The organism is Pedobacter soli (assembly GCF_900101435.1).
In the GTDB taxonomy this organism is placed as follows: domain Bacteria; phylum Bacteroidota; class Bacteroidia; order Sphingobacteriales; family Sphingobacteriaceae; genus Pedobacter; species Pedobacter soli.
This window is the reverse complement of the sequence record NZ_FMZH01000002.1, coordinates 576,714-634,384: the sequence shown is the minus strand read 5'-3', so window position 1 is coordinate 634,384 and position 57,671 is coordinate 576,714. Positions and strand designations below refer to the sequence as shown.

Sequence of the window (57,671 nt, the reverse complement as noted above, 5' to 3'; positions counted from 1 at the left end):
AATACTCGGCTACCGGCAAATTGGTAAAGGTTTTGCCCTAAAAACTGCAATTGCCATTGGCGCACTTTCGCTGGCCTTAATTTTTTTACCCTTCCAACCCATTACCCACGATAAATTGCTAATAGCTTTTTTCGGCGGACTATTCCTGGGCGGAGGCATTGGTTTGGCCATGCGTGGCGGCTGTGTAATTGATGGTACTGAAGTGCTAGCTCTTTATATCAGTAAGAATAGTATTTTAACTGTAGGCAATATCATTCTCATTTTAAACATCATCATTTTTGCCTTTGCAGCCTACTTTTTAAACATCGAGACCGCGCTTTATGCCATTTTAACCTACTTATCGGCATCGAGCACCATCGATTTTATTGTAAACGGCATTGAACAGTATACCGGCGTTACCATCATCTCCGAACATCAGGAGAATATCAAAAACTTTATTATTAACGAGATGAAACGTGGGGTTACCATTTATAAAGGCGAAGGTGGTTATGGAGAAAAAAATGATATAGATATTATTTTTACCGTAGTAACCAAGCTAGAAATGAGCAAATTACAAACTGCCATCAGACAAATAGATGCCGATGCTTTTGTAATACAGCAACAGATTGCAGATTTAAAAGGAGGCGTTGTTAAACGACATGCCTTGCATTAGAACTTTACCACGGATTTGCACAGTTAAACACAGACACTTGAATATTTAAATCTGTGTTAATCCTTTTAATCTGCGGTTATTTATTTTGCCAACAGGCAATGATTTTAATTTAATTACATTGAAAATATACCATAACCTATCCGAATTTTCGAAATTAGATAATGCTATTGTAACCATCGGTACTTTTGATGGCGTACATTTTGGTCACCAGAAAATTATTAACCAACTGGTGCAAAAGGCAAAAGCCGATCAGGGAGAAAGTGTGATCCTCACTTTTTTTCCCCATCCCAGAATGATTATTGATCCTGAAAACCAGGATTTAAAAATGATCAATACCATCAACGAAAAAGCCGATATCCTTAAGAACCTGGGCGTCGATCATTTGATTATTACTCCGTTTACGCGCGATTTTTCTAATCAGTTGCCTGAAGATTATATTAAAAATACGTTGGTTGATAATATTGGCACCAAACACATTATCATAGGTTACGATCATCGGTTTGGTAAAGATCGCCAGGGCAATTTAAATGATTTAAAAGCTGCCGGCCTGCACTATGGCTTTACTGTTGAAGAGATAATGGAACAGGATATCCACGATGTAGCGGTAAGCTCGACCAAAATAAGGCAGGCGCTTTTGGCCGGCGATGTAAGTTTAGCCAGCGATTACCTGGGCTATCCCTTTTCTATTTTCGGCAGGGTAATTAAAGGCGATAAAATTGGTCGTACCATTGGTTTCCCTACAGCAAATATCTTTGTTGAAGAAACGTATAAACTTATTCCTGGCGATGGGATTTACGCAGTAACGGTTGAAATAAATTCGGCGCCGAGCGTTGAGAGCTTGGCGACTGATCAACTCCAAACTTCAAACCCCAAACTCCAAACTTACCAGGGAATGGCCTACATCGGGCAACGCCCTACCATCAACGGTATGACCAGGAATATTGAAGTTAACATCTTCGATTTTAACCAGGAAATTTACGGCCAGGATATTAAAATGAACTTCTTAAAATTCCTTCGCCACGATGTAAAATTTACTGGTTTAGAAGCTTTAACTGTTCAGTTACAAAAAGACAAAGAGGCTACTTTAGCTTTTTTCGAAACAACGGCTTAAAAGCACAAAATCACGTTTTTCCTTTCAAAAAAGCCTTATTTTCGTTATATTAGCGGCAATGAGGCTTTTTTACATCATTTTCTTCTGCGCTATTTCTATTCCTTTCGCGGTATGCGCATCGCAGAAAAAACAAGCTGATGCCTTACCCAAAAACCACAAAACAACTTTCGTAACCTGTAAAAAAAGTAAGCAACTCAAAAGCGATTTTCAACCCGATAACGATAGCCTGCAAAAAGATCTGGTTAATAATCCTGTGCTTAAAATATCCTCATCGGCTTTTTTACTACTTGGTTTTTTGGTATTTCTTTTCTTTAAACATAATGTTGCCGATACCAAAGCTGCAATTAAAAGATTAAATTATAATTATTGGTGCCTTTTTAAAATGCTGTACCCAAAACATGTTTTTTGGTAAGTAATTTCATTTTTTAACCACAGTGATGTGGCCTGATTAAAAATGCCGGGGACATGCCCCGAACATAAATTATTTAATATCATTACTCGTTTTTACAGATGCATTTACCAGATTTAATTGCCGATTTAGGGTTAATTCTTGCTGCCGCAGGAATAACCACACTTATATTTAAAAAAATTAAACAGCCCCTTGTTTTGGGCTACATACTAGCTGGCCTCCTGGTTGGCTCGCACCTTAACTTTTTCCCCTCTGTTACCGATACCAAGAGTATTAATATTTGGGGCGAAATTGGTGTAATTTTCCTGCTCTTCAGTTTAGGATTAGAATTCAGTTTTAAAAAATTAGTCAAAGTAGGCGGTTCTGCATCCATAACCGCTATTGTAAAGGTGCTATTCATCATTCTGGTTGGTTATTTTGTGGGTAAAGCGATGGGTTGGGCCGATATGGACAGCTTGTTCCTGGGTGGAATTTTATCCATTTCCTCAACCATGATTACCATCAAAGCCTTTGAGGAGCTTGGCTTAAAACATAAAAAATTTGCCGGATTGGTTTTTGGTGTCCTCATTGTAGAAGATTTGGTAGCTATTTTACTGTTAGTGTTATTTTCTACGCTCGCCGTAAGCCAACAATCGGCCGGAACCGAAATGCTTTACTCTATTCTAAAACTGGCCTTCTTTTTAGTTTTATGGTTTTTAGGCGGCATTTTCTTAGTCCCGTCATTTTTAAAAGCCACCAGGAAATTAATGAACGATGAAACCATGTTGGTAGTATCATTAGCATTGTGCCTGGTTATGGTTTTACTGGCCGACAAGGTAGGCTTTTCACCTGCGCTGGGCGCATTTATCATGGGCTCAATTCTGGCCGAAACTACGCAAGCCGAGCGAATCGAACACCTTACCAAATCGGTGAAAGATTTATTTGCCGCAGTATTTTTTGTTTCGGTAGGGATGCTGATCGATCCGGCTATGCTGGTTAAATACTGGGTACCTATTTTAATTGCGACACTGGTGATTATTATTGGAAAAATCATTTTCACCATTCTGGGAGCACTACTTTCTGGTCAGCCTTTAAAAACTTCGGTGCAATCGGGTATGAGTTTGGCGCAGATTGGTGAGTTTTCGTTCATCATTGCTTCATTGGGCTTAACCTTAAAAGTTACCAGCGATTTTCTTTACCCCATTGCCGTAGCCGCAGCAGCCATTACCACCTTTACCACGCCCTACCTGATTAAACTTTCAGAGCCTTTTTACGAGTTTTTAAAACGTGTTTTACCCAAAAAATGGCAGGATGGAATTGAGCGCTACAGTTCGAGTACAGAGGGCATTACAACCTTAAGCGACTGGAGAATTTTATTAAGATCGTACATTTTTAATACCATCATCCATTCGGTAATTATCATTGCCATTATTTTTCTGGCCTATCGTTATGTACAGCCTTTTATTGTACGCAACATTGCCAATAGCCTGACTTCAATTATTATCAGTGTAATTGTTTCCTTCATTCTGATGTCGCCATTTTTATGGGCATTATCTATTCGCAGGATTCAGAAAACAGCTTATTCACACCTTTGGCTGAATAAAAAATATACCCGCGGACCACTAATTGCCATTGAGGTTTTCAGGATTGCCCTGGGGATATTTTTTGTAGGTTTTTTAATGTACGAATTCTTCGACACCTGGATTGCAGCAGTTATTGCATTGGGTCTGATTATTTTCGGTATGGTTATTTTCTCCAGGAAACTACAATCGTTTTACGACAGGTTGGAAAGGCGTTTTATGTTAAATCTAAATGCCCGCGAGAACCAAAAACCTGCTATCCTGCCCTGGGATACACACTTAACTGAACTGACTGTCTCACCTGAGTCGGAAGTTGTAGGCAAAACACTTACCGATTTAATGATAAGGGAAAAATACGGGGTAAATATTGCATTGATTGAACGTGGGAGAAATAATATTCCAACGCCTGGCCGGGATGAAAGGCTTTACCCTAACGATAAATTGCTTTTGATTGGCGCCGACGACCAACTGGCTGCAGTAAAAACCATTTTAGAAGTTGATCCACCAGAAAATGCAGAGGAAAACAATTTCCCGAACAAGGAAATGACCTTGCAAAGAGTAGTGGTACATGCCGAATCGCCGGTATATGGCCTAAGTATCAGAAATGCCGGAATCCGCGAAAAAGCACAGGCCCTGATTGTGGGTATTGAACGTGGCGCTAACCGGATTTTAAATCCTTCATCTGATTTTGTTTTCGATACAGGAGACGTAATCTGGATTGTAGGAAACAATAAGAAGATTAAAGAGGTTATTTAAAGGTCGGAGGTCATTGGTCAGAAGTCGGAAGTCAGAGTGCCAAAAGCTGGAACTAAAAACTTCGGACTAATGAATTAAAAAACATATCTTCGTACAGAACCTAACCTATGAAAGTCGACAGAGAAAAGAGTGAATTTCTGGATGATATGATTGAGCAATGGCAAAGCGATGGCTTAATTAACGAAGAAACCGGCGATAAGCTCCGTAAAAGTTATGAGGCTAAAAACTTCGACTGGTTACGTCTGGCGCAATATGCATTCTGGGTAGCTTTGGCCTGCGGATTTATTGCCCTGGGCTCATTACTGATCGACAATTCGATTTTAAACTACTTGAAAAGGGTTTATAATACGCCCAATATTGTAATTGCAATAGTATCGGGTGGCTTAGCAGGCTGGCTCTATATTTTGGGATTCAGACGTAAAAAAAATCTGCCTCATCTGAAATTCAGCAACGAAGCCATTGTTTTCTCTGCCATTTTACTAACGGCAAATGCTATTGCCTATTTTGGCAAAGTACTGGATAATGGCTCTGGTAATTTTTCAATTCTCATCCTGATTTCGGTTTTCATTTACGGAACCCTTGGTTATATATTTAATTCAAGGCTAATCTGGATTTTTGCCCTGATTTCTTTAGGTGCCTGGTTTGGTACTGAAACGGGCTACCTCAGTCGCTGGAATTACTATTTCCTGGGTATGAATTATCCATTGCGTTTTGTTGTTTTCGGAGCAATTCTAACTGCAGCATCGTTCATTATGAAAGCCATCCCTAAAACTCAGCATTTTTTCCTTGCAACCTATATCGCAGGAATGGTGTATCTGTTTGTATCGCTATGGGCGCTGTCGGTATTTGGGAATTTCGCCAGTCTAGATGAGTGGTACAAAGTGAGGCAATTGAGTTTATTCTACTGGGCATTAATTTCTGCAGCAATTTGTGTAGCCAGTACGTTGTTTGGTTTAAAATACCGTGATGATATTGCCCGAGAGTTTGGCATCACTTTTTTGTTCATTAACCTTTATACACGCTACTTTGAGTACTTTTGGGATAGCTGGCATAAAGCTCTCTTTTTTTCCGTTCTGGCGGCCTCTTTCTGGCTTATCGGACGAAAAGCCGAAAAGATATGGAATGTGGAGTTTTTGAAATAGATCTCTCCATTCCACTGCGTTTCAGTCGAGATGACGACCATTTTATTAAGTTATAATCCTGAGCGAAGTCGAGGGATCGCAACTGCCGGCTAAATTAAAACAGTCAGACGCTGTCTGACGAATTTGAAAATATCCATATTTTCTAAGGTGTTTAGAAAGTCTAAAATCAATTAGAATTAATGAAAATATACCAGCAAGCCCTAACACTCAGAGAAAGAAGAAGAGGCTTTCACATCATTACAAACGAGATTGAATATGCCCTACCCCAGATTGCCGAAATTTCGGTTGGAATGTGCCAGGTTTTTATTCAACATACTTCAGCATCGTTAACCATCAACGAAAATGCCGATCCAACCGTCAGGGCCGATTTCGAACTGTTTTTCAATAAAACAGTAAAGGAAAATGATCCGGATTATGAACACGACTATGAAGGATCGGATGATATGCCTGCACATTTAAAAGCAGCACTTTTAGGCAGTTCGGTAACGATCCCTATTCGTAATGGCCAGCTTGCACTGGGCACCTGGCAGGGCATTTACCTTTGCGAACACCGCAACTACGGCGGGCAAAGGAACCTGATTATTACCGCCTGGGGCGCTTAGCTACAGCTTAAGATTTCTTTACCTCTTCTTTTATTTCAGGGTGATTATCCTGAATGGAATTATTGCCGGTTTCTACTTCAATTTCCTTTGTGGTAACCGCATAATGTGAAGGGTAAATTTCTGAGCCAAAAGCCACTGCATAGGCTTTGGTAAACTCGGCACCAAAATACAGGATTATGGAAGAATAATACGTCCATAGAAGCACAACCACCAGCGAGCCTGTTGCACCATAAGTACCGCCCACATTGCTTTGCCCAATGTATAATGAAATGGCAAACTTGCCAACCATAAATAAAACGGCGGTAACAACTGCACCGGCGGTAACATCCTTCCATTTTATAATTGCATCGGGCAAAACCTTAAATATGACACCAAATATCAATGAAATAACGGCCAATGTAACCACCTGGTTTAAGATATAAAAAACCACTATCGATACATCTTCAAACCTGGCTTGTAATCCTTTGCTAAAAGCATCCAGTAAAGAAGTAATGGCTAAAGATACCAGCAATACAAAACCAAGGCTAATAATTACGGAAAACGATAAAAAACGATTCTGCAGCATTTTTACCCATCCCCTTTTAGGTTTGGGCTTCAGTCCCCAAATGGTATTAATCGAATCCTGAATATCGCCAAAAACCGTTGTAGCCCCGAGCAAGAGCGTAAATATACCAATGATTAAAGCTATCGTACTTTTTCCATCCAGGTAGGCATTTTTGATAAGTTGCTGTAAGGACGTTGCAGACTCACGACCTAAAAAGCTTTCCAACTGGGCATAAACCTGTCCTTCGGCAATTTCGCGACCTAAAAATATGCCGCAGAGCGAAATGATTACAACTAACAACGGTGCCATCGAAAATACAGTGTAGTAAGCCAAGGAGCCACTTAGCTTGGTAACCTTATGATCGGTGAAACCTGTAAATGATGCTTTTAAAATACACCAGATTGCTTTAAAAGTAATTTTATTCTTAGCCATAAGCAGTTTAAGGATGATATGTTAATATTTAAACCGCCGTTTTTTCGAATTGTTTGAGATTATGTTGATGGCTTAAACAACAAAGCCCCGGTTTAAAACCAGGGCTTTATACTCAATTCGCTTGATATAAACTATTTGGCTTTAATCCATTGGGCAATATCGTTCACCAAAGTTTCTGATACACTGACCGCCGCCTGATATTGTGCCATGGTGCCCTTTTCGGTTTGTGAACTTAACAAGTGATTTAAATCGGGATAGAATTTCAGCACAACATTTTTCTTTTTCCCTAATGCCGCATTCCATAGATCGAAATCTGTTTTACCAACCTGAAAATCATTTCCACCTTGTAAAACATAAATTTTAGGTTTGCTCAGGCTTTTTGCAACTGCTACCTGGTTGTACGAATTTAAATCGGCCCAATATTTTGCCGGCAAACCTAAAATTACAGAATCAGGTTTTATGGTTGTGCCCAATTGTGTAATCCTGCTTTTGTCAATCTCAACCATGGCATCGGCCAATTGCTTTTTAAAGGCAGCAGTGGTATCATTGGCCAGATTAAACATATAATTATTCTGATCAACAATAATATCGGTCAGCTTTCTGGCAGGTGCCGCTGCCAGAATAATTCCAGCTAAATCGGGTGTAAGTGTTGCCATTTTAGGCGCCAGCATACCGCCAAGGCTATGTCCAAATACATAAACACTTTTCGGATCAGCTCCAGCAACGGTTTTAGCCATTGCTATAGCTGCGCCAGCATCATCCAGCACTTCTTCTTTTACGGTATAAGGGCTTGCAAATTCATTTGGGTAAACCAAAGTCCGTTTTACATAACGAATGGAACCAATGCCTTTTGAAGCAAGGCCACCAGCCAAATCTTTAAACGGTTTATTAGCGCCAACAGTTTCATCCATATCGCCAGGTCCCGAACCATGCACAAAAACCACCATAGGAAAGTTTTTGGCATTTTTGGGTGTGGTTACAATTGCAGCCAGCTGCTTTCCGGCAGGACCAACATATACCGATTTTTCACTGTACAAGCTGGTATCTACATAACTTGGTTTTAGGTAACTGGCGACTTTTTTCGATGGTGCCAGAAATATTCCAACTATCTTTTGTTGTTTATTGAAGCCAAGAATAAAGTTCTGATCGCCATTGGCAAATTTACCTTCAACCGTAACTGAAAAAAATTCGCCCTGCGTTTTACTTTGAATGGCATCGAAAGATTCTGATTTACCAAATTTAGTCCCGATATCGCCCCAAAGTTTCTTTAAACTTTCTTCCGGCAGTTTAGTTTTTAGTGTATCATCAAAAAAGGCGTGTGCCTGGGTAAACTTTTCTTCCTGTAACAGTTTAAAAAAATCGTTGGCACTGTTAAATAACTGAATTACATTTTGAGAAAATGCAGTAGTGGTAAACAGTAAGGCAATTATGAATAGGATACTTTTCTTCATCTATGTTTGTTTAGTGCTTTACACCAAAGTTAATAATATTTGGTATGCAAAAGCCTGTAAACAAACGAGCCATTTAGTTTTAACTATTTTTAACATTTGCCTGTATCTTCTTCCATAAAATATAGGGGATAAACATGATAACCAATGCTACCAAAGGTGGGATTAAAAGCGCCACACCATCGCCAACGAAAGCGCGCGAGGCAAAAGCGCCAATAAAATTAATGGTAAACCCTGCAAATGCCCATTCTTTAATGGCTACAAACTTTTGTTGTAAAATAGCTAAAGCACCCAGTAGCTTTGCAATGCCAACTATAATGAGGAGATACATGGGGTACCCTAAATGTTTTAACACCTCTTTACCAGCTTCCTGCTGTGTTATCCCACCAAAGCCATCCATGAGCATCATCAGGGCAAAAATAATAGTGGCAATCCAGTACCACGTGCTTAACTTTTTCATTTTTCTATTGATTATCGTAATTAATTAGCCAGTTGTTTCCATAACGATCAGTCAAATCGCCAAAAATAGCCCCCCAAAATGTTTCCTGCAAAGGATGTACAGCCTTGCCACCCTGAGCCAGTTTATTGTAAAACTGATGGGCTTCTTCTTCCGAGTTGCAATTGAGCATCATCGAAATGGCATTTCCTTTAATTAAACCTACTTCTTCTACCATATCTGTAGCCATAATTACCAGGTTATCTTTAGCCAAAACTGCATGCAAAATGCTTTGCTCTAAATAATTGGGTAGTTTAGCAGCTATGGGCGATTCGCCAATGGTTTGCAGGGTTAGTTCGCCACCAAGGCAATCCTGATAAAAAATCATTGCTTCACGGCAATTGCCGTTAAACGTAAGGTAGGAGTTGATATGTGCCACGTGCTTCTATTTTAAGATGCCCACCATACAGCGTACATCGGTTTCATTTAAATATATTTCCAAACAACAACCATTGGGATCGATATTGGGCTCGTTCAACAGCTTTTCGAAAGTCTTTCCTATCTGAGATACATCCTGCATAAAATCAGGAATCAGCTCACTGATATAGTCCCCTTTCCTGATGGTAAAATGTTCTAGCTCTGAATTTTCTTCATCCAATTCTTCCACAGCTGCTTTATATACAATTCCGCGGTTTCCATCTGGCCGACTAATACCAAAGTACCTGCGCTTGTTATTGGGTGGAAACAGCACATGCAATTTTTGATGTGCAGCCAAAACACCATCCGGAAAAGAACCCGCGGTAATGCAAAGCACTTTAATATCTTCTTCTATTGTGTAAGTTTCCATAATTTAACAGTTAACAATACAAACATACGGGCAGAAACCGACAGCTTAAACCTGCATAAACGACAATTGCAGGGGTTGTTTACGACAATACACCTCGTTATATTTGTATTGATAACACCAGCTCCCAACCCGTTGGAGATTTACCTAACCAATAAAAATAAGCATAGACTAATGAAACATGTATCTATCCTAATTCCCGAAACTGCTGTAATCGAAGCCATTGCCGACCCTCGCTATCTGTTTACTGCCGTTAACGAATTTTTACAGGCATCGGGCAAGCTGCCATTGTTTAAAGTTGAACTTGTAGCCATGACCAAAGAAGTACGTTTAAATAACAGCCTTTTTTCGGTACATGCAGATAAGTTGTTGCACGAAGTTGAAAACACCGATCTTATTTTTGTGCCGGCCATTAGTGGGAATGTAGATTATGCCATGGATACAAACCGCGATTTGCTGCCCTGGATTACCAAACATCACGCTAAAGGTGCCGAAGTAGCTTCGTTATGTTTGGGAGCATTCTTGCTGGCTGCTACAGGTTTGTTAAACGGCCGAAAATGTTCTACCCATTGGTTGTTTGCCAACCAGTTTAAAGAAATGTTTCCGGATGTTGAGCTGGTAGATGGCAGCATTATTACCGATGCACAAGGGCTATATTCTAGTGGTGGGGCAAACTCTTACTGGAACCTGCTTTTGTACCTGGTAGAAAAATATACCGACCGCGATACCGCTATTTTGGCGGCGAAATATTTTGCTATTGATATTGACAGGGAAAGTCAGCTGGCTTTTATGATGTTTCAGGGGCAGAAAGGGCATGAGGATGCCAAGATTAAAAAAGCACAGGAATTTATTGACGGGAACTATCAGGATAAAATTACCGTCGATCAACTGGCGGATATGCTGGCTCTTGGCCGCAGGAGTTTTGAACGAAGGTTTAAAAGTGCAACCAAAAATACGGTAATTGAATATATCCAAAGGGTTAAAATTGAAGCAGCTAAACGGAGTTTCGAATCGAGCCGAAAAAATATCACTGAAGTGATGTTCGATGTGGGTTATACCGATACGAAATCATTCAGGGATGTTTTTAAAAAAATTACCGGCCTAACCCCAATTGAATACCGCAATAAATACCATAAAGCAGCACCGGTATTACAACAGGTTTAATTTGAAAAAACTGAATGCAAAACCATTAATTTTAAAAAAAGTTAAAAATAAATTAACCTGCACACAATATATTCTATTAATAGCGTTTATGTATGTGAGAGCGTTAATTTAGATGACGGGGATACTGCCTAAGGGTGGAATCCCCGTTTCTTTTTTGGCATAGAGCAGAGAGCAAAGTGCTTTCTACATGCCTTTTACTGCTGATGATTCTTTATCATTCAAAGCACCTCATACTCAGAGCCCCTTGCCCTCTGCTATTTCCACAAAAAAAGGGACACCTGTTCAAAAATGTCCCTTTCCAAAGTATATGATAGAGTTATAATTTTTATTCTGCTTTATTGCTAAAGTCAACTGGTTTCTTTTCGAAATACTGATCGAAGTTTTGAACCCTTTTAGGTTTTAAGATGACATATAAACCTAAACCAATCAATACCAAAGCTGTGCTGATTCTCGATAGATCGAAGTCGAAAACAGTTATAGATTTAAGGGTAAATAAACCACCAATGATGGTTAAGGCCAACCAGCCGCTACCGTTAAAATCTTTGCGATAACCTAACCATAAACCAACGCCCAACATAATCGTGTGCCATTTTAAGATCCAGTGTGGAATATCTATTCCCGAATTTCTAAGTAAGCAAACAGAACCGATTACTAAGATTAAAATGCCTAAACCAAATTGTTTATCAGCGTGATTTTTTTTGATGAAAGTTTCCATGACCTTTTGTTTTTATACTTCAAATGTAGCACGGATATGCACGCCGGAGAATAGCCTTTCCCTCAGTGATCAGGTTTTATCGGTGAGTGAAATAAAAGTGTCGGTAAAAATTTTCGGAGAATTTAAAATCCGGTGATTTTACCGGTGAATGGAGTATGATCAATTCTCAATTAGCAATTAGCAGTTAACAATTTTCAATGGATCAATAATGTATGAACTTCGGATAAGATTGCTTCACGCTCGCCCCCCTCCCTGTCCTTCGGTTCGCAATGACGATGAGGGATAATGATCAAGTACCAATAATCAATGACCAAAAACCAATAATCAATTTACAACTCGTGACCATGGAATAATAACGCACCAGGCTATGGACTATTGACTATTGACCAATAAACTAATGACTAATGAACTACTGAACCATCCTATTCAAATACGATAATCTCCATCCCCTCGCTCATTATTACTTTTGAGGTGATGTTGATAAACAAACCATGCGCCAGCACACCATTAATCTGGTTGAGACTGGAAGACAGTTTTGCAGGATCATCAATGAGGCCGAAATCAGCATCGATAATCAGGTTTCCGTTATCGGTAATAAAGGTTTTATTTTCTTTTACCCTGAGTTTACCTTGCCCACCTAATAGGGTAATCTGATCGAAAACATATTGGTAGGCCAATGGAATAACCTCAACAGGCACGGTAAAGGCGCCCAGCTTTTTTACCTTTTTCGAAGCATCGGTAATTACAATAGCGTTTTTACTTAAAGAAGCAATAATTTTCTCTCTGAAAAGTGCCCCACCTCCACCTTTAATCAAATCGAGCGATTCGGTAAATTCGTCTGCACCATCGATACTGATATCGATTTTGCTTAAGCTGCCCAGATCAAGAATTTCTATCCCTAAAGATTTGGCCAGTTTTTCTGTTGCAACAGAACTGGCAGCAGCAGTAATTTTTAAACCATCCTTTACCAGCTCCCCTAATGCTTTAATAGCAAAAGTGGTGGTAGATCCCGTTCCTAGGCCCACCACATCTCCATCTTTAACATATTTTACAGCAGCCAGGGCTGCAGCCTGCTTTTCGGCATCTTGCTGGTTTTGGTTGATCTTTTCCATACAGTAAAAATAGGAGTTAAATGTTACAGATTATGAAAACATTAAAATTCGTTTCTCTCCGTGTTAGGTTTGATATAAATTTTGGTTCGTGTTGACACAAACCAATGCAAAAAAATTATAGTCAACACAATAAATCCGATTTACAGCGTTTATGTATATGAGAGCGTTAATTTAGATGATGGGGATTCTGCAATTGCGGAATCTCCATTTCTTTTTTCTGTCATCCTGAGCGTAGTCGAAGGATCTCTTTTCAGCTCCCTTACATAAAAAAATCGTCGTTACGTGAAGGCTTTTTCAGCCAACGAAGCCTGTCTGCTGCAGGCAGGTAATCTTTAAAGGAAAGAACTCCTGCATAAAAGATTGCTTCGTCGTTCCTCCTCGCAAAGACGAGCATTCTATTTGATTCTGGCGAAGTAAGGCTACCCCCATAAAAACAAAAACGGCTGATGTTTCCATCAACCGCCTTTTACTAACTTAAGCTAATTTTATTTTAAAGAATTGATCCAGCTGGCAATTTTATATGCTTCAGCTTTGGTTACCTGAGGCATTGGAGGCATCTCAGTTGAGTAACCCGGCCAGTTTTGTGGCTGAGGGTTGTGGATTAACTGAAATATTTTCTCAGGTGAATATTTACGTTTTGCAATTTCTGCAAACGGCGGACCAATTTGTCTTTTGGTTTGGTTGTGGCAAGCCAGACAAGTGTTTTTTGTTAATAAACCTTCTACTTCTTTAAAGGTTGGTGCTTTAGCCGTAGTAGCTGCTGTTGCAGGTGCTTTGGTTTCGGCTGTTTTTGCGGCAGCTGTTTTAGGTGCTGCTGTTTTTTTAGCTGGTGCAGGCGCTGCAGGGGTAGCTTCAGAGTTTTTAGTACTCACTTCGCTCATGCTAAGCTTATTTCCATCAGGAATCTGATTTAAGGTATAATAAGCTACAGGGTGAATCAGCGAATAGAAACCATCCTGCGAACGGATACCATCTAAAGTTAAAGTATGGATGTAATATTGACGCAGGTTCTGAACAATAATTCTTGCTTTCAATCCATCAGCAGAAACTTTAACACCTGAGATTTTTAATTTCTCGGTATTTACCGGTGGCGAACCATAAACCGGGTGGTATTTATAAATAAAACTCTCTGCGTTGTAAGAAGCTAAATCTTCGGCCGATTTACGGTCTACCGGCATGGTAAACTCAACTTCGAAACCATCAGGCATTGCCCTAACAGCTTTCATTTCGAAAGGTATTTTATTGTTGTAAACCAATCTTTCTAAACCTTCATTGGCATCACCTGCTGATCCCCAACCACGGTTGGTTTCTCCAACAAATAACGAACCATCAGTACCCCACTCTAATCTTAACACACCTGAACGGAAACCTTTACGGAACAGGAAGGCGGCGCCTTGCTCTTCACCTTTTACGGTTTCCATAAAAATCCTCGAAATGATACTCATCCCCTGATCTCCAACTAAAATCTGACCAGCAAATGGCCCGAATGTATTTTCAGGAATTTTAACCGGCTCAGCAGAAGAAATACCCAAAATACCGTAAGGTAACCAAACTGATGGTAAACGCAACTCAGGAAATACTTTCTTCATATCGAACAAAGTTTTGAAGGTTTCATTAACCCTGTTTTCTGGCTTAATGTATCTTCCCTGCTCGTTTTTAGTTCTACGTTCGTCTATTTGCGAATAAAAGAAATCAGACTGTAGTTTAACCGGAGAGTTTGGCAGGTTTGTCCACCTTAAACTTGCAGGGTGTCCCATAAAATCGCCTTTGTTTACTTTCCATAAACCACCCGATCCTACCCAGTCGCCCTGGTTTTCGGTGTAATAAAACTTACCGTCAATTTCGCCAATACCTGCAGGCGAACGGAAACCAGCTGCATAAGGGCTCATTTTACCATCTTCGGTAATATTCATGGCCCAACCACGCATCGGTACGCGGCTTTCTGCACGCCACCATTCTTCATCGCCGAAGGCAACGTTAGCAGTAACCATAAAAGTACCATCAGGCATTAATTTAGGTCCGAAACTATATTCGTGATAGTGACCACTTAAAGGCCAAGCATATACGGTTTCGTACACATCAGCCTTGCCGTCCTGATCTTTATCAACCAGTTTGGTCAATTCGCCACGTTGCGCTACGTAAATAGCCCCATTTTTATAGGCAATACCTAAAATTTCGTGCAAGCCATAAGCAAATCTGCGCCAGTAAGGTTTGGTTGTTGTTGGGTTTTCTACAATAAATACTTCTCCCCTACGGGTAGAAAGCGCTAAATCTCCATTGGGTAAGGTAATTAATCCACCAACCTCTAAAATAGGTCCTTCGGGTACGCGTACTTTATTTATTTTGAAAAAATCTTCTTCTTTCGGTGTTTCCTGTGCAAAAACTGTAGTAAAGCTAAAACTTAAGGCCAGTATTGCTAATTTCTTAAATGTATTTCTCATTACTATCACAATTAAAACAAAATGGTATAATTCAACTTACTTCCAATGGCTACAACCATTTCTTTCTTGCCATTTACATCTCTGATTACCGGTTTGGCAGTGCCATCAGCCAGCTGGATGTAATAAGATTTATCATCAACCAGATACAAACCTTTCGATACTTCTTCGATATTTGAAGCAGTAGCTAAAAGGAAATACAGATCTTTTGAAGCATTGTCGATAGTAATTTCTCTGTTTAAACCTTGTCCATTTTCCATCACTTTTACTGCATCAGTAACAGTGGTACCATAGATACTGTATTTAAACGTAGGTCTTTCCTGTTTATCGAGTACATATCCTTTTGTACGGAAACCTGTACCAGCAGTATCAGCTACCCATTTATCCTGTGCATTAGCCAGTTTAGAAATGGCTAAAACAGGTTTTTGTGTAAAACGGGTTACGCTGCCTAATGCACGCGAGGTACCATTACCACGGCCATCCCACATGGGTGTTGCATCGATAAAATCACCGTGCCAGCCTTGCAATAGTGTTCCGTTGTCCAAATCATAGCTGTAAGCTGTTTTTTCTGGTCCGCCTACCGAAATGGCATGTACTGAACGTACGCCTGGCTGTACATCTACGAAACTTCTGATCATGTTGTTGCTGGCAGCTTCGATATAGATCGGATCTGCGCCACCTCTTTGGTCAGACTTAGGAATATCGGATAATGCTGTAATTACGATGTTTCTAAAAGCAACACTACCATGATCGCCTTGTAAGCGCAATGGTCCGGTAGCTTTCTCGGCACCTGCAGCACCACGGGTAGCACCAAACAATTCAACATTTTCGTGAATGGTTACACCGTTAAGCACTACACTGATTACTTTAGCATTTTGGGTTTTCTTTCCCGAAGCATCAAATTGAGGTGCCTGGAAAACAATTTTAATGTGCTGCCATAAACCAGGTGCTTTACTTGCATTCTGACGTGGAGCTACGCCACCAAAACCTTTTTCGGCTTCTGGTTTACTGTCATCCCAGCGCTGGTAAATACCACCATTGTTAGATGAGGTTGCATTTCTCAATCCCCAGGCGTCATCAATCTGGATTTCGTAATTACCTTGCAGATAAATACCAGAGTTTGCACCTTTTGTGGTTAAATAATCAAGTTCTACTGCTACGTTACCATATTCGTTTACGGTAAATAAATCAGAGCCGGCCTTTTTAGCCGAAGACTGATTCACCAGAATGCCTTCGCCTTTGGTTGCTTTTAAAACATTTTCACCGTTTAAATCGGCTACAACATTTTCGGCCAGCGACCAGGAATTTCCTGGGTTACGGAAAGCAGAAAGATCTTTTAGTTCAATGCGCTGACTGTAGGCCAGCATGGTTCCACAAAGCCAGAGCATGGCTGTAAAACCCGTCTTTGAGACGTTTCGTATCATATATTTGGTTTCATTTGTGCCGGCCTCGTTTGGGCAGGCTGTGTTTTAAAATTTCCATTGAGCAGGTGTTTACTACTCAATGGAAAGGTAAAAATAATTATTTTTCTGTTGATAATGAATACGGGAAATCGGCTGGATTTGATCCTCGGGTTTTGTTTGGAGAAGCAGTCATGTTAAAGTTTAACACTGCACCTTTTTGCATTCCACTGTGGCTGATCCAATTTTTTGAATATGGCTTACCATTGATCTGCAACGACTGTACGTAACGGTTGTTATCGCTGTTTGCAGGTGCGTTAATGACTAGCTGCTTGCCGTTTTCTAAAGTAACAGTTACTTTTTTAAACAAAGGAGCTCCTAAAACATACTGATCTGTAGCAGGCGTTACCGGATAGAAACCCATTGCCGAAAACACATACCAGGCAGAAGTTTGTCCGTTATCCTCATCACCGCAATAACCATCAGGTGTTGCTTTATACATCCTGTTCATGGTTTCGCGCACCCAATATTGTGTTTTGTAAGGTGCACCACCATAGTTGTAAAGGTAAATCATGTGTTGGATCGGCTGGTTTCCGTGTGCATACTGACCCATGTTGGCAATCTGCATTTCGCGGATTTCGTGGATTACACCACCATAAGCACTTTCATCAAATACCGGAGGCATAGAGAAAACTGAATCCAGTTTGGTTACAAATTTCTGGTGACCGCCCATAAGTTTGGCTAAACCATCAATATCCTGGAAAACCGACCAGGTATAGTGCCAGCTGTTACCTTCGGTAAAGGCACCACCCCATTTAAACGGACTGAACGGGCTTTGGAAAGTTCCATCCTGGTTTTTACCACGCATTAAACCCGAAGCCGGATCGAAAAGGTTTTTATAGTTCATTGCCCTTTTCTTGTAAATATCAATTTCAGACGCAGGTTTACCCAATGCTCTTCCTAACTGGTAAATAGTGAAATCATCGTAAGCATATTCTAAAGTTTTAGCTGCGTTTTCGTTCTTTTTAACATCGAAAGGTACATAACCCAATTCGTTGTAGTATTTAACACCATCGCGGCCAACTGCTTCCATAGGGCCTTCGTTGTTGGCACCATGTTTTACCGCCTGCCACAAGGTTTCGATATCATAACCGCGCATACCTTTAATATAAGCATCAGAAACTACCGAAGCAGAGTTATTACCTACCATGATATTGGCATAACCTGGACTGCTCCACTCAGGCAACCAACCACCTTCTTTGTAGTCGTTAATTAAACCTTGCTGCATTTCTTTGTTGATTGAAGGATAAACCAGGTTTAAGAAAGGGTATAATGCCCTGAAAGTGTCCCAGAAACCTGTTCCGGCAAACATATAACCAGGCAACACCTGACCGTTATACGGGCTCCAGTGTACAATCTGGTTTTGTGCATCAATTTCGTACAATTTGTTCGGGAAGAACAAGGTACGGTACATGGCCGAGTAAAATGTACGGGTTTGATCGATGGTGCCACCTTCAACAGCGATTTTGCTTAAAGTTTTGTTCCAGGTAGCACGGCCTTTTGCTTTTGTAGCTTCGAAAGCATCGTTAGCCAATTCTCTTTTCAGGTTTAAATCTGCCTGCTCGAAACTGATGAAAGATGAAGCCACTTTTGCAATTACCTGCTCACCTTTTTGGGTAGCGAAACCGATAACAGCACCAGCATGATCAACTGTAAGTTCTAAATCTTTATCATTTAATTTTTTATCATCCCAGGTTTTAGCCAGTTTAAAATCTTTGTTAAAATAAATTACAAAGTAGTTTTTAAAATTTTTAGGCAACGGGCCACGGGCATACTTAGAGGTATAACCGATAATTTTTCTTTCAGCTGGAATGATTTTAATGTAAGAACCACGATTTTGTGCGTCGATTACCACAAAAGAGCTATCGGTTTTAGGAAAAGTAAACCTGAACTGTGCAGCTCTTTCGGTTGGCGTGATTTCAGTAGTTACATCAGCATCAGCCAAATAAACACTGTAGTAGTAAGGTTTAGAAACCTCTGCTTTATGGCTGAACCAGCTTGCGCGGTCATCGTCAGTAAATTTTAGTTTACCGGTAACAGGCATTAAAGAAAAAGCGCCGTAATCGTTCATCCATGGCGATGGCTGGTGGGTTTGTTTAAAACCGCGGATTTTATCAGCATCGTAGGTATAGGCCCATCCATCACCGCTTTTACCGGTTTGTGGTGTCCACATGTTCATGCCCCATGGCAAACCAATTGCCGGGTAGGTATTTCCGTTTGATAATGCCGGCTTGGACGCGGTTCCCATCAGGGGATTTATCCAATCAACCGGATCTGTAACCTTACCTACGGTTTGTGCGAAGCTGGTTGTTGCCGCAAAACCCAATAAGGCGATAAATAGTCGTTTCATTTGTTTTGTCCGTGTTTTTATATGCGTGTAATTATTATTTAAACTTGCGAATTTTTAACGTAATCTGCCCAAAGTGCATCTAAATCTTTTCCTGTTAATTTTGTCCAGATTTCCTTGGTATAAGTATGGTCTCTTAGTGAAGCATCGACAGCTTTAATAGTACCAGGCTTTACATTTTTCTCCATCCAGGCAAAAAATGCAGCGGTAATGCGATAGCTGTTTTTATAGCTATGCTCGGGCTTTAAAGCTGGCAGCGACCATTTGGCACCGGCATTATCAACACCAAATTTATAGCGGGCATAATCGGCAATTCCTTCGGTTAACCAACCTGGGCCAACACTACGACCGTAATCCTGTACAATGTGCATCACTTCGTGGGTTACCACATCGATATCTTCGGGGTGTTTAACCATCCACAACGAGCTGAATGTTACTTTGCCATCGGCGGTTGCCGCAACACCTTTGTAAGCGGTATCGACAAAAAATTTCACCTCTTTTATGGTTGAGGGATTATACTCTTTGGCCAGTTTTGGATAAACTTCGAAAAAAGTTTTAATTAAACGTTTTTTCAATTGCGGATCCAGTTCTGCAAAATTGCTTTCGAAGGATAAGGTGTAACCGCTCTTTTTGGTAATTTCCTGTGCTTTTAGCTGTGCAGAAAAGGCTGAAATCAGCATTGCACAAATCGAAAGGGTAAATATTTTTTTCATTTATCTGGGATTTATGGCTTTGGTTAGCACGTTTGGTTCTGCAAAATAAATATAATATGTAAAACGTTTTACTAAATGATCAAAAATTTTACTTTATTGATTGATTATTTTACTCCCCGCCCCTAACCAGGCACTGTTATTTACTGCTGTAGGTTAAAGTTACTTTTTGCGGCTCCTTACCGTAATCTTCCCAAAGCTGGTCGACGGTTTTACCGGTTAAAGCTGCCCAAGATTGCTCGGTATATTGGTGTGCCCTTAACTGCTGATCTAATGCGGCAATTAAACCTGGCTTTACATTTTGCTCTAACCAGGCGAAAAAACGTGCGGTAATACGGTAACTGTTCTTATAGCTCTGTTTCTCGTTATAAGCCGGCAAACTCCATTTAGAGCCCACATTATCTACCCCGTATTTATAGCGCACATAATCGGCAATGCCCTCGGTTAACCAAACCGGGCCTGCGCTGTAGCCATAACCTTGTACAATGTGCATGGTTTCGTGTGTTACTACATCGATATCTGTTGGATGCGCCTTCATATACCCTGCACTGAAAAGAATCCGGTTTCCACTGGCTTCGGCAACTGCCTTATATGCCGTGTCGACTACAAAAAGTACATCGTGTGTAGATTTTTCGTTAAAGGTTTTAACCAAAGTAGGATAAATTTCGAAATAGGTTTTAATCAGGTTTTTTCTAACCACCGGATCTAAATCCGGGTCTTTACTAATGAAAGTTAAGCTATAACCTTTGTGTTTTTCTTTGCTGTAAGAAACCCAGTTTTTAGCAAGTGCTGTAAACAATTCTTTTTCTATTTTCTTTTGCGATTTATTTTTAACCCATTCGCTGTTTACTTTGATTTCGCCAGCTTTTGCCTTAATTGTTGCTGTTTCGTCGGTTACAAAATCGAGCACCACATTTCTTTTGGTACGGTAACCATCTGCCTGGGCGAAACTTGGATAAACCTGAAAAAAAGCAGCTTTTAGTTTGGCATCTATATCGGCATTGGTAGCACTATCTTTATCGTTGATGGTAATCTTGTATTCTCTTTGCCCGCGGTTTTGAGCAAAAGCACCTGCGCCTAAAAATGAGGCCAAAGCAAGGATTAAAAATTTCTTTTTCATTTGGTTTGTTTGGGTGTATGATAAAATATAAACGTCAGACTAAAATAAATTCAACGCAGCAGAAACCTGGCAGGATGTAGTGCTCATGTATTAAAACACACCTGGCTATTTCCTAAATAAAAAGTTGAAAGAATGCAGCTTTAAAACTAAACTAAAACGTTTAAGTAAGCAATAATAAGCATATTACTACGTAAGCAAAAATTAATTGCGGGTTTTGCGGGATAAATTTTTAGTAAACGCAGAGCTTAGCGCCACAGCGGCAGTTAGAAATAAAAATATTACAGAAGGTTTTGCAGCTGGCGAGCAGGAAGATTGAGCGTCATTTAGCAGCTTATCAACAGCAAAATGATAAATAAGGCGTCTGCCTAAAGGGGCAGAAGTATTCAATTAACATACCTTCTACTTTAGCAAAGGCCAAGATATAAATAAAGACGCCCATTATTATAAAGCACAGCTTGCTTTCCTTGATGGAAAGCAAGCTGAATGCCTATATTACCACCCTGTATTTTGCACCAACAAAGGCACTTTTTGAACTTCGCCACTTGGTATTGGCCACAAATAGTGTTTCTTTTGGAAAACCCTGTTTTCAGTTACAACCGGAGTGAAAAATCCTGGGGCATTTTGCGTAATATTTAATCCCCTGATCTGGGTATCAGTTGTTTCTGCAATTTTCCATTCCCTTGTATAGAAATAACGATCTAACTCGAAAGCCAGTTCTACCCTCCTCTCTCTACGGATAGCATCTTTCATATCTGTTGGCACAGGCAAACCACCACTTCCATAAACCGGGATACCGGCTCTTGTACGGATTCTGTTTAGGTAGATTAAAATATCCGGATCAGAAGGATTTGATTCCTGCAAAGCCTCAATATAATCCAGGTAAATTTCTGCGAGCCTGATTACGGTAAAAATTGTTCTGCCACTTGTCCAGCCGGCAACAGTTAAATGTTTTCTGGAAGTATAACCTGTTTTGGTATAATCATTATTAGCAATAGCACTTTTACCTGCATTACCGTTAAACTCAAAACTGGTAACAATATTGGATGATGGGTTTATCCATTTACGGCCACTGTAGGTAATATCAGCATAAAAGCGCGGTTCGCGGTTAACGTACATATTACTAATGTTTCTGCTAACGCCCTGATCATTCGGATCTGGTGCCTGATAACTTGAAGTTCCATTTGCCGAATAAGTAGGGTCGCTTTCTATTGGCAAACCATTTGCAGTAAAGAATGCGTCGACTAACTGTTGAGATGGAGACAAGAAAGAGCCACCTTTATCTCCACCGGAGGCACCACTGTGGTTAGGGGCTAACGAATATTGATAGAAGGTTACATCGCCACCTCTGCCAAAAATAACCTCCGAATTCCAGCCATTCAAAAACACATCTCTCGTGGCTATAAACGCCCTGTTAAATGCTGTATTTGGTAAACCTGACGGTGTTGCAGCAACCGTATATAATGCGTAGCCAGAATAATTAGGATTGTTTAAAAATGCTTTTGCTGCTGTTGCAAGTCTTGTCCACTTTGCCACATTATAGGTCTGGCTAATCAGTTGTTTACCATCCTGATTTTTAAGATTGGCATAATCTGTATTGCCATTAAATAACGGGCGAGCAGCGGTTAATAACGCTTTTATTTTATAGGCGTCGGCTACAGCGGCATTAATATGGCCATAATCTTCATTAGCCTGTGGCGTAGCTGGCAACCTTTGGCTAACGGCTTCCAATTCGCTTACAATATAGTCAATACACTCATCCATAGAATTACGTGGCTTACTGATTTCGGCTAAAGGCGCGTCTGAAGCAATTGGATCATTGCCTAATAAAACTACAGGTCCGTATTGCCTTACTAAATAGTAATAATAAATGGCCCTAAGTGCTCTTGCCTCATTATAATAACGATTTACAATGTCGATACCCCCAATATTACAATCGGTACATTTCGTTACATTGGCCATAAATGAACTCGCTGCCTGTATGCCACGGTAATAATTTTGCCAGTGGTAATTTACTTGCCCGCTGGTTGCATCCCAGGCACCCGAATTCACATTTTCAGTAAAATTGGGTAACGTGTAGTCTGCTTCATCGGAAGCTGCCGTCCATGGGCCTATGTTCCCGCTTGCAGAGGCAGAACGATCCTGATTCTGATCGGGTAACGTTGAATAAACATTGGCCAAAGCCTGGTCAACAGTTGCTTTTTTCTGATACATCTGATCGAAAGTTAACCGATCATCAGGTACCTGATTTAAAAATTTCTTACAGCCATAACTACCTGCAATAAGTAATGCTCCGACGGTATATATTAATATATTTTTCATTCCTTTTATTTTAAAAATTAGCAGTAAGACCTAAAGAATAATTAGATGTTAGCGGATATCTGGTACCATTGTTGGTTAACAGTTCAGGATCCCAAAGCTTAAATTTGCTGATGGTAAATACATTGTAGCCAGTTGCATATATCCTTAAACGCTTAACGCCTAAAGATTTAATGCCATTTTTAAGGGTGTAACCTAAATCCGCATTTTTCAATCTTAAGAAACTGATATCCCGTTTCCACCAGGTACTTGACTGATAATTATTGTTGTTGGTACCTCCATAAGATAAACGCGGGTAAACTGCATCCTGACGAGGATTGGTAGTAGTCCAGCGATCGGCAGCAACGGCCAGCATATTACCCAAACCGCCCGAATTGGCAAATGATGGAATGTTTAACAAAATATCTGCATTATCCTGCCCCTGAAAGAACAAACCAAAATCGAAGTTTTTATAGGTTAAAGAAAAACCAAAACCATAAGTTGTAGTTGGCACATCACCTCTGCCAATTACAGTTTGATCGAATGAATCGATCTTGCCATCACCATTCAAATCTTTGTACTTAATATCGCCTGGCATTAGCGTTCCAAATTGTGTCGGACTTGCATTAATTTCTGCCTGGCTGTCAAACAATTTCTCTGCAATGTACCCCACACGTGTAGCAGCCAACACGTTTAAGCCACGTTGTTCCATCCATGGATAAGGCTTTGGTGCCTGATCATTTTCAATCACCTTATCTTTATTGAAAGTAAAGTTGGCCCTTAAATTAAGCGACCAATCTTTGCCAAACTGCGCATCGTACTGTAAAGTACCATCAATACCTTTATTTTCTACAATACCCAGGTTACCAATTGGGGTGTTTGCTAAACCAATATAATTTGGAACAGTACCTCTTTGTATAAACTGATCTTTTCTTCTTTCTTTAAAGAAATCGACAATTAATGATAAGTTGTTGTTTAGTGTTTTTAATTCAAATCCTAAATCCTGCTTACGTGTTTCGGCCCAGGTTACGTCTACTCCGTAAGCGGTTACGCCTAAACCACCTGGCGAAATGTTTCCGTTTTGCCCGAATGTATAACCACTTGCGCTACCCACTTTTGTTAAATAATAGAAACGGTCGCCTTCGCTACCCGCGTAACCAGCACCACTACCGCCACTACCTACTATACCATCAGAATAACGGAATTTAACCATCTGAAAAGCATTTTTAAGTGGCTCAAAAAACTTCTCGCTTGACAATAACCAACCAATACCCAATGCCGGGAAGAAACCATAACGTTTATCTGGTGCAAAGTTTTCTGAACCATTGTAACCAACATTAAACTCGAAGAAATACTTATTGTCGTAAGCATAAGTAGCACGACTGGCGATACCTTGCAGGCGGTATGGAAGAGAAAGGGTTAAATTACCTGCAAATGGTGTTGTATTATCGTTTTGGTTATATAACAACAAACCGGTTACTGCATGTTTGCCAAATGTACGGTTATAGTTAATAGCGGCTTCAAAATACATTTTTTTATCACCACCATTTCCGATACCGTAGTTCAGGAAATCCTGTCCCTGCAATACCAAACCATATTTATAACCTGAAGCAGGATTTCCTGCAACGAGGTAAGGATCGTTGGGGTTTATCCTGTATATCGTTTCACGTTTCGTTCTGGCTATAGAATTGTTGTTGTTTACGTCAAAAGAGAACATTGTAGTAACCGACAAACCAGGTGTTAGCTCTTTTAAATCCTGAGTTAAACGAAGATTAGAGTACAACTGATTGTTATAGCCAACTCTATAACCGTTTCTGGTAATATCTCCGTAAGGGTTACGCTGATCAGCCTGTGGACTTATACCTGGTAAACTACCATTTGGATAAAGAACCGGGAAAGAAGTTGGGTTGATCAGGAAAGCCTGACTAAAAATATCTTGTGCCCCTAAGTTACTTGGATAGTTACTTTGTGCCAAAATACCTTTGATACCTAAATCCATTTTAGTAGTTCCGGTAATATCCCAGTTTAAATTGGTGCTTACGTTGTAACGACTAAAATTTTGCTTAACAGCTGAATTTACCGCTTCATCGGTTTTAAACAATCCGTCTTCGCCATAATAGCCTAACGAAACATAATATTTGGCATTGCTAACGCCGCCCGAAAGATTAGCAGTTGCTGATCTGTTTCTACCAAAATCGTTGTAGATGGCGTCAAACCAGTTCACATTTGGATAAAGAACCGGATCGGTACCTGCGGCAGTTTTTTGAATGGCATCTATTGAATATGCAGGGGTAAAAGCGCCTGCTGCACCTCCCCTTAAATAATCAGAATACTTGGCCTCATTAGCTAAGTTCATGTAATCTACTCCGTCAATCAATTGCGGTTTTTTGGTAAAACGACTTATCCCTTCATAATACTCTACATTAATTCGCGGCGACCCCGTTTTTCCCTGTTTAGTGTTAATTAAGATTACACCATTGGCACCACGAATACCGTATACCGCCGTTGCAGCAGCATCCTTTAACACGGTGAAGTTCTCAACATCATATACGCTGATATCATTTAAATTACGGTTAGGTACCCCATCAATAATAATAAGCGGACCTCTGTCGCCTGATGTTAGCGACGATATACCGCGAATGAAAATATCAGATCCGGTTGCACCTGGCTCGCCATTTCTGGATACGTTTACCACACCCGGAATACGACCAGCCAATAACTGGCTCATACTCGAAACCGGTTGTTTTAATTCGTCGGCCTTAACCGATGATTGCGCACCAACAAGACTTTCTTTTTTCTGTGTTCCAAATCCTACAATTGCCACTTCTTGCAGGTTAGCACCGGTTGTTTCTTTCAACCGGATATCCAACGTGGTTTGCGTGCCAACAGGAATTTCCTTTGTATCGTAACCTACGTATGTTACAATTAAAATAGCATCCTGATTTGGAACAGTAATGGTGAAGGCTCCATTAACATCGGCAGCAGCACTTATAGAACTGCCTTTTACTTTTACGCCAGCTCCAGGCAGTGGCAAACCTGCCTCATCTTTAATAATACCGCGAATCACAATATCAGCCTTTGATTGATTGATTGAAACGGTAGTGTTTATATTAACAGCAGCAGCATGAGCCGTTGCATAAAAACCACTGCTTAGGGCTAGTGCAAAAACTACAGCCTTAAAAGCACAATTTTTAAGCCTGAGCCTGCCCCCAGTTAAATTTGTATTTTTTTTCATCATAAATTTTTTATTTTAACAGATATACTGTTATTGGTCTGTTTGGTTGGTTGAAAATTATAGCCCATCCATTTAGTGTGGACGAATAAATTTTGATCTGTCTTGATTTACAGAAAGTGATTATTGTTGTTCCTCGGGCACCTCAATTACTCTCCACTCTGATAACTGGAATAAAGAACCACCATTATTTAAAGTAACACTAAGCCTGTAATATTTGTACAGTACCTTATTTTTGAAGTTGTATGTTTTGGTTAAGTTACGACCCGAAAATGTTTCGCCTGTTCTGGTATCGAGGTCTACCCAATTACTACCATCTGTAGACCCGCTTAGTTTCCAGTTTTTAGGATCCCTGTCAGGAGCATCGCCACCGGATGTTAAAGTATAAGATGCAACTTGCTGAGCTGAAGGGAAAGTTAATTGCATGTAAAGACTTGCCTGATAGGGATTGATCAGGAATTTTGAGTTGATGTCGTTATCAATCAACTTTAAAGATCCTTCGCCAGCCGATGCGCCACCCGAATTTTCGATGTTAACCGTGAGTGCAGCTTTTGCCGTCACATCCACTTTGGCCTTCCAGGTAAAAAGATCCACTGCAGGGTATTCTTCTTTACCACATCCAAGAAGTAAAACTGCAGCTAAGCATAGCCCGACAGCGCCCCTTGTCATTTTTAAAACAGTCATAATTAATTTAAGATTTATTAGTTAGTAAAAGTGTTATAGTTTGCGGCAGTTTAATAAACAGTATAGCACATTGATTAAAGGGGAAGTAAATTGTACAGTAGTTTAACTGCCAATTCCAATAGCCCAGGCAAGAACTCGTTTCTGATTATTTTCTGACCTATAATGCCAGTTACTCAGATTGGTAGTGTATACGAGATACTCCCAGGCATGTAGCTTAGTTAAACTCTGCCGTCTTTTTCAGTACCAGAAACACAGCGCCTGCCAATTAACGGCTAAAATTGGTTTAGTCGGTTTTTTGTATGGTATTATTGGTTGTTTAGTTTGGTTGTTTGTTTTTCGCTGAGAACGATAAATACGAATAGTGGTGTAAATTTTCTTCTTATAGGCACTCCTTTGCTTTTAAATGAACAGATAATGTTTTTTAATTAAACTAAAACGTTTTAGCAAACTCTTATAAAAAAAAGCTTCAATGCTATTAAAACTTCTTGCTAAGGCCGATAAAAGATTGAATGCCAAGGAGGAACAACCCCATAAGCACTACTAAAACGTTTAACTAAACAATTATAAGCATATTATTGCAATTCCAAAATTATTTTTGATTTTTTTTAATAAAACGCACTAAAAATTGTGATTCATCAGCTACTTAGCAGTATAAGATACAGCTTGAACACCGATATTGCGTAACTAACCTGAAATCAGGAAGGAAAAAGAGAAAAATTAACTACAGAATTGATAAAAAATCATTAATTCTGTAGTTAAAATCAAATTAGTTGCATTTTTTAAAGCAGAAGTTTAAATTAAGCTCAAATCGCAGCAACTTGCGGCACCAATAAGGGCTGCATGTTCCTTCAATTCGGAAATTTTAATTTCCGTTTCGATGCCATTTCCTTTAAGTGTGGCAATTAGTTCGGGTGCAAATGCACTAAACGATTGTGCTATATTGCCACCAATAATGACGGTATCAATTTTATGTTGTTTGATAATCGGAATTAAAAACTGCGCCAGATTGTTACCAAACTCCATAAAAACCATGGTTGCGTGGTGGTCGGTTTCTACAATCTCGACAAGCTCTTTAACCCCTGCCACCACCTTACCACTTAGTTGGTTAAAACGTTTTACGAACCAGCGCGTAGATAAGTAATCTTCTGCAATTCCGTCTAAAAATTCGGAGTTCCAAAGGTCAGCATCAAAAGCTTTATAGTTGAGGCACAGCGATGAACCTAAACCAGTACCCAATGTTAGCCCCAATACACTTGCATTTCCTTTGGCTGCGCCTGCAAAAACCTCGCCTTGCAAAAAGCCTGCTGCATCGTTTATGAAGTGAATATGATCTGTAGGAATATCCAGTCTTTTAGAAAGTTCTTCTTTAACATTGATCTGATAAAGTGATTTAAATTTATCCTGTTCTTTAATTAACGAAATGCCTTCGCTGTAATTAAACGGACCAGGCATGGCAATACCCACATTGCGCACTCCATTTTTAATGTTTTCAAAAGCCTTATCAATAATATCGCACCATGCCGATAAAATCACTTCTTTACTCTCCTGCGAATTCACAGGGCTACGCTTGATAGAATCTTTCACCAAAGTTCTTGTTTCTAAATCCACCAATGCGGCCGTAATATGCGAGCCGCCAATATCTACACCTAATGCAACAGGCTTTTCCATTCTATATTTTATATTTCTTTATTGTTCTTCGTACTTTTTAATAATTTGCAAAAGTAGCAAATCATTATCTATTTGCTAAGCGAAAATGGCTTATCTTCAGCTAATAACCCTCTATTTAACGAAGGTTTAACATTCATTTCTAATTTTAGCACCCCTCCTTTCAACAAATCGCTGTGATTGATGAAGTTTTTGGTAAAGTTTTTACCATTAAGGGTAGCCGATTTAATGTAAACATGGTCCGCATCATTTGCTGCTGCATCGATCACGAATTTTTTACCATTTTCCAAATTGATGGTTGTTTTTTTAAACACGGGACTTCCCAAAACATATTCGCCTGTGCCTGGGGTTACACTATAAAAGCCTAACGCACTTAACACATACCATGAAGAGGTTTGACCCTGGTCTTCATCGCCGGGATAACCATTTTCGGTCGCATCGTAAAGTTTACGCATCACTTCGCGGGCATAGAATTGCGATTTCCAGGGTTGATTGGCATAGTTGTACAGATACACCATGTGCTGTATAGGCTGGTTGCCATGGGCGTACTGGCCCATGTTAGCCATTACCATTTCTGTCATTTCGTGTATCATGCCACCGTAAGTACCTACATTTACTTTATTGGGCTCACTAAAAACAGAATCGAGTTTAGTGGTAAAATTCTGATATCCACCCATGAGGTCAATTAAGCCTTTGGTATCCTGAAAAACCGACCAGTGATAATGCCAGGCGTTGCCTTCGGTAAAAGGCCCACCCCACTCAGTCGGGTCGAAATTTGGTGACCATTTTCCGCTTGCATCTTTACCCCGCATAAAACGGGTAGAAGCATCGTAAACGTTTTTATAATTGTACATGGGTTTCTCAAACACTTCCATGTAGTGTTTATCGCCAATCATTTTGGCTAAATGGTAAGCGCAATAATCATCGTAAGCGTATTCTAAAGTTTTAGCCGTTGCCTCTCTGTATTTTGGATAGGGCACATAACCCAGTTCGTTATATTCTTTTACGCCATCCCTTCCATTTGCCGGCCCCCAGGGCCCTTTATTCATGGCTTCGTGGTAATAGGCATCCAAAGCTTTTTTAGGATCGAATGTTCTGATGCCTTTTGCCCAGGCATCAGCCAATAACGAAATGGCGTGATTTCCAATCATACTCCCGGCTTCGCTAGGAAAAGACCATGAGGGCAACCAGCCACATTGCTGATAGGCATCGAGTAAAGCCTGCACATAACGACCATGCATTTCGGGTTGCACCAATGTATTTAATGGGAACTGCGCACGGAAAGTATCCCAAAAACCGGTATCGGTAAACATATAACCATCATGTACTTTGCCATCATAAGGACTAAAATAGTATGGTTTACCAGCTTCATTCAGTTCGTAAAACTTTCTCGAAAACAAGCTTGCCCTGAAAAAGCAAGAATAAAAAGTTTCCATATCGGCTTTAGAACCGCCTTCAACTTCAATTTTACCGAGTGATTTATTCCACACTGCAGCAGCATTTGCTTTGGTATCTTCCAGCGTTTTATCGCTACCCAATTCTCTTTTTAAATTAAGTTCGGCTTGTTTTAAACTGATATAAGATGAAGCCGTTTTAACCTGCACTTTTGCTCCGGCTTCGAATTGCACAAAGGCACCTTTACCCAAACCTTCGGCCATGACAGAATCGGCTGAAACGGTATTGTTCTTGTTTTCCCATGTTCCGTATGATTTAATGGGCTGATCGAACTGAATTACAAAATAGCTTTTCCAGCCTCTTTTAAATCCTTCGCCATTATTTACCCAACCGGTAATTTTATTTTCTTTTGGAAAAATCTGTACTCCGCTTAACCGGTTGTAACCATCCAAAACCAGAAAACTTCTTTTGCTTTTCGGATAGCTGAAACGCAGATGTGCCCCACGTTCTGAAGGTGAAATTTCGGTCGTAATGTCGTTTTCGAACTTTACTTTATAATAATTTGGTTTGGCTATTTCATTGTTATGGCTAAATTTCGCTTCACGTTTGTTTTCATCAACTACCAGCTCATCAAGCATAGGCATTAAAGAAAATACAGCATAATCTCTGGTCCATGAGCTACATTGGTGTGCCTGTTGAAAACCTCTTATTTTATCTTTAAAATACTGATATTTCCAGCCATCGCCATTTCTGCCGGTTTGGGGTGTCCAGGTATGCATGCCAAAAGGTAATGCGGTTGTGGGGTAAGTGTTGCCACGGGTAAGCTCATGTTTGGAGTTGGTTCCCTGCAAAGTGTTTACATACTGTACCCAATCTTTTTGCTGTGCCAATAACCCCTTGGCAGAAAGGCAAAACAGAACGGATGCGATTAATTTAATTTTCATTGTTTGCTTGTGTGTTTATTTTTTGTGCTTTTTGAGCTGTATAAAAAAAACAGCATTACTTACAGCTTACACTGCAGGCCATGCTGGTTTAAAAAGTTTATTTAATTTCCCATTTATCGGCTAACATCTTAATGAAATAACCCCCAACTACGCTCCTGGCCTGAAAGCCGGTCATTTTACCATTGGTAGTTTCGTGCCAATCGCTTAGTGGCACTTTACTTTGGGTTTCGGTTGCGTAACGATGTACCGGGCTAATAAATTTCCCGAAATCGGCATCATTGTCGGCAAGAGTAGCTGTCCACATGATCCAATCCGATTTGGTATAGGTTCTGCGGCTATCCAACGGCAAGCCAAAGTCTTTTTGTTTGGTTAAGTAGAAATTGATTTCCTTTTTGTAAACCTCTTTTGGAAAGAGATCAAGCTTTAAGAGTTTATCCCAAACCAGGTTGTATTTCTGGCTCCAGGTATTCTTATCATTAAAGGTTAAGGCATAATGGTCGCCATCGTCGGCCATTTTCATCCAGTTCTGTGCCATTTGTAAAGCTGCAGTTCTGTATTTGGTGGCAACATCTGTTTTGCCCAATTGCTGCGCCATTTGTGCATAACCACCCAATGCTACAATTGCTTTAACTGATAAGTTTGCATTGCGGGCCAAATGACCTGCAAAATCATCGGTACAAAGTTGGTTTGCCGGATCAAATCCTTCTCTTAATAAGTAGTTTGCCCATACCGACATAACCTCCCAGTGCTTTTCGGCATATTTGGCATTGCCCTCGGCTTTGGTAATGGCAGCAGTTAAAATAATCATGTTGCCTGCTTCTTCTACCGGCATATCTTCGCCATAGGTTTGCCCGTTAGCCAATGGATAAGTACCCAAATCGTGTGCAGCGAAAGGTTTTTTCCACTTGCCACTTTCCGAATAATAGAAAATTCCGTTCAGCATACCTTTTAACAACTCGGGGTTATAGACCAAAAATTGCGGGGCTGAAGGATAGGTAACATCAACCGTGTTGATTGAACCATTACTGAAATTTTCTTTGGATAAGAAAAGGATATCACCATTTGGTGCATACACAATTTTGTGGGCAGCAATGGCCTGCCTGTAAGCCAGTTTACATAAATCGGCATAGGCTACACCACCAGCTTTTTTGGCATCGGCATATAATTTAGCATCAAATGTTGCACATTCAGTTTTAAGCGCCGGATATTGTGCAGCGGCTTCGGCGAGTTGATCTTCAAAGTGCTCTCCACCAGCCTGTCGCCATACCGGTAATAGTTTTTCGCCAAAGTATTCTATCGATTTCAAATCATCGTAGCCCAGCATCACATATTTCTCTACCACAGCAGAAGAAACTGTGCCAAAAGGAATCACACTGTTCAGGCTTAAGTTTTTGATATTTAACACCTGGTTTTGCGCTGGGTATTTAGCCGATAGTAAAGCTTTAAGACTTTCGTTTGGTGTGCCGATAAACTGAGTAGCTTTAAATTTTGAAGGAACAGCAACGTAGAGATAACCCCAGTCAATGCGCACATCGTCGCCACGTTTTTTTAATATAGGTTGCGCTACGGTACCTGTTTTGAGTACCGATAAATTATTGCCAATGCTTTTCCAGGCCGAAACGGGTTGGGCAGGATTATTTACCGCAATGTTTGATGAGGCACTAAAATAAATATCAACCTGGTGTGTTTTTCCATCTGTTGCATTTACGGCATAGCTGATGTAACTAATGGGGCGGGCAGTTAATTTTATATTGCCGGCCAATAAAGGCGAGGTAAAATCGACCTTTAAATTTACCGGACCGCAGCTAAAAGTGTATTGTGTACTGGTGGCCTGAATGCTTACATGGGTTTGTTTGGCTACATCTGTTTTAATTTCTGTTGCCTCTTCTTCAACAATGCCTGCATCTAAATGGCGACCACCGGCTGTATTTTTAACGTAGATGGCCAATACATTTTTGCCTTTTTGCAACACTCCGTTTTCGATTGGGAGGTAAGCATAATCAGAAACCCAGCCGTTTTTTCGGTAAATAACCTTACCGTTTAAGTAAACAATTACGTTATCATCGTGATTAAGCTTTAAATATTTTTTAGTGGCAGAAACATTGCTCAGATCGAAGGTGCGGCGAAAATAAAGATCATTTGTGGTCCATTTTGTTTTGGCACGTTCATCATCGCCAAAAGGTGCCTCAGCTTTTTTCCAGCTGGCGTCGTTAAAAGCATTGCTATCCCAACCTTCCTGTGGTTTATCGAAGCTGTAGCTTACCTGATATTTTGATTCGTCGGCTGCCGGAAGTATGGTTTTGAATGTTTTACTTTCCTCACCCAGGAATCGGTATAATTTTCCATCAACTTTGATAATACCCAATAACGATTGTTCTTTGCCCGTCCAGTGTTTGGTAGCAGAATTGGTAAGGCCATCGCCAAATGACCAAATGCTGAAATAAGCATCGTGCGTAATTAAGGGATAAGCGGGAGCTTTATCTTGTGCCCTAACGAATAAATTAAGCAACAAGCAAAGTGTTAGTAAGGAAAATTTTCTCATAAATTAATATTTGGTTCATTGCGGTTGATAAAACGTTTTACCAATTTATCTTCCAAATATCTTATGCCAAGCCTGATTAAGGAGCGAAAGATGATGTTGGTTTAAAAATGGATTTCGGGTTGTAAAAGCCTAAACAAAGTAAAACGTTTTACTAAATCAATATTAATAAAAAATAATACACTTTTCACTGCTTCAGTTCGTAACATATAGGTTACACAACATTAACATAAAAACAAGCTACTATCTACATTAATTAGCTAAAAAATCTTTCAAAAAAAGAAGCCGCATCATAATTGATTATGATGCGGCTTTCTATATCCCTAAGTTACTTATTAATTATAGCCTGGGTTTTGTGCTAAATTTACATTAAGCGTACGTTGCACCTGAGGAATAGGGAACAAATTTCTGAATGCTGCAGAAGGGGCATGATCCCACCAGCTTCCTGTAGTAAACTTACCAAAACGAATTAAATCATCGCGGCGGAAGCCTTCAAATACAAATTCTCTACCTCTTTCGTTCAATAACTCATCAAGTGTTAAAGTTGCAGTGGTGTATTCATTTGCAGCCCATGTTGCTGAAGTAAATGCACGTTTTTTGCAATCGTTAACCAACTGAACTGCCTGAGCATTTGCTGTACCACCATTTTTACGCATTAATGCTTCGGCTTTTGCAAAATAAATCCAGGTTAAGCGATATAAATTCCAGTCTGTACAATTATAGTTAAGATCAACTGCAACAGGCAATCCTCCTACTATACCAGCAACGTTGTTTCCTAATTTATATTTATTAAAACGAATACCACTGTTTTCTTCTCCTTCACTCATGTTAGATACTGAAGAGCCTACTTTGGCACGACGAATTTCATCAACAAAATTAATTTGCTGACCATCGTACTCATTACCACCAGAAGCAAGTGCTGGCTGCCCATTGTCAAATCTAACTTGAGGGCCTTGTAATAACCAGGTTGTTTTTCTCAAATCATCATTGTTATACTTGGTGTAGTTACCTGGAACCATTACCACTCCATTATTTCCATTTCTGGAACCACCATAGATTCTATCTTGTTGGAAATGGAAGAATTCACCAGTCCATGATGGCTGTGAGTTAGCAATTCTAAATTCGTAAGCAATAGCAAAAATCACTTCTTTAGATAAATCATTTGTGCTTTTAAACTGATCGGTAATGTTTGCATCAAGTGCCATAGTTCCATTCTGTCCACCAGCTTCATTGTTAATTAATTTATCAGCAGCAGCAATACAATCATCCCAACGGGCAGTTCCTGTCCAAACTTCAGCATTTAAGTAAAGTTCAACCAACATGGCATAACCACCAGCTTTAGTCATTCGGCCAATCATATTTCTTGATAAGTTTGGTGCCTTATCAATATTTTCTTTGATTTCTTTTTCTACAAAAGCAAAGACTTGAGCACGTGGTCTGGTCTCGGGTTTTGCAGGAGTACCCACTTGGGTTACTACCGGAATATTTCCAAAAAGATCCATCAATTTTAGATAGTGATATGCTCTTAAAAGCTTCAATTCGGCAATAAAACCATCTTTTTCTATTTGCGTTATGCCCATTTGTGCCAGGCTGCGCTTTTCTAAGTTTTCGATTGGATCGTTACAGTATCCAATACCTCCGTAAATTAAAGACCAGGCGTTATTCAATGGTCCGTCATCAACCAACCAGCTATGATAGTGTAAACGTTTCCATTTACCACCATCTTCACCATGTCTTCCTTTGGTTGGCCACGCCAACTGATCGCCAGAAAGTTCTGATGGTCTCCACCACCCATCCTGACCTGATGGAGTTGCCCAGGCATTTGCGTGGGTATATGGTCTTAAAACCGCAGATAAAACTTCGTTTTTGTTATTGTAATAATTATCAGTGATTAGCTGACTATATATCTTCTCATCTAAGTTTGTACATGCATTAAATAATACAGGTAAAACTAAGAGCGCAGATAGCATAATTTTTTTATATGTTTTCATTTTCTTATTATTAAAAACCAAGATTAACACCGAACACAAAACTTCTGGTTGTTGGATAAGGACTTCTGGTATCAATACCTAAACTGCGTCCATTAATTTCCTGACCCAAGCCTGTATCTTGAATCAAATCAGGATCGTTACCTGTGTAACCAGTTAATAATGCCAGGTTTTGACCAACAGCATATAAACGTAAGCTTCTAACTGCCTTATCTTTAAACTTGAAAGTATAGCCTAAAGTTACCTCATCAACTTTTAAGAAACTTCCGTTTTCCAAATAATAATCAGAATACATATACGTATCATTGATTTCTGCATATTTGGTAAAAGCACTGTTTAGTAAGTTACCCTGTGTTCCGAATTTGTTTCCATAAGATAAAGCAACCGTGTTTAATACATCAAAGTCTAACTTACTTCTTAAGAAAATCCTCAAGTCAAATTGCTTGTAAGTAAAAGTGTTTCCTAGAGACAAGTAATATTTCGGAATTGCATTTCCAATGACCTGTAAATCGGTTTGATCGCGGAAAGGAGACGTATTAATTTGCGCATTTGGCACCGCTTGACCAGCACGATTAGTAAATAACCATTTACCATCTGGCGTGAAGCTGTTAAAACGTTTACCCCAAAACTCACCAATGTTACGACCTTCGTATGTACGGAACGCGTTCCCAAGATCACCTGCACCACCAATACTTCCAAATTGTTCCATATCTCTTCTGAATTCATCATTTGAAAAAGTTACCAGTTTATTATCAATGGTACTTCCTGCAAAATCAACATTCCAAGAAAAGTCTTTATTCTTTATTGCGGCATAACTCAATGTTAATTCAATACCCTTTGCAGAAATTGTACCTACGTTTGTATAAATACTATTTGCAACATATGGAGGTTGTGGAGATGTATACGTATAAAGTAAATCTTCAATATCACGTTTGAAAACATCAACAGAACCACTCAATTTATTGTTGAATAGGGCAAAATCCAATCCTAAGTTATATTCCTTTTTACGTTCCCATCTTAAATTAGGATTTGGATTACGCGATGGGCCGTAAGTTTGTAACCATTGGCCTCCAGGGAAAGGATAAAGATTACCTGTACTTAAGGTTACTAAAGATGCATAGTTTGCGAAGCCTGAGTTACCAGTTTCTCCATATCCCGCTCTAATTTTTAAGAAATTAAGCCATTTGGCATTTTCCATAAATTTTTCGCGGGTAATTTCCCATGATGCAGAAACTGCAGGGAAACTTGCCCACTTATTATTGGCTCCAAATTTTGACGATCCTTCTCTTCTTAGTACAGCCTCTAAGTTAACTTTACCATCGAAGGTATAGTGCACGCGACCAAATAAAGCGATTAAGGTATTATCATTTTTATTACTGGCAATACCGATTCTGTTTACTGCAACTGGCACACTACCCAGGTTATTTTCCCCGAAAATATCGTTTGTATAACCGCGATTGTTTGCACTGAAAGATTCGTTTACTTCATAACGGTAAGAATAACCGATCATACCAGTTAAACGATGTTTATCTTTAATCGTTTTACTATACTCTATTGTTGGCTCAAAGTTAAAGTTTTCATTTAACTCAGTCCCTTTGTAAGCATAGCCACCTCCTGGTGCATCACCATTCTCTACAGAATTTTGACTTCCAAGTAGACGATATTGATTATCGATATACTGATTTCTCTGATAAGCAACAAATGCTGATGCTTTCAGATCTTTCATAATGTCAATGTCTATTTTACCATCAACGGAATAAGTTTGCTGGTTTCTTTTACTTGTTTCTTGTGCTAAACGAGCAATCTCATTTGTAATATTCCTGGTAAATAAATAAGAACCATCAGGATTATAATATGATTCAGTAGGATTTTTGGTTAAAACAGTTTCCCAGCCACCGCCACCTAATAAATTGGCTCTATTGATGTTCGAAGCAACATTAAACATAGCAGTAACTTTATCTTTAAAGCCCTTTTGTGTTAAGCTCATTCTAAATTGATATTGTTCTCTGCTGTTTTCTCTTGCAAAACCATCTAACTTATTGTAAGTAAATGATCCACGATAGTTTGATTTATCGCTACCTCCAGAAACTGATAAATTTTGATAGTTCGTTAAATTATCTTTATTAATAAGATCGTCAAAATAATTAAAGTCGCCACCGTAATCCTTCGCAGTATATTGTCCAGCTGCAATTTTTTCCCTGAATTGAGTTGCATTCATGAAATCAGGACGTTCGTACAATGTTTCGTGCTTGGCGTAACCATTGTAACTGAATTGAGCAGCTCCTTTGCGGCCTTTTTTAGTAGTAACCAAAATTACACCTGCATTAGCTCTGGTACCGTAAATTGCTGCAGCAGAACCATCTTTTAATACAGTAAAAGATTCGATATCGTCTTGTTGCAACAAATCTAAATTACCGCCAGGAATTCCATCAATTACAATAAGCGGGCTCGCTGTACCCGAAATTGAAGTCACACCACGAAGCTGAATAGCTACGCCAGTATTGGGATTTGAGCTACTCCTGGTAATTTGTAAACCAGCAACTTTACCTTGTAATAAATCTAAAGCATTTCTGGCACCACTTTGCCTGAATTGAGTGGTGTCTACTTTAGTGATAGCAGATGTTAATTCTCTTTGACTGCGGCTACCATAACCTACCACTACAACATCATCCAGCTTGGTATCAGCAGATACCACTAATTTGATATTTAATGTGGTTTGGTTTGCTATGGTGATGTTTTGCGTTATATAGCCTACGTAGCTGATCCTGATCAGATCGCCTACATTCGCTTCTATGTTAAACTTTCCATTTACATCGGTTACAGCACCTTTACCTGAAGTTACATTCTTAATACCTACGCCGGGTACTGGTTGATTGCTTTCATCGAGAATAGTTCCTGAAACGATCTTTCTTACCGGAGCATGCAGCAATAATTTGCTCTCGCCCGATCGTCCTCCTGTAACTCCCAATTTTGCGTTCATCGAAAACGCAGGGCTGTTTAGCAGCACAATGGCAGCAGACAGCCCCGTAATTTTGAGTAAATTAATTTTCATTAACGGTTTTGTTTTAATTATAATTGATTAGTTATTGTTTTCTGGTGTTGTTTATCTGCGAGAGCGATAACCAGACAGGGCTAGTGCCTGATATGTATGTTATTGTTGTAATTAAGATTTGATTGGATAACCACAGACAATCGCGATGACAAGACTCATACCTGTGCTTGATACAATCCCTTAATAATCAGCAGGGAATTGGTGTAATGCTCATAAAAATTTAATCCGGTAAGGCTAAAACGTTTTAGCGCATCAATATTAAGTATTATAATTATTAATAAAACGTTTTAGTAAGTAAAAAAAATATGACAATCGACAACAGACCGACTTGCTGTTAGTCTCTGAGTACTAAACGGGCGGGGATAATTACCTCTTCTGCAGGCAATTTAGCTTTTGAAGAAAGCTGGTTTAAGATCATTTTAATAATGGTTTCGGCGATTTCTTCCAAAGGCTGCTGAATGGCCGAAATGCGTGGGGTATGCAATTCGAAAGCTTCGTGGTCATCGTAAGCGATAACGGCGAAATCGTCGCCTATTTTTTTGTCGATTTGTTTCAAAGCCTTTAAACCACTAATAGCCAGGTAATTGGTTGCAAACAATACTGCATCTACTGCTTTGTGCTGCAATAATTTCTGGATTTGGGCAATGGTTTCACTCTCCTCCTGGTTGAAATGGATTTTTAAAACCAAATCTTCGTTGTATTTGATTCCACTATCTTCAAGCGCTTTTTTATAACCTTCTAAACGCTCGGTGATTTGGGCTACATTAATATCGATGGTAACCAATGCGATGTTCTTTTTACCCTGGTCGATAAAGTTTTTGATCGATTGGTAAGAAGCATTAAAATGATCGGCACCTACATAACTGGTACTGATGTCGGGAAGGTTCCGGTCGAAAAGAATTACCGGATTACCGTCATTCATCAGCATTTGGATATCTTCTTCAATCCCTTTTATGGGCGAAATGATATAGGCATCTACCTTGCGCGATTTAAACATATTGATCAGCTCTTTCGCTTTATCTATACTGTTTTCGGTGCTCGAATAGATAATTTTATAACCTCTTTTGTATGCTTTATCTTCAATCAGCCTTGCTATACGAGAAAAGAAGGAGTTGGAAATATCTTCGATAATTAAACCAATAATATTCGAATTTCCGGTACGCAGGCTCCGTGCAATCTGATTGGGTTTATAACCACTCTCTGCAATAATTTTCTCTACTTTTTCTATTACCGCCTCACTAATCGACTTCTCTTTTGCTTTTCCGTTAATGATAAAAGAAACTGTAGTGATAGATACGTTTGCTTTAACGGCGATATCTTTGATAGAAAGCGATTTCATGTGCTGGGGAGTTCTATTAGGTTAATATTTCAAAACTAAACAAAAATTATAGTTTTTAAATTTTTGCCAACTTAAAAGACGCAATTTAACATTTTTTATGTTAATCGTTTTAGAAAGAAAGAGGAGGGAATAATTATCTTAAAGTTTATTTGAATAATCATCAGATAATGTGAAAAACCAGCTATCACACACCTTATTTATTCCTACCTACGACAAGTTATGTGAGAAAAATCGATATTCCCGCGAAAGCGGGAACTTAAAGCTAATGCATCGGATCAAGTTAGGCATGACGGTCCGCTTAACACAAGTGAATAATTTAACTTAAATACCCCTTAATCAGCCGAGCGGTTTTTGCCGATGCACCTGGTTTACCCATCAGATCCAAAAGCTCGTCATAACCAGCAAGCATTTCGCTTCTACCTTTGCCTTCAATGATCAGATCTAACTCCTGGTTTATCTTTTGTGTATTACAATCTTCCTGAATCAATTCCGATACGATCTTTCTATTTACAATGAGGTTAACCAGCGAAATAAATTTAATTTTAATCACCAAACGGCCAATCGCAATAGAAATGGCACCGCCTTTATATACCACCACCTGTGGTACTTTAAATAAAGCAGTTTCTAAAGTGGCTGTTCCCGAAGCTACAATTGCAGCATGGGCATGGTGCAACAGGTTATAAGTATTATTAAAAACCAAAACAGCTTTTTTATCACCCATAAACTGCTGATAGTATTCGGCAGTAAAAGTTGGTGCAGCAGCAATTACAAATGTATAGTCGTTGTGATTTTCGACCACACTTAACATTACAGGTAGCAGTCGTTCTATCTCCTGTTTCCGGCTACCAGGCAATAAGGCTATAATTTTTTGATCGCCCAATTGGTGCTTCTCGCGAAAAGCCAGATCAGGTGTAAACTGAGCAATTTCATCCAGCAAAGGGTTGCCTACATAATCTACCTGCATGCCCCAGGTTTTATAAAAATCTACCTCGAAAGGTAAAATGCAAAACATGTGATCTACAATCCTTTTGATTTTAAGTACCCGTTTCTGGTTCCAGGCCCAAACTTTTGGCGAAATGTAATAACAAACTTTTATACCATGTGCCTTGGCAAACTCGGCAATTTTGAGGTTAAAACCTGGAAAATCGATCAGAATCAATACATCAGGTTTCCAGGCCAACAAATCTTCCTTGCAGGCTTTCAGGTTTTTAAAAATGGTACGCAGGTTAAAAATAACTTCAGTAAAACCCATAAAAGCCATATCGGCATAGTGTTTTACCAGCTCCCCTCCTTCTGCAGCCATTTTATCGCCACCAAAATAGCGGAATACAGCATCACCGTCTTCGGCTTTTAAGGCCTTCATCAGATTTGCGCCATGTAAATCGCCCGATGCTTCTCCGGCTACAAGGTAGTATTTCATAGGTTATATGTAAGATGTGAATGGATAACGGCAGATATAAGGTAAGCCCCATCCATCCCACTTATTCCATTTTCCATCATTTAAGAAACTTTATAGGCAAAAAAAGCAAAGGCACATAAAAATGTAGCCGCCAAAATGCCCCGCCCGATATTTTCCCTGTTGTATTTAAAAAAGTACTGCATGGTATAGGCATTTATAGCAATACCACCAATATAAAGCAAATCGGCTTTTGCCAAAGAAGCCACATGGTGAATGATATACCAGGCCATACTGCAAAGGAAAGCCGGCAACAATAAACCAATGGCCAGACCAGCCCAAACCGAGTTGTTTATTTTCATTAACTGTTCGTTCATGACAGCAAAATAGCCTTAACCTAAATTAATGCCATCAGGTGCCGAAACCTTTGTAGCTGTGCCAACCTGTTTAGACGAGCCTTTTCCTGCTGTAAAATTCCAGGAATTAAGCGTTTGAATGGCATGGTGTGCCGTTAAATCGAACTGAACCGGAACAATAGATACGTAACCGTTTTCTAAAGCCCAAACATCGGTATCTTCTCCTTTATCAAAGTTTTCGAAAACGCCGGTAAGCCAGTAATATGGGCGTTTGTAAGGATCGGTTCTTTCTTCAAATTCTTCCATCCACTTGGCATTGGCCTGACGACAAACTTTAACACCCTTCAGGTTATCACCTTTCGGGAAATTAACATTTAACAGCGTGCCTTCGGGCAAGCCATTTTCAAGTATCTGTTCGCAAATATTTTTGATGTAAGGTTTGGCATGACTAAAATCAGCATCAGCGGCAAAATCATCCAAAGAGAAACCCACAGATGGAATTTTCTCAATAGCACCTTCAACCGCGGCCGACATGGTACCCGAATACAGTACATTAACCGAATTATTTAAACCATGGTTAATTCCGGATACACATAAATCGGGCTTTTTGCCTTTAAAAATTTTATTAACGGCAATTTTAACACAATCAACAGGTGTACCGCTGCACTTATACATTTCAACGCCTTCGTAAAGCTCAACCTTATCAAAACGGATGGGTTTGCCAATGGTAATGGCATGGCCCATGCCACTTTGCGGGCTATCGGGAGCAACTACTACCACATTGCCCAGCTCCTGCATTACTTCCATTAAATTCTTTATACCTGTAGCTGTAATTCCATCATCGTTTACAACTAAAATATTCGGTTTTGTGCCCTGCTTTGTCATGCCGGTAAAAATACAGATTATAAATTCAAGGCACAATAAACTTGCTTTATATGCTAAAATCATTTATTCCTGTGTATTTAGTTCTGAAATGAAAAAGTATTTCATAAGCTAGCGGAAAGCATATATATTTGAACAAATAACTTATTAAAAATGAATGCTGTATTTTATCAGATCATAAAAAACTAAAATACAAGCGCATGATCATAAACCAAAACCATTTCAATGAAATTCAAACTATTTACATTGGCTTGTTTTCTGATTACGGGTTCTATTGCGAAAGCACAGACCACCTATCAATGGAAAACAGGAACCTCGGGCGGCTTTACATATAAATATGTAACCAACGACCCTACTAAAACACGTTTTTACACGCTAAAAAACGGTTTGACAGTAATTTTATCGCAAAACAACAAAGAGCCTAACATTACCTATAAAATGGCGGTAAGGGCGGGTAGCAATACCGACCCACGCACCAATACCGGTTTGGCGCACTATTTAGAGCACCTTTTGTTTAAAGGAACCGATAAGTTTGGAACATTAAACTATGCTAAAGAAAAACCACTTTTAGATAAAATTGAATCGCTTTACGAAGTTTATAATAAAACTACCGATCCTGCAAAACGTAAAGAGATCTATAAAGAAATTGATAAAACTTCTGGGGAGGCTTCGAACTACTCTATTGCAAACGAGTACGATAAGATGATGAAATCAATCGGCAGTGGCTCTACAAACGCACACACCTCGGTTGAAGAAACAGTTTATGAAGAAGATCTTCCATCAAACGCCATTGATAAATTTTTAGCTGTACAGGCCGAGCGTTTCCGCGCACCGGTTTTCCGTATTTTCCACACTGAGTTAGAAGCAGTATACGAAGAGAAAAACATTGGCATGGATAACGACGGACGTAAAATGTACGAAAAAATGCTTTATGCTTTGTTTCCTACACACAACTACGGTCAGCAAACGACCATTGGTACCATTGAGCATTTAAAAAACCCTTCGTTGGTCGAAATCAGAAAATATTACAACAAATATTATGTGCCTAACAATATGGCCTTAATCATGTCGGGTGATATTAATTATGATGAACTGATTAAAAAAATCGACAAAGATTTTGCCTACATGGTTCCAAAGCCATTTACGCTTTATAATCCGGCTCCTGAAAAACCTTTAACTCAGGTACAAACCGTTGATATTTACGGTCCAAGTGCCGAGAATTTATATGTTGCTTACAGAGGTTTCGCTCAAAACACGCACCAAAGCTTATTGCTGGATTTAATCGGTAGTATTTTATCTAACGGCAAAGCCGGTTTAATGGATATCAACATCAACAAACAACAAAAAATGTTGCGTGCTGGTGCAGGTTATAACTCGATGAAAGATTATGGTATTTTCATTTTATCGGGATCGCCAAAAGCGGGACAAAGTTTAGAAGAAGCACAAAAATTATTATTAGAGCAGGTAGAATTACTTAAAAAAGGTGAGTTTGATGAGAGCCTGATTAAAGCCACAGTGGCTAACATTAAACTGGCTGAACTGCAAGGTTTCGATAATAATGATGTACGTGCGGATGCAACCATGAATGCCTTTATCCAAAACCGTGGTACTGAATGGGATAAAACATTAGCTTCTACTGATGCGATGGCCAAAATAACCAAAAAGGAAATTGTAGATTTCGCCAACAAGTTTTTCATCAACAATTATGTTTCTATATTGAAACACAAAGGCGAAGATAAAAGCATTGTTAAAGTAGAAAAACCTGCCATTACTGCGGTTAAAACCAATGTAAACGAGGTTTCTCCATTTACCAAAAACATTATTGCTGCACCAGTAAAACCAATTGCACCTAAGTTTTTGGATTATACCAAAGACCTTAACTTTGGTAAAGCAGGCATTGCCGATGTAATTGCTGTACAAAACACCGAAAATGGTATTTTCCGTATGAGCTACCGTTTTGATATGGGTTCTTACAATTACAAATTATTGCCTTATGCAGCGCAATACCTATCGTTCTTAAGCACTGATAAATACTCTGCAGAAGATATTAGCAAAGCTTTTTACAACATTGCGTGCAGCTATAACGTAAATGTAGGTACTGATGTAACTACCGTTTCAATCAGCGGCTTACAGGAAAACTTCGAAAAAGCAGTTGCTTTGGTAGAAGATGTTTTGGCTAACTGCAAACCAAACGAAAAAGCCCTTGAAGATTTAAAAGGACGTTTATTAAAATCAAGAGAAAACGCAAAACTAAACAAATCATCAATTCTTGGTGGTTTAATGAGCTATGCACAATATGGTGCAGTTAACCCTTTCAATTACGGTTTAACTAACGATGAGATTAAAAACATGAAATCGGCCGACCTGATTTACATCTTACATAATCTTACCAATTACAAACACACCATTACTTATTACGGTCCTAAAACACTTGCTGCATTCTCAGCTGATATTGTGAAAGCACACCCTTTGGCTAAAGAATTTACAGATGCTGCCCCAATAAAGAAATTTACCTACACCAAAACCGATTCGAACAAAGTTTACTTTGCAGACTACGATATGGTTCAGGCAGAAATCCGTTGGGTACGTAATGCAGGTTTATATGATCCGGCTAATGCGGCAAAAATTGCTTTATTTAACAACTATTTCGGTGGTGGCATGGGTTCGGTAGTATTCCAAACCATCCGTGAATCTAAAGCGCTGGCTTATTCTACTTTCGCGGTATATTCTTCGCCAAACAGCAAGGATAAAGAAAATGCCATTGTTGCTTACGTAGGAACCCAAGCCGATAAAATGAATGAGGCAGTAGCAGGCATGAACGAATTGTTAACTACTTTACCAGAGTCTGATAAATCATTCGCGCTTTCTAAAACCAACTCGTTGAATGGTATGGAAACCAGCCGTATTACAAAAGATGGTATCATTTACAGCTACCTTGCAGATAAAAAATTAGGTTTCGATCACGATTCGAGAATTGACGAATATGCCAACCTGAAACCACTTACTTTTGCAGACGTAAAATCGTTCCACCAGAATAACCTTTCGGGCAAACCTTACAGCTATTGTATCGTTGCTTCTGAAAAGAAAATCAACATGGCCGATTTAAATAAATTTGGTCCGGTAACGAAATTAAGCCTGGAGCAAATTTTTGGATACTAGGAAAGCTTAAAGACCAAAGCGAAAAGCTTAGATGCCCTTAGGGTGTCTGAGGTGGTGAAAAGGCTCAAAGCAAAAAAAGAAAAGCGTTCTGATCTCTTATCAGAACGCTTTTTGTTTAAAAGATCAATTATCCGAAAACGCTGGCGAATAGCTTATTCGAATGCAGTTTTGCCTCATGATCGTATATATGAGAAGTGCTCATGATTTCGTTCACGCCATGTTTAGCAATAAAGCTACTCAACTCAGTTTTAATAGTCTCGGGGCTGCCAATAAAAGAATAATACAGCATTTGTTCTACTGCTTCTTTTTCAAGCTGATCCCAGTAAATATCAATATTATCAACAGCAGGTTTCAACAACTCTCTTTTACCGGTAATTACCCCTAAAAACATTCTTTTAACTGAAGTAGCCAAATGGTTAGCCTCTGTATCGGTATCCGCAGCAACCACATTCACACAGGCCATTACATAAGGCTCCTGTAAAAATTTAGAGGGTTTAAAATTATTGCGGTAAATGGCGATGGCCTGCTCAAAGTAAGCTGGTGCAAAATGGCTGGCAAAGGCATAAGGCAAACCTTTTTCTGCCGCCAACCGGGCGCTATCAGTGCTCGATCCCAACACCCAAATCGGAATATCAAGTCCTTCTCCGGGAATGGCGCGAACATTGGCTTTATTGTTTTCGGCCGAGAACAACCTTTGCAGCTTATCAATATCACCCGGAAAATTATGTACCGCGTGCATATTTTCGCCCCTGATGGCCATTGCGGTAACCTGATCGGTACCAGGAGCCCTGCCTAAGCCCAAATCGATCCGATCAGGGTAAAGTGAAGCCAGTGTACCAAACTGCTCGGCCACAATTAAAGGTGCGTGGTTGGGTAACATAATGCCACCAGAACCTACACGAATAGATTTGGTACCTCCTGCAATAAAGCCAATTAACACAGCAGTGGCCGAACTGGCTACACCAGCCATGTTATGGTGTTCGGCAAACCAGTAACGCCGGTAACCCAAATCTTCTGATTGCTTGGCCAAGGCTAGACTGGCTTTAAAAGTATCGGCGGCTGTATGGCCATCCAAAACAGTGGCCAGATCGAGTACCGAGAAAGGTATATTTTTTAATGAATTAGCATCCATGGTTATCCGAAATTATAATAAGGGCAAAAGTATTCTTAAAACCTTCAACTACCTTCGGTTAGCCCTACTTATGACCTAAAGGCTACATTAACAAAAAAGCATAAACAAAGAAAGCAGCCCAATTTGGACTGCTTTCTTTGTTGCATGACTACTATTAGAGGGAATTTATCCACTTTACCAGCTCTTCCCTGCCTTTTCCCGTTTTTTGTTGCAGTTTCCCCAACAACTCATCGTCTTGTCCCTCTTCATGTTTTAAATCATCATCTGTTAAATCGGCATAAGCCTGTTTAACTTTACCCTTTATTTCATTCCACTTTCCTTTTAATTCTAACTTATCCATGCGTGTATGTTTTTCTAAATGTTAATGTTATATCTAAAAAACAGGCAAAGCTGATTATTGTTTTAAAAAAACAGATAGGGAAGCAAATACGCTGCACCTAAAAAAAATGCCTCCGGGTTTTCCGGAGGCATGGTATATTTCTTGATTTTACATCAATTATTTTAGCGCTTTAGCCGCTTCGATAATCTCTTCCACAACTGCCGGATCCAGCAAAGTAGAAGTATCGCCTAAATTGCTGGTATCGCCCTCGGCTATCTTCCGCAAAATTCTGCGCATAATTTTACCTGAACGGGTTTTCGGCAAACCAGACACAAATAAAATCTTATCAGGCTTGGCAATGGCACCAATTACACGGGTAACGGTTTGCAGGATATCTTTTTTAGAAAGATCAGCCTCGCCATGCATTTCAGGATAAATTACAAAAGCATAAATTCCCTGCCCCTTAACATCGTGCGGATAACCCACAACAGCACTTTCTACCACACCAGCATGCATGTTAATGGCATTTTCTACTTCGGCAGTACCAATGCGGTGTCCCGAAACATTTAACACGTCATCCACACGACCCGTAATCCGGTAATAACCATCAGCATCACGCAAACAACCATCTCCGGTGAAATATAAATTCTCGTAAGTAGAAAAATAAGTCTGCTTGCAACGTTCGTGGTCGCCATAAGTAGTACGCAACATGCCTGGCCAAGGGAATTTAATGCACAGGTTACCCGTTACATCATTCCCGGTTATTTCGTTACCATTTTCATCAACCAAAATAGGCTGAATACCTGGTAAAGGCAAAGTAGCAAAACTAGGTTTGGTTGGCGTTACGGTAGCAATAGGCGAAATCATAATGCCCCCGGTTTCCGTTTGCCACCAGGTATCTACAATAGGCGCTTTACCATGACCAATTTTCTCATCAAACCAATGCCATGCTTCTTCGTTTATTGGTTCACCTACAGAGCCCAATACCCTGATTGTACTTAAATCTTTACCATTTAAAGGCTCTTCGCCAAAGCTCATTAATGAACGGATGGCTGTAGGTGCGGTATATAAGGTATTTACTTTATGTTTTTCTACAATATCCCAAAAACGAGATGGGGTTGGGTAAGTTGGTATGCCCTCAAACAACACAGAGGTTGCACCTTGCGAAAGCGGTCCGTAAACAATGTAAGAGTGACCGGTAATCCAGCCAATATCAGCGGTACAGAAATACACTTCGCCCGGCTGATAATTAAATACGTTGGCAAAAGTATAACCTGCGTAAACCATATAGCCCCCACAGGTATGTACCACACCTTTGGGCTTACCGGTCGAACCCGAAGTATAAAGAATGAAAAGCATATCCTCTGCATCCATTTCTTCCGCTTCGCAAATATCGTTCACGTGTTTAACCTCATCTTCCCACCATACATCACGGCCTTTCAACATGGAAACAGGAGTACGGATGTGGGTTAAAACGATACATTTTTCTACCGTTGGGCAACCAATCAAAGCGTCGTCAATTACATCTTTAAGCGGAATTTGTTTATTGCCCCGGTACGAACCATCGGCAGTAATTACCAGCTTACATTGCGAATCGTTGATCCGGTCGGCAATAGATTTGGCTGAAAAACCACCAAAAATAACCGAATGTACTGCACCAATACGCGCACAAGCCAAAACCGCAATAGCCAGCTCAGGTACCATAGGCATGTAAATGCAAATACGGTTGCCTTTTTTTGCGCCATTACGTTTTAACACATTGGCAAAGCGGCAAACGCGCTCGTGCAACATTTTATAGGTATAGGTAACGGGTTCTTCTTCCGGATTGTTGGGCTCCCAGATAATCGCGGGTTTATCGCCATTGAGTGCAAGATGACGGTCTAAACAATTCTCGGTGATATTAAGTTTAGCGCCTTCAAACCACTTGATATTCGGCTCGTTAAAATTCCAGGACAATACCTTGAACCAGGGTTTACGCCATTGAAAGTTTTGCGCAACCTCACCCCAAAACTGCTCGGGGTTTTCTACGCTTTTCTTATAATCTTCTTCGTATTGCTTAAAAGATGTAATTTGCATTGCTCGTTTTTATATTTTGGATTAGTGGCGGCTAATTTAAATAAATAAAAATAAGGAGAAATAGTTAAATCGTATCAAAATGAATATCAAACGTTTGATCAAAATTATTTATTTTTACAGGTATGAAGAAATTAATTAGCTCAGTATTATTTTGTTTTTTATTAACGCTTTCATTTCAAGTGTTTGCGTCTGAAAACCTATTCACTAAAACAACAGACACACTAAAAAAAACCAGTCAATATTTATTGATCAGTAAAACTGAAAATATAAATGAAGTTTTTATTAGCAGGAATAAAAAATCTAAGGAACAGGTTTTATACCTAAAAATCGGTTTTATGAGTACAGATGCAAATTCAAATACTGTTAAAACTGCAATATTGCAGGGCAATAAGCAATATGGTGAAGCTACAAACCCAACCATTTCAAATGTAAAAATTCTTAAAGGAAAGTATGTTGATATGAAGGCCGAAACAGCTAGCAAAACAGCAACACTTTATACCTTAACAAACCCGGAGTTCCCTCTCCATCTGGTTGTAGAATTTATGGGTGAAAGCCTTGATTTTGAACTTTTAGAACCTGGAAAGTGGGATATAGATGTAAATTTAAAAAAATAACACACGCCCTCTTGTCTTTTACAATTATTATTCAGATATTTGCACACTCTTAAAAAAATTAAGCGACGATATTTAACAACTATATTTACAAGTCATGTCAAGAGTTTGTGATTTAACAGGAAAAATGGCAATGAAAGGTAATAACGTATCACACTCGAACGTTAAAACCAAACGCAAATTTTATCCTAATTTGAAACTTCAGAAATTTTATATCCCTGAAGAAGACCGTTGGATTACGTTGAAAGTTTCTACTTCAGCGATTAAAACCATCAATAAAGTGGGTATTAGCGAAGCAATCAACCGTTTCGTAAAAAAAGGATTTTTGTAAAAAACATTAACTGTTGAGATTAACAGTTTACAACTAATATTAAAATGGCAAAAAAAGGTAACAGAGTTCAGGTTATTTTAGAATGTACTGAGCACAAAGAAAGTGGCATGCCAGGTATGTCTAGATATATTTCTACCAAAAACCGTAAAAACACTACTGAGCGTTTAGAATTGAAAAAATTCAACCCGGTATTGAGAAAAGTAACCGTACATAAAGAAATTAAATAGGTTAAGGATAAAAGACCAAAGCTTAAAGACTAAAGCATTTTGCAAGTCTTAAATCTAATGTCTGATATCTCAAATCTAATAATTAAAATTATAAGAACATGGCAAAGAAAGTAGTTGCAACCCTTAAAACAGGTACAGGTAAAGAATATTCGAAAGTAATTACAATGGTAAAATCACCTAAAACTGGTGCTTACTCATTCAAAGAGCTTATCGTACACAACGACCACGTAAAAGATGCTATTGCATCTAAATAAGGTTAATATTTTTTAATATTGAAAATATTACAGGCCGTTCCGTTTTAACCGGGAGGGCTTTTTTTGTTATATAAAATTTAGATATGGGCTTATTTGACTTTTTCAAAAAGAAAGAAACCGCACCTGAAGCTCAGGAAGCACTGGATAAAGGTTTAGAGAAAACAAAAGACGGTTTCTTTAGTAAAATTACCAAAGCTGTTGCCGGTAAATCTGCTGTTGATGATGAAGTACTCGATAACCTCGAAGAAGTGCTGGTTACTTCTGATGTAGGTGTTAGTACCACCTTAAAAATCATTAAACGTATTGAAGACCGCGTTGCACGCGATAAATACCTGAATACTTCGGAGCTGAATTTTATTCTTCGCGATGAGATCCAGTTACTCTTATCAGAGAATAACAGCAACGATTTCCGCCAGTTTGAATATGGCGACCATAAGCCTTATGTAATTATGGTTGTGGGCGTAAATGGTGTTGGTAAAACCACTACTATTGGAAAGCTTGCCCATAAACTTAAAGAATCGGGCTTAAAGGTTGTTTTAGGTGCTGCTGATACTTTCAGGGCTGCCGCAGTTGACCAGATTAAACTTTGGGGCGAGCGTGTAGGTGTTCGGGTTGTGGCGCAGGCCATGGGCTCAGATCCTGCTTCTGTAGCTTTTGATACACTACAATCGGCTGTTGCCAACAACGAAGATGTTGTAATTATCGATACAGCAGGTCGTTTGCACAACAAAATCGGCTTGATGAACGAGCTGGGTAAGATTAAACAGGTAATGCAAAAGGTAGTTCCGGGTGCACCTCACGAGATTTTACTGGTACTGGATGCCTCAACCGGCCAAAATGCCTTTGAGCAGTGTAAACAGTTTACCGAAGCCACTGATGTAAATGCTTTAGCCATCACCAAATTAGACGGAACAGCTAAAGGTGGTGTAGTAATCGGTATTTCCGATCAGTTTAAAATTCCGGTTAAATATATTGGTGTAGGCGAAAAAATTAATGATTTGCAACTCTTCGATAAAAAGGAGTTTGTGAATAGTTTGTTTAAGTAAACTATCAACCATTCGTCATGCTGAATTTATTTCAGCATCTCTTGTTTAAGAAATAATTTAGGGTGACGATCTCCTTACTTTTAATAACAGTAAAGATTAAGTGTAAAAGATGAATACTAAAGTAGTACGCAGTAAAACAGCAATTAAACAACCTAAAATCAATGTGATAACTTTAGGTTGCTCTAAAAACATATACGATTCTGAAGTATTAATGGGTCAGTTGCGCGGCAACAACCTAAATGTTACCCACGAATCAGACAAAATGGGTAAAGATGATATCGTAGTAATTAATACCTGCGGTTTTATCGATAACGCCAAACAAGAATCAATTGATACCATCCTCCAATTTAGCGAGCTGAAAGAAGCTGGTAAAATTGGTAAGGTTGTGGTTACCGGTTGCCTTTCTGAACGTTATAAACCCGAACTGGAATCGGAAATTACCAACGTTGATGCCTTTTTTGGCACCAACGATTTACAAAACATCTTGCACGAGCTGGGTGCAAATTACAAACATGAGCTGATTGGCGAGCGTTTACTCACTACCCCATCTCACTTTGCTTATTTTAAAATTGCCGAAGGCTGTAACCGTCCATGTTCTTTCTGTGCCATTCCGCTAATGCGCGGTAAGCATATGAGCAAGCCGATGGAAGAATTGGTCAACGAAGCCAAAATACTGGCTAAAAATGGCACCAAAGAGCTGATCCTGATTGCGCAGGACCTTACCTACTACGGTTTGGATCTTTACGGTGTACGTAAACTGGATGAATTGATGCGCCGCTTATCAGATGTACCGGGTATTGAATGGATCCGCCTGCAATACGCCTACCCTTCTGGTTTCCCAATGGAAATTTTAGATGCCATGAACGAGCGCGATAACATCTGCAAATACCTGGATATGCCATTGCAGCACATTACCGATAATATGCTAAAATCAATGCGTCGTGGTACCACCAAACAGAAAACCATCGATCTGGTTAACCAGATTAGAGATAAGGTACCTAATATTGCCATGCGTACCACTTTAATATGCGGTTATCCGGGCGAAACAGAACGCGATTTTGAAGAGATGAAAGAATGGGTTGCCGAAACCAAATTTGATCGCCTGGGATGCTTTACCTACTCGCACGAAGAAAAAACACATGCCCATACACTGGTTGATGATGTTCCTGAAGAAGTAAAACAGCAACGCGTAGATGATATTATGGAAATACAGCAAGGTATTTCATTTGATATTAATCAGGAAAAAGTAGGCAAGACCTTTAAAGTACTGATTGATAAAAAAGAAGGCGATTTCTTTGTAGGCAGAACCGAATTCGATTCGCCTGAGGTAGATAATGAAGTATTAATTGATGCGGCTACAGGATATGCTGCCAACGGAAGCTTTGTGAATGTTAAGGTTGACAGAGCAGAAGATTTCGATTTGTACGGCACAATTGTTTAATAAAATATAACTGTTTAAAAATCCCGAAGGCTTGCTTTCGGGATTTTTAGTTTCAGGGCTATTGTGTTGATTCAACTCCTTATAATAAAAGCAGGATTTATCACAAGCCTTATTTTCCTTTAGAAGTTTGCCATATTGAGGATGGCGAAATGCTCGCTCTATGCACCATTAACCAATACACTTATAGTATCGTCATTGCGAGGAGGAACGACGAAGCAATCTTTTATATCAGCGAATCCTCATAGAGATTGCTTCGTCGGCTGAAAAAGCCTCCTCGCAATGACGAATAGTCTAATTTTTAGACGCTGGCCTGTCTTTAATCTGGCTTGGTTTTAACCAGATCTTAGCCCCTTTAGCATTTACATAATATTTTTCGTTCTTTCCGTTAATATAAACATCAGAACCGTCTGGTGCCATTTTACCTTTCCAGGTTTTATCGGCTACTTTAGAGCTGCCTTTTACGGCTACTTCGGCGGTTTTATTACCAACAGATTTAGCCCCTTTACTTATGGCTTTACCGGTATGATCTAATGCTTTACCAACCTCAGTTTTTTTCTTTTCTTGTGCGTTAACGCTAAGGGTTACACCGCCAATTAAGGCCATTGTTAATAAACCCATTACTAATTTCTTTTTCATGACAGCTATATTTTTTATTTAAACTGATAACAGCTGATGGTAACATTTGTTTTATTTCTGTTACATAGATATAAATAAAGTTTAAAATATATTTTTTTAAGCAGCCACGTGTAATTTAATAAGGATGTTTGGCGTGCTTAAAGGCCACAAAACTGATTTACAAGTAATTCTTATTCTTTTTTGAAGCGCAAGTGCAGCACCAAATATTAAAGCCTGTTCCTGTGCTCCGCTATATCCTTTCGCTGCGTTTCAGGGATGCCGCTGCGCCCACCCGCCTGCAACGGGCAGGGGGCTAAAAACACAGTTGTTGCAAAGCACAAAGTTCAGGATGTACCAGCAATTTGCAAAGCGCTGCCTGGTTTCTTAAACTGCCTTTTGTTAAATAAACCTTATTGCAGCGGTTATCCTTTTTGGTGCACTAACCAAAATGTTTCAACTAAGCCCTCACAAAAAGATAATAGCGAAAAGAAGGACTGCAGTAACCGATAAGCACAAAACCTGCTTTACAACTTTATGTTCACTAGCCTTTTTACTGCATTAAGATAGCCAGTCAAGCTGGCAATGACGTATAGTGTAGCGGGATTTGCAAAAGCTGTATCTACACGATAGCTGCGCTTCGGGGATGCCGCTGCGCCCAGGGCTAAGCACATTATAAAGTGCAGGTAAAGGCTGCTTAGTTCAACCTTTCGGCCAGTAGTTTCATCTCTATCTGCGGCGAACGTTTTTCGTAAATGATGCTGTGAACCGCCTTACAGATAGGCATATCAACATTATACTCCTGGTTTTTGATATGCATGCATTTTGCAGCATAGTAACCTTCGGCCACCATATTCATTTCTAACTGTGCCGATTTTACGGTGTACCCTTTACCCACCATATTACCAAAGGTTCGGTTGCGGCTAAATTGCGAGTAAGCAGTTACCAATAAATCGCCCAGGTAAGCCGATTCTTTAATATCGCGGTCAATGGGATGCACAACATCTACAAAGCGCTTAATTTCGCGTATGGCATTGCTAATGAGCACTGCCTGAAAATTATCGCCATAACCCAAACCATGGCAAATGCCACTAGCTACTGCATAAATATTTTTTAAAACCGCAGCATATTCGGTACCGAAAATATCATCAGAAACGTTGGTTTTAATGTAACGGGTATTTAAAATAGAGGCAAATGCCGCCGCTTTCACAATATCTGTGCAGGCTATGGTAAGGTAAGATAATTTCTCCAGGGCTACTTCTTCGGCATGGCATGGGCCGCTCACTACCAAAATATCGTGATACGGAATATGGTAATTCTGGTGCAAAAATTCGCCAATAATCAGGTTATCTTCAGGTACAATCCCTTTAATGGCCGATACTATTTTCTTGCCCTTTAAATCTTCGGGCGTTATAACCGAGAGTGTTTCTTTTAAAAAGGCTGCAGGAACATTTAAAATAACAAAATCGGCCGATTTTATAATCGAATTGATATCTGATGAGATATTATCCTGGTTGAGCTTTAACTCAACAGAACTGAGGTAATGCGGATTGTGCTTAAATTTTTTAATGTGCTCAATCGCTGTTTCATTACGCATCCACCAAAAAATCTCTTTCTCAGATAAATTATCTGCAAGCATTTTTACGATGGCAGTAGCCCAGCTCCCGCCCCCTATCATTGCTATTTTAGGTACCATGATTATAAAATAAAAATCCCGGTTTAATGTTTTAAACCGGGACAATTTAATTATTTATTATGGTTAAATATACCTTACTTCTTCGCGTCTTTGCTAAACAATTGGTCTTTAGATGTTTTTTCTACAACCATACCGTCTTTCAATTTGTTCTGAATGGCAGAATACGGACCGGTTACAATTTCGGCCCCAGCTTTAACACCCGATTTTACAATGATAAACTGATCGTTCTGAATACCTGTAGTAACCTCTGTTTTTTTAACCTTTTTGCTTTTAGCATCATAAGCATACACATATTGCTTAACCTTTTTATCGGTTAGTTTCGATTTTTGCTTATCGGTATTTTCCTGATTGCCCTGGTTATTATTATCGCTACCCGATTTTGCATTATCGGTAAATACCGCCTGGATCGGAATGGCCAATCCGGTTAACGATTCGCTTTCAATATCTACAGTTGCCGACATACCCGGACGGAAAATAGATTGCTGCTTGCCCTCCATTTCTTCACTGATCCTGATTTTTACCGAGAAATTGGTTACCTGATCTACCGATGTAGATGTTGTAGTTCCAACAGCTGTTGATGAACTTGCAATTTCGGTAACCACACCTCTGAATTTTTTATCTGAAAATGCATCCACTTCGATTGAAGCTTTATCGCCAACTTTAACACGGGTAATATCGTTCTCGTTTACATCAACGTTAACTTCCATTGATGAAAGGTTCGAAATACGCATAATCTCGGTACCTGCCATCTGCGAAGTTCCTAAAATACGGTCGCCCAACTCGATTGATAATTTAGAAACCACACCATCAACTGGTGCATAAATAGTGGTTTTAGCTAAGTTAGCACCTGCTTCTTTTACATTTGCTCCCGTTTGTTCTAAAGTAAATTTAGCACCGGTTACATTTTCTTTTGCACTTGCTAAATTTGCTTTAGCTGTTAAAAATGCGGCTTTAGCCGAATCGAACTCTGAAGCCGAAATTACTTTTTTATTGAAAAGCTCGACATTACGTTTGTAAGTTGCCTCAGCATTTACAAAGTTAGCCTGATTCTGGGCAAGTTGCTGTTGTGCCGCAGCTACACTGGCTTTCTGTGCATTAAAAGTAGCCACGGTTCTTTCGTAACCTGATTGCAATACATCCGGACGTACTTTACATAACAACTGGCCTGCTTTAACAATATCGCCTTCTTTTACTTTAAGTTCTACTACCTCGCCCGATACCTCCGAACTTAATTTAACTTCGGTTTCCGGCTGGATTTTACCACTGGCCGTAACTGTTTCAACAACAGTTTTATCTGATGCTTTTTCTGTAGTTACCTTTTCAGTTTTATCGCCACCAATTACACCAGCGAGTTTTAGTATAACCAGGAGCGCTATAATCGCAACTACGGTAATAATAATATGCTTCAGTTTCATAATTTATGTATTGTATTTCGTTTGTTTATTAAAGTTGTAATGTTTTAAAGTTGGAAGGTTTTAATGTTACCTTTTGCTTTAATCTTAAAAAGTAATTTGTTTACCTAAGTAATAGTCAATAACCTTAGCTCTAAAGATAAGATCGTATTTAGCTTGTATAAAATCGATCTCAGCTTTATTTCTGTTGGTTTGCGCTGTACTATAATCCAATGAGTTTACCAAACCTACGTTGTAACGTTGTTCAACTACATAAAAGGCATCTTTTTGCGCATTAAAAGCATTTTGTGTAGAAGTATATCGGCTTTCGGCAGCTTTTAAATCTGTCGTGGCCTGAAAAATAACTTTATTGAGGTTGTTCTTGGCCAATTGTTCCTGAACTAAGGTATTCTGGTAATTTATTTTTGCCTTTCTCACACTTGTACGGGCAGAAAAGCCATTGAAAATTGGAATCTGCAAACTCATGCCTATACTTTGTCCTAATCTTTGATTAATCTGGTCTGCAAATGAGGCCTGAGGTGTTAATCCGTTGTAGTTAAACTGATAAGAATATGAAGTATTTAATCCGGCACCCAGGCTTAACGAAG

General features: G+C 39.4%; 45 protein-coding genes (2 of these 45 cut by a window edge). 14 read left to right on the top strand and 31 right to left on the bottom strand.

Annotation, left to right across the window (positions count from 1 at the left end):
- From BLR37_RS06610 to BLR37_RS06585, 6 genes are all read left to right on the top strand, one after another.
- A protein-coding gene (locus BLR37_RS06610) for a YitT family protein (protein WP_039478885.1) crosses the window boundary here: on the top strand, positions 1-652 show its 3' portion. 209 nt of this gene lie to the left of the window's left edge; the window shows 652 of its 861 coding nt (coding positions 210-861); its start codon lies beyond the left edge, outside the window; it ends in the stop codon at positions 650-652.
- Between the two features lie 118 nt (positions 653-770).
- Positions 771-1,763 carry a bifunctional riboflavin kinase/FAD synthetase gene (locus BLR37_RS06605; RefSeq protein WP_090766576.1) on the top strand — a complete coding sequence of 331 codons (993 nt, stop codon included), beginning with the start codon at positions 771-773 and terminating at the stop codon, positions 1,761-1,763.
- Between the two features lie 58 nt (positions 1,764-1,821).
- A complete protein-coding gene (locus BLR37_RS06600) occupies positions 1,822-2,175 on the top strand; it encodes a hypothetical protein (RefSeq protein WP_090766111.1) in 354 nt (117 codons plus the stop codon).
- Between the two features lie 98 nt (positions 2,176-2,273).
- Positions 2,274-4,487: a cation:proton antiporter domain-containing protein gene (locus BLR37_RS06595; protein ID WP_090766108.1), complete on the top strand. Its 2,214-nt coding sequence runs from the start codon at positions 2,274-2,276 to the stop codon at positions 4,485-4,487.
- A 107-nt stretch (positions 4,488-4,594) separates the two neighbouring features.
- A complete protein-coding gene (locus tag BLR37_RS06590; protein WP_090766105.1) occupies positions 4,595-5,629 on the top strand; it encodes a DUF2157 domain-containing protein in 1,035 nt (344 codons plus the stop codon).
- Between the two features lie 179 nt (positions 5,630-5,808).
- Positions 5,809-6,231: a secondary thiamine-phosphate synthase enzyme YjbQ gene (locus BLR37_RS06585; protein WP_090766102.1), complete on the top strand. Its 423-nt coding sequence runs from the start codon at positions 5,809-5,811 to the stop codon at positions 6,229-6,231.
- Positions 6,232-6,238: 7 nt separating this feature from the next.
- On the opposite strand, the gene BLR37_RS06580 is transcribed toward BLR37_RS06585, so the two are convergent.
- The 5 genes from BLR37_RS06580 to BLR37_RS06560 all read right to left on the bottom strand — a co-directional run bounded on the left by BLR37_RS06580 (position 6,239) and on the right by BLR37_RS06560 (position 9,938).
- On the bottom strand, positions 6,239-7,207 hold the full coding sequence (locus tag BLR37_RS06580) for a YihY/virulence factor BrkB family protein (protein WP_090766099.1): 969 nt from the start codon (positions 7,205-7,207) through the stop codon (positions 6,239-6,241).
- A 131-nt stretch (positions 7,208-7,338) separates the two neighbouring features.
- Positions 7,339-8,658: an alpha/beta hydrolase gene (locus BLR37_RS06575; RefSeq protein WP_090766096.1), complete on the bottom strand. Its 1,320-nt coding sequence runs from the start codon at positions 8,656-8,658 to the stop codon at positions 7,339-7,341.
- Between the two features lie 79 nt (positions 8,659-8,737).
- The gene (locus BLR37_RS06570) at positions 8,738-9,115 is read right to left on the bottom strand and encodes a DoxX family protein (protein ID WP_090766091.1); all 378 of its coding nucleotides are present in this window, start codon (positions 9,113-9,115) and stop codon (positions 8,738-8,740) included.
- Positions 9,116-9,119: 4 nt separating this feature from the next.
- Positions 9,120-9,530 carry a VOC family protein gene (locus BLR37_RS06565; RefSeq protein ID WP_090766088.1) on the bottom strand — a complete coding sequence of 137 codons (411 nt, stop codon included), beginning with the start codon at positions 9,528-9,530 and terminating at the stop codon, positions 9,120-9,122.
- Positions 9,531-9,536: 6 nt separating this feature from the next.
- Positions 9,537-9,938 carry a transcriptional regulator gene (locus tag BLR37_RS06560; RefSeq protein WP_090766085.1) on the bottom strand — a complete coding sequence of 134 codons (402 nt, stop codon included), beginning with the start codon at positions 9,936-9,938 and terminating at the stop codon, positions 9,537-9,539.
- Positions 9,939-10,109: 171 nt separating this feature from the next.
- On the opposite strand from BLR37_RS06560, the gene BLR37_RS06555 reads away from it, so the two are divergent.
- Positions 10,110-11,099: a GlxA family transcriptional regulator gene (locus BLR37_RS06555; RefSeq protein WP_090766082.1), complete on the top strand. Its 990-nt coding sequence runs from the start codon at positions 10,110-10,112 to the stop codon at positions 11,097-11,099.
- A gap of 325 nt (positions 11,100-11,424) precedes the next feature.
- Here BLR37_RS06555 and BLR37_RS06550 read toward each other — a convergent pair whose 3' ends face one another.
- From BLR37_RS06550 to surE, 19 genes are all read right to left on the bottom strand, one after another.
- Positions 11,425-11,814 (bottom strand): LiaF transmembrane domain-containing protein, encoded by a 390-nt coding sequence (locus tag BLR37_RS06550; RefSeq protein ID WP_090766080.1) that lies wholly within the window; start codon positions 11,812-11,814, stop codon positions 11,425-11,427.
- 422 nt (positions 11,815-12,236) lie between these two features.
- The gene (gene rpiA, locus BLR37_RS06545; protein WP_090766077.1) at positions 12,237-12,926 is read right to left on the bottom strand and encodes a ribose-5-phosphate isomerase RpiA; all 690 of its coding nucleotides are present in this window, start codon (positions 12,924-12,926) and stop codon (positions 12,237-12,239) included.
- Between the two features lie 485 nt (positions 12,927-13,411).
- Positions 13,412-15,367, bottom strand: coding sequence for a c-type cytochrome (locus BLR37_RS06540; protein WP_090766074.1), 1,956 nt, complete (start codon positions 15,365-15,367; stop codon positions 13,412-13,414).
- A gap of 11 nt (positions 15,368-15,378) precedes the next feature.
- On the bottom strand, positions 15,379-16,788 hold the full coding sequence (locus tag BLR37_RS06535) for a 3-keto-disaccharide hydrolase (RefSeq protein ID WP_090766071.1): 1,410 nt from the start codon (positions 16,786-16,788) through the stop codon (positions 15,379-15,381).
- 97 nt (positions 16,789-16,885) lie between these two features.
- Complete coding sequence (locus tag BLR37_RS06530) at positions 16,886-19,174, bottom strand: GH92 family glycosyl hydrolase (RefSeq protein WP_039478915.1); 2,289 nt, start codon at positions 19,172-19,174, stop codon at positions 16,886-16,888.
- A 38-nt stretch (positions 19,175-19,212) separates the two neighbouring features.
- The gene (locus BLR37_RS06525) at positions 19,213-19,884 is read right to left on the bottom strand and encodes a basic secretory protein-like protein (RefSeq protein ID WP_090766068.1); all 672 of its coding nucleotides are present in this window, start codon (positions 19,882-19,884) and stop codon (positions 19,213-19,215) included.
- A 136-nt stretch (positions 19,885-20,020) separates the two neighbouring features.
- Complete coding sequence (locus tag BLR37_RS06520) at positions 20,021-21,001, bottom strand: basic secretory protein-like protein (protein WP_090766065.1); 981 nt, start codon at positions 20,999-21,001, stop codon at positions 20,021-20,023.
- A gap of 492 nt (positions 21,002-21,493) precedes the next feature.
- Entirely contained in the window at positions 21,494-23,320 is a 1,827-nt protein-coding gene (locus BLR37_RS06515) for a RagB/SusD family nutrient uptake outer membrane protein (RefSeq protein ID WP_090766062.1), read from the bottom strand.
- A 10-nt stretch (positions 23,321-23,330) separates the two neighbouring features.
- The gene (locus BLR37_RS06510; protein WP_244154609.1) at positions 23,331-26,534 is read right to left on the bottom strand and encodes a SusC/RagA family TonB-linked outer membrane protein; all 3,204 of its coding nucleotides are present in this window, start codon (positions 26,532-26,534) and stop codon (positions 23,331-23,333) included.
- Between the two features lie 117 nt (positions 26,535-26,651).
- Positions 26,652-27,212, bottom strand: a complete 561-nt coding sequence (locus BLR37_RS06505) for a discoidin domain-containing protein (RefSeq protein WP_052266297.1) — start codon at positions 27,210-27,212, stop codon at positions 26,652-26,654.
- A gap of 792 nt (positions 27,213-28,004) precedes the next feature.
- Positions 28,005-28,880 carry an ROK family protein gene (locus tag BLR37_RS06500; protein ID WP_090766057.1) on the bottom strand — a complete coding sequence of 292 codons (876 nt, stop codon included), beginning with the start codon at positions 28,878-28,880 and terminating at the stop codon, positions 28,005-28,007.
- Positions 28,881-28,948: 68 nt separating this feature from the next.
- A complete protein-coding gene (locus BLR37_RS06495) occupies positions 28,949-31,216 on the bottom strand; it encodes a GH92 family glycosyl hydrolase (protein ID WP_090766054.1) in 2,268 nt (755 codons plus the stop codon).
- 97 nt (positions 31,217-31,313) lie between these two features.
- Positions 31,314-33,758 (bottom strand): glutaminase family protein, encoded by a 2,445-nt coding sequence (locus tag BLR37_RS06490; RefSeq protein ID WP_090766052.1) that lies wholly within the window; start codon positions 33,756-33,758, stop codon positions 31,314-31,316.
- Between the two features lie 332 nt (positions 33,759-34,090).
- The gene (locus BLR37_RS06485; RefSeq protein WP_090766573.1) at positions 34,091-35,746 is read right to left on the bottom strand and encodes a RagB/SusD family nutrient uptake outer membrane protein; all 1,656 of its coding nucleotides are present in this window, start codon (positions 35,744-35,746) and stop codon (positions 34,091-34,093) included.
- Positions 35,747-35,756: 10 nt separating this feature from the next.
- Positions 35,757-38,795, bottom strand: a complete 3,039-nt coding sequence (locus BLR37_RS06480; protein ID WP_090766049.1) for a SusC/RagA family TonB-linked outer membrane protein — start codon at positions 38,793-38,795, stop codon at positions 35,757-35,759.
- Positions 38,796-39,129: 334 nt separating this feature from the next.
- Complete coding sequence (locus tag BLR37_RS06475) at positions 39,130-40,134, bottom strand: LacI family DNA-binding transcriptional regulator (protein WP_090766046.1); 1,005 nt, start codon at positions 40,132-40,134, stop codon at positions 39,130-39,132.
- Between the two features lie 316 nt (positions 40,135-40,450).
- Complete coding sequence (gene lpxB, locus BLR37_RS06470) at positions 40,451-41,554, bottom strand: lipid-A-disaccharide synthase (protein WP_090766043.1); 1,104 nt, start codon at positions 41,552-41,554, stop codon at positions 40,451-40,453.
- An 80-nt stretch (positions 41,555-41,634) separates the two neighbouring features.
- The gene (locus BLR37_RS06465) at positions 41,635-41,907 is read right to left on the bottom strand and encodes a stationary phase survival protein SurE (protein ID WP_090766040.1); all 273 of its coding nucleotides are present in this window, start codon (positions 41,905-41,907) and stop codon (positions 41,635-41,637) included.
- Positions 41,908-41,922: 15 nt separating this feature from the next.
- Positions 41,923-42,771 (bottom strand): 5'/3'-nucleotidase SurE, encoded by an 849-nt coding sequence (surE, locus tag BLR37_RS06460; RefSeq protein WP_090766570.1) that lies wholly within the window; start codon positions 42,769-42,771, stop codon positions 41,923-41,925.
- A gap of 222 nt (positions 42,772-42,993) precedes the next feature.
- Here surE and BLR37_RS06455 point away from each other — a divergent pair, with 222 nt between their 5' ends.
- Entirely contained in the window at positions 42,994-45,927 is a 2,934-nt protein-coding gene (locus BLR37_RS06455; RefSeq protein WP_090766037.1) for a M16 family metallopeptidase, read from the top strand.
- A 127-nt stretch (positions 45,928-46,054) separates the two neighbouring features.
- On the opposite strand, the gene BLR37_RS06450 is transcribed toward BLR37_RS06455, so the two are convergent.
- The 3 genes from BLR37_RS06450 to acs all read right to left on the bottom strand — a co-directional run bounded on the left by BLR37_RS06450 (position 46,055) and on the right by acs (position 49,454).
- Complete coding sequence (locus BLR37_RS06450) at positions 46,055-47,059, bottom strand: LLM class flavin-dependent oxidoreductase (RefSeq protein WP_090766034.1); 1,005 nt, start codon at positions 47,057-47,059, stop codon at positions 46,055-46,057.
- 154 nt (positions 47,060-47,213) lie between these two features.
- Complete coding sequence (locus tag BLR37_RS06445) at positions 47,214-47,399, bottom strand: CsbD family protein (RefSeq protein WP_025145117.1); 186 nt, start codon at positions 47,397-47,399, stop codon at positions 47,214-47,216.
- 156 nt (positions 47,400-47,555) lie between these two features.
- Positions 47,556-49,454: an acetate--CoA ligase gene (gene acs / locus BLR37_RS06440; RefSeq protein WP_090766031.1), complete on the bottom strand. Its 1,899-nt coding sequence runs from the start codon at positions 49,452-49,454 to the stop codon at positions 47,556-47,558.
- Positions 49,455-49,576: 122 nt separating this feature from the next.
- On the opposite strand from acs, the gene BLR37_RS06435 reads away from it, so the two are divergent.
- The 6 genes from BLR37_RS06435 to rimO all read left to right on the top strand — a co-directional run bounded on the left by BLR37_RS06435 (position 49,577) and on the right by rimO (position 53,364).
- Positions 49,577-50,068, top strand: coding sequence for a hypothetical protein (locus tag BLR37_RS06435; RefSeq protein WP_090766028.1), 492 nt, complete (start codon positions 49,577-49,579; stop codon positions 50,066-50,068).
- Positions 50,069-50,162: 94 nt separating this feature from the next.
- A complete protein-coding gene (gene rpmB / locus BLR37_RS06430) occupies positions 50,163-50,396 on the top strand; it encodes a 50S ribosomal protein L28 (RefSeq protein WP_010599806.1) in 234 nt (77 codons plus the stop codon).
- 44 nt (positions 50,397-50,440) lie between these two features.
- The gene (gene rpmG, locus BLR37_RS06425) at positions 50,441-50,623 is read left to right on the top strand and encodes a 50S ribosomal protein L33 (protein WP_010599807.1); all 183 of its coding nucleotides are present in this window, start codon (positions 50,441-50,443) and stop codon (positions 50,621-50,623) included.
- Positions 50,624-50,721: 98 nt separating this feature from the next.
- Positions 50,722-50,877: a DUF4295 domain-containing protein gene (locus BLR37_RS06420; protein WP_010599808.1), complete on the top strand. Its 156-nt coding sequence runs from the start codon at positions 50,722-50,724 to the stop codon at positions 50,875-50,877.
- An 83-nt stretch (positions 50,878-50,960) separates the two neighbouring features.
- Entirely contained in the window at positions 50,961-51,923 is a 963-nt protein-coding gene (ftsY, locus tag BLR37_RS06415) for a signal recognition particle-docking protein FtsY (protein WP_039478945.1), read from the top strand.
- A 109-nt stretch (positions 51,924-52,032) separates the two neighbouring features.
- Positions 52,033-53,364 carry a 30S ribosomal protein S12 methylthiotransferase RimO gene (gene rimO, locus BLR37_RS06410; RefSeq protein WP_090766026.1) on the top strand — a complete coding sequence of 444 codons (1,332 nt, stop codon included), beginning with the start codon at positions 52,033-52,035 and terminating at the stop codon, positions 53,362-53,364.
- 291 nt (positions 53,365-53,655) lie between these two features.
- Here rimO and BLR37_RS06405 read toward each other — a convergent pair whose 3' ends face one another.
- From BLR37_RS06405 to BLR37_RS06385, 4 genes are all read right to left on the bottom strand, one after another.
- On the bottom strand, positions 53,656-54,000 hold the full coding sequence (locus BLR37_RS06405; protein WP_090766024.1) for a hypothetical protein: 345 nt from the start codon (positions 53,998-54,000) through the stop codon (positions 53,656-53,658).
- Between the two features lie 673 nt (positions 54,001-54,673).
- Positions 54,674-55,672, bottom strand: coding sequence for an NAD(P)H-dependent glycerol-3-phosphate dehydrogenase (locus BLR37_RS06395; protein WP_244154608.1), 999 nt, complete (start codon positions 55,670-55,672; stop codon positions 54,674-54,676).
- 74 nt (positions 55,673-55,746) lie between these two features.
- Positions 55,747-57,087, bottom strand: coding sequence for an efflux RND transporter periplasmic adaptor subunit (locus BLR37_RS06390; protein WP_090766018.1), 1,341 nt, complete (start codon positions 57,085-57,087; stop codon positions 55,747-55,749).
- 84 nt (positions 57,088-57,171) lie between these two features.
- Positions 57,172-57,671, bottom strand: partial view of a TolC family protein gene (locus tag BLR37_RS06385; protein ID WP_090766562.1) — the final stretch only. Its footprint extends 859 nt past the window's final position; 500 of the gene's 1,359 nt are visible here — the last part of the coding sequence; its start codon lies off the right edge, out of view — the gene reads right to left on this strand; its stop codon occupies positions 57,172-57,174.

What these genes read in the sequence shown, in the direction of transcription:
- rpmB (WP_010599806.1), top strand. Translation starts at nt 50,163, where the DNA reads ATGTCAAGAGTTTGTGATTTAACAGGAAAAATGGCAATGAAAGGTAAT.
- BLR37_RS06520 (WP_090766065.1), bottom strand. Translation starts at nt 21,001, where the DNA reads ATGAAAAAGAAATTTTTAATCCTTGCTTTGGCCTCATTTTTAGGCGCA.
- BLR37_RS06595 (WP_090766108.1), top strand. Translation starts at nt 2,274, where the DNA reads ATGCATTTACCAGATTTAATTGCCGATTTAGGGTTAATTCTTGCTGCC.
- BLR37_RS06515 (WP_090766062.1), bottom strand. Translation starts at nt 23,320, where the DNA reads ATGAAAAATATATTAATATATACCGTCGGAGCATTACTTATTGCAGGT.
- BLR37_RS06435 (WP_090766028.1), top strand. Translation starts at nt 49,577, where the DNA reads ATGAAGAAATTAATTAGCTCAGTATTATTTTGTTTTTTATTAACGCTT.
- rpiA (WP_090766077.1), bottom strand. Translation starts at nt 12,926, where the DNA reads ATGGAAAAGATCAACCAAAACCAGCAAGATGCCGAAAAGCAGGCTGCA.
- BLR37_RS06535 (WP_090766071.1), bottom strand. Translation starts at nt 16,788, where the DNA reads ATGATACGAAACGTCTCAAAGACGGGTTTTACAGCCATGCTCTGGCTT.
- BLR37_RS06550 (WP_090766080.1), bottom strand. Translation starts at nt 11,814, where the DNA reads ATGGAAACTTTCATCAAAAAAAATCACGCTGATAAACAATTTGGTTTA.
- BLR37_RS06505 (WP_052266297.1), bottom strand. Translation starts at nt 27,212, where the DNA reads ATGACTGTTTTAAAAATGACAAGGGGCGCTGTCGGGCTATGCTTAGCT.
- surE (WP_090766570.1), bottom strand. Translation starts at nt 42,771, where the DNA reads ATGACAAAGCAGGGCACAAAACCGAATATTTTAGTTGTAAACGATGAT.
- BLR37_RS06570 (WP_090766091.1), bottom strand. Translation starts at nt 9,115, where the DNA reads ATGAAAAAGTTAAGCACGTGGTACTGGATTGCCACTATTATTTTTGCC.
- BLR37_RS06450 (WP_090766034.1), bottom strand. Translation starts at nt 47,059, where the DNA reads ATGGATGCTAATTCATTAAAAAATATACCTTTCTCGGTACTCGATCTG.
- BLR37_RS06530 (WP_039478915.1), bottom strand. Translation starts at nt 19,174, where the DNA reads ATGAAACGACTATTTATCGCCTTATTGGGTTTTGCGGCAACAACCAGC.
- BLR37_RS06405 (WP_090766024.1), bottom strand. Translation starts at nt 54,000, where the DNA reads ATGAAAAAGAAATTAGTAATGGGTTTATTAACAATGGCCTTAATTGGC.
- BLR37_RS06510 (WP_244154609.1), bottom strand. Translation starts at nt 26,534, where the DNA reads ATGATGAAAAAAAATACAAATTTAACTGGGGGCAGGCTCAGGCTTAAA.
- BLR37_RS06590 (WP_090766105.1), top strand. Translation starts at nt 4,595, where the DNA reads ATGAAAGTCGACAGAGAAAAGAGTGAATTTCTGGATGATATGATTGAG.
- BLR37_RS06465 (WP_090766040.1), bottom strand. Translation starts at nt 41,907, where the DNA reads ATGAACGAACAGTTAATGAAAATAAACAACTCGGTTTGGGCTGGTCTG.
- BLR37_RS06445 (WP_025145117.1), bottom strand. Translation starts at nt 47,399, where the DNA reads ATGGATAAGTTAGAATTAAAAGGAAAGTGGAATGAAATAAAGGGTAAA.
- BLR37_RS06490 (WP_090766052.1), bottom strand. Translation starts at nt 33,758, where the DNA reads ATGAGAAAATTTTCCTTACTAACACTTTGCTTGTTGCTTAATTTATTC.
- BLR37_RS06420 (WP_010599808.1), top strand. Translation starts at nt 50,722, where the DNA reads ATGGCAAAGAAAGTAGTTGCAACCCTTAAAACAGGTACAGGTAAAGAA.
- BLR37_RS06455 (WP_090766037.1), top strand. Translation starts at nt 42,994, where the DNA reads ATGAAATTCAAACTATTTACATTGGCTTGTTTTCTGATTACGGGTTCT.
- BLR37_RS06475 (WP_090766046.1), bottom strand. Translation starts at nt 40,134, where the DNA reads ATGAAATCGCTTTCTATCAAAGATATCGCCGTTAAAGCAAACGTATCT.
- BLR37_RS06555 (WP_090766082.1), top strand. Translation starts at nt 10,110, where the DNA reads ATGAAACATGTATCTATCCTAATTCCCGAAACTGCTGTAATCGAAGCC.
- ftsY (WP_039478945.1), top strand. Translation starts at nt 50,961, where the DNA reads ATGGGCTTATTTGACTTTTTCAAAAAGAAAGAAACCGCACCTGAAGCT.
- BLR37_RS06500 (WP_090766057.1), bottom strand. Translation starts at nt 28,880, where the DNA reads ATGGAAAAGCCTGTTGCATTAGGTGTAGATATTGGCGGCTCGCATATT.
- BLR37_RS06560 (WP_090766085.1), bottom strand. Translation starts at nt 9,938, where the DNA reads ATGGAAACTTACACAATAGAAGAAGATATTAAAGTGCTTTGCATTACC.
- BLR37_RS06580 (WP_090766099.1), bottom strand. Translation starts at nt 7,207, where the DNA reads ATGGCTAAGAATAAAATTACTTTTAAAGCAATCTGGTGTATTTTAAAA.
- rpmG (WP_010599807.1), top strand. Translation starts at nt 50,441, where the DNA reads ATGGCAAAAAAAGGTAACAGAGTTCAGGTTATTTTAGAATGTACTGAG.
- BLR37_RS06395 (WP_244154608.1), bottom strand. Translation starts at nt 55,672, where the DNA reads ATGGTACCTAAAATAGCAATGATAGGGGGCGGGAGCTGGGCTACTGCC.
- BLR37_RS06525 (WP_090766068.1), bottom strand. Translation starts at nt 19,884, where the DNA reads ATGAAAAAAATATTTACCCTTTCGATTTGTGCAATGCTGATTTCAGCC.
- BLR37_RS06540 (WP_090766074.1), bottom strand. Translation starts at nt 15,367, where the DNA reads ATGAGAAATACATTTAAGAAATTAGCAATACTGGCCTTAAGTTTTAGC.
- rimO (WP_090766026.1), top strand. Translation starts at nt 52,033, where the DNA reads ATGAATACTAAAGTAGTACGCAGTAAAACAGCAATTAAACAACCTAAA.
- BLR37_RS06585 (WP_090766102.1), top strand. Translation starts at nt 5,809, where the DNA reads ATGAAAATATACCAGCAAGCCCTAACACTCAGAGAAAGAAGAAGAGGC.
- lpxB (WP_090766043.1), bottom strand. Translation starts at nt 41,554, where the DNA reads ATGAAATACTACCTTGTAGCCGGAGAAGCATCGGGCGATTTACATGGC.
- BLR37_RS06495 (WP_090766054.1), bottom strand. Translation starts at nt 31,216, where the DNA reads ATGAAAATTAAATTAATCGCATCCGTTCTGTTTTGCCTTTCTGCCAAG.
- BLR37_RS06390 (WP_090766018.1), bottom strand. Translation starts at nt 57,087, where the DNA reads ATGAAACTGAAGCATATTATTATTACCGTAGTTGCGATTATAGCGCTC.
- acs (WP_090766031.1), bottom strand. Translation starts at nt 49,454, where the DNA reads ATGCAAATTACATCTTTTAAGCAATACGAAGAAGATTATAAGAAAAGC.
- BLR37_RS06485 (WP_090766573.1), bottom strand. Translation starts at nt 35,746, where the DNA reads ATGAAAACATATAAAAAAATTATGCTATCTGCGCTCTTAGTTTTACCT.
- BLR37_RS06480 (WP_090766049.1), bottom strand. Translation starts at nt 38,795, where the DNA reads ATGAAAATTAATTTACTCAAAATTACGGGGCTGTCTGCTGCCATTGTG.
- BLR37_RS06575 (WP_090766096.1), bottom strand. Translation starts at nt 8,658, where the DNA reads ATGAAGAAAAGTATCCTATTCATAATTGCCTTACTGTTTACCACTACT.
- BLR37_RS06600 (WP_090766111.1), top strand. Translation starts at nt 1,822, where the DNA reads ATGAGGCTTTTTTACATCATTTTCTTCTGCGCTATTTCTATTCCTTTC.